39 protein-coding genes (1 of these 39 cut by a window edge) are annotated in these 41,035 nt (G+C 53.5%); 35 read left to right on the top strand and 4 right to left on the bottom strand.

The window, feature by feature from the left end; genetic code table 11:
- The coding region (locus tag C162_RS10585; RefSeq protein ID WP_235218398.1) for a tRNA(Met) cytidine acetate ligase at window positions 1-943 on the bottom strand (943 nt) is incomplete at its 3' end.
- A 97-nt stretch (window positions 944-1,040) separates the two neighbouring features.
- Here C162_RS10585 and C162_RS10580 point away from each other — a divergent pair.
- From C162_RS10580 to C162_RS10480, 22 genes are all read left to right on the top strand, one after another.
- A complete protein-coding gene (locus C162_RS10580) occupies window positions 1,041-1,562 on the top strand; it encodes a YceD family protein (RefSeq protein ID WP_036694174.1) in 522 nt (173 codons plus the stop codon).
- A 50-nt stretch (window positions 1,563-1,612) separates the two neighbouring features.
- Window positions 1,613-1,786, top strand: coding sequence for a 50S ribosomal protein L32 (gene rpmF / locus C162_RS35325; RefSeq protein ID WP_076154019.1), 174 nt, complete (start codon window positions 1,613-1,615; stop codon window positions 1,784-1,786).
- Between the two features lie 275 nt (window positions 1,787-2,061).
- Window positions 2,062-2,658 (top strand): transcription factor FapR, encoded by a 597-nt coding sequence (gene fapR, locus C162_RS10575; RefSeq protein ID WP_036694172.1) that lies wholly within the window; start codon window positions 2,062-2,064, stop codon window positions 2,656-2,658.
- Entirely contained in the window at window positions 2,642-3,631 is a 990-nt protein-coding gene (plsX, locus tag C162_RS10570) for a phosphate acyltransferase PlsX (RefSeq protein WP_036694171.1), read from the top strand. The genes fapR and plsX overlap by 17 nt, the downstream gene beginning before the upstream one ends.
- Before the next feature lie 8 nt (window positions 3,632-3,639).
- Window positions 3,640-4,629, top strand: coding sequence for a beta-ketoacyl-ACP synthase III (locus C162_RS10565; protein ID WP_156949599.1), 990 nt, complete (start codon window positions 3,640-3,642; stop codon window positions 4,627-4,629).
- Between the two features lie 91 nt (window positions 4,630-4,720).
- Window positions 4,721-5,644 carry an ACP S-malonyltransferase gene (gene fabD, locus C162_RS10560; RefSeq protein WP_036694169.1) on the top strand — a complete coding sequence of 308 codons (924 nt, stop codon included), beginning with the start codon at window positions 4,721-4,723 and terminating at the stop codon, window positions 5,642-5,644.
- Window positions 5,645-5,696: 52 nt separating this feature from the next.
- A complete protein-coding gene (gene fabG / locus C162_RS10555; RefSeq protein WP_036694166.1) occupies window positions 5,697-6,446 on the top strand; it encodes a 3-oxoacyl-ACP reductase FabG in 750 nt (249 codons plus the stop codon).
- A gap of 124 nt (window positions 6,447-6,570) precedes the next feature.
- Window positions 6,571-6,804, top strand: a complete 234-nt coding sequence (acpP, locus tag C162_RS10550; RefSeq protein ID WP_036694165.1) for an acyl carrier protein — start codon at window positions 6,571-6,573, stop codon at window positions 6,802-6,804.
- A 223-nt stretch (window positions 6,805-7,027) separates the two neighbouring features.
- Window positions 7,028-8,266 (top strand): beta-ketoacyl-ACP synthase II, encoded by a 1,239-nt coding sequence (gene fabF, locus C162_RS10545; RefSeq protein ID WP_076154017.1) that lies wholly within the window; start codon window positions 7,028-7,030, stop codon window positions 8,264-8,266.
- A 14-nt stretch (window positions 8,267-8,280) separates the two neighbouring features.
- On the top strand, window positions 8,281-8,985 hold the full coding sequence (gene rnc, locus C162_RS10540; RefSeq protein WP_036694163.1) for a ribonuclease III: 705 nt from the start codon (window positions 8,281-8,283) through the stop codon (window positions 8,983-8,985).
- Between the two features lie 297 nt (window positions 8,986-9,282).
- Window positions 9,283-12,852, top strand: a complete 3,570-nt coding sequence (gene smc / locus C162_RS10535) for a chromosome segregation protein SMC (protein WP_036694160.1) — start codon at window positions 9,283-9,285, stop codon at window positions 12,850-12,852.
- A gap of 308 nt (window positions 12,853-13,160) precedes the next feature.
- Window positions 13,161-14,153: a signal recognition particle-docking protein FtsY gene (gene ftsY / locus C162_RS10530; RefSeq protein ID WP_036694159.1), complete on the top strand. Its 993-nt coding sequence runs from the start codon at window positions 13,161-13,163 to the stop codon at window positions 14,151-14,153.
- A 435-nt stretch (window positions 14,154-14,588) separates the two neighbouring features.
- A complete protein-coding gene (locus tag C162_RS10525) occupies window positions 14,589-16,052 on the top strand; it encodes a circularly permuted type 2 ATP-grasp protein (protein WP_036694158.1) in 1,464 nt (487 codons plus the stop codon).
- A 30-nt stretch (window positions 16,053-16,082) separates the two neighbouring features.
- Window positions 16,083-17,036 (top strand): alpha-E domain-containing protein, encoded by a 954-nt coding sequence (locus C162_RS10520; RefSeq protein ID WP_036694156.1) that lies wholly within the window; start codon window positions 16,083-16,085, stop codon window positions 17,034-17,036.
- Complete coding sequence (locus C162_RS10515) at window positions 17,033-17,899, top strand: transglutaminase family protein (protein WP_036694155.1); 867 nt, start codon at window positions 17,033-17,035, stop codon at window positions 17,897-17,899. The genes C162_RS10520 and C162_RS10515 overlap by 4 nt, the downstream gene beginning before the upstream one ends.
- A 207-nt stretch (window positions 17,900-18,106) precedes the next feature.
- Complete coding sequence (locus C162_RS10510; RefSeq protein WP_036694154.1) at window positions 18,107-18,916, top strand: SDR family oxidoreductase; 810 nt, start codon at window positions 18,107-18,109, stop codon at window positions 18,914-18,916.
- A gap of 173 nt (window positions 18,917-19,089) precedes the next feature.
- The gene (locus C162_RS10505) at window positions 19,090-19,878 is read left to right on the top strand and encodes a DUF2087 domain-containing protein (RefSeq protein WP_442792430.1); all 789 of its coding nucleotides are present in this window, start codon (window positions 19,090-19,092) and stop codon (window positions 19,876-19,878) included.
- Between the two features lie 25 nt (window positions 19,879-19,903).
- Window positions 19,904-20,284, top strand: a complete 381-nt coding sequence (locus C162_RS10500) for a GIY-YIG nuclease family protein (RefSeq protein ID WP_036694152.1) — start codon at window positions 19,904-19,906, stop codon at window positions 20,282-20,284.
- Window positions 20,285-20,417: 133 nt separating this feature from the next.
- A complete protein-coding gene (locus tag C162_RS10495; RefSeq protein ID WP_036694259.1) occupies window positions 20,418-20,828 on the top strand; it encodes a DnaJ family domain-containing protein in 411 nt (136 codons plus the stop codon).
- 196 nt (window positions 20,829-21,024) lie between these two features.
- Window positions 21,025-23,517, top strand: coding sequence for an ATP-dependent helicase HrpB (gene hrpB / locus C162_RS10490; protein ID WP_036694150.1), 2,493 nt, complete (start codon window positions 21,025-21,027; stop codon window positions 23,515-23,517).
- A gap of 108 nt (window positions 23,518-23,625) precedes the next feature.
- The gene (locus tag C162_RS10485) at window positions 23,626-24,270 is read left to right on the top strand and encodes a general stress protein (protein ID WP_076154013.1); all 645 of its coding nucleotides are present in this window, start codon (window positions 23,626-23,628) and stop codon (window positions 24,268-24,270) included.
- Between the two features lie 862 nt (window positions 24,271-25,132).
- Complete coding sequence (locus tag C162_RS10480; protein ID WP_036694148.1) at window positions 25,133-25,492, top strand: helix-turn-helix transcriptional regulator; 360 nt, start codon at window positions 25,133-25,135, stop codon at window positions 25,490-25,492.
- Window positions 25,493-25,599: 107 nt separating this feature from the next.
- Here the strand turns inward: C162_RS10480 and C162_RS10475 are convergent, their stop codons facing one another.
- Window positions 25,600-26,163 (bottom strand): TraR/DksA C4-type zinc finger protein, encoded by a 564-nt coding sequence (locus tag C162_RS10475; RefSeq protein WP_036694146.1) that lies wholly within the window; start codon window positions 26,161-26,163, stop codon window positions 25,600-25,602.
- Between the two features lie 126 nt (window positions 26,164-26,289).
- Between C162_RS10475 and C162_RS10470 the strand changes: the two genes are divergently transcribed.
- The 5 genes from C162_RS10470 (at window position 26,290) to nagE (ending at window position 32,578) form a co-directional block, all read left to right on the top strand.
- Window positions 26,290-26,685, top strand: a complete 396-nt coding sequence (locus C162_RS10470; RefSeq protein ID WP_036694144.1) for a DivIVA domain-containing protein — start codon at window positions 26,290-26,292, stop codon at window positions 26,683-26,685.
- Window positions 26,686-26,756: 71 nt separating this feature from the next.
- Window positions 26,757-29,489, top strand: a complete 2,733-nt coding sequence (locus tag C162_RS10465) for a CHASE3 domain-containing protein (RefSeq protein WP_036694142.1) — start codon at window positions 26,757-26,759, stop codon at window positions 29,487-29,489.
- Window positions 29,490-29,675: 186 nt separating this feature from the next.
- Window positions 29,676-30,542 (top strand): PRD domain-containing protein, encoded by an 867-nt coding sequence (locus C162_RS10460; protein ID WP_036694140.1) that lies wholly within the window; start codon window positions 29,676-29,678, stop codon window positions 30,540-30,542.
- A gap of 21 nt (window positions 30,543-30,563) precedes the next feature.
- Window positions 30,564-31,082, top strand: a complete 519-nt coding sequence (locus C162_RS10455) for a PTS sugar transporter subunit IIA (protein ID WP_036694139.1) — start codon at window positions 30,564-30,566, stop codon at window positions 31,080-31,082.
- Between the two features lie 41 nt (window positions 31,083-31,123).
- Window positions 31,124-32,578: an N-acetylglucosamine-specific PTS transporter subunit IIBC gene (nagE, locus tag C162_RS10450; RefSeq protein WP_036694137.1), complete on the top strand. Its 1,455-nt coding sequence runs from the start codon at window positions 31,124-31,126 to the stop codon at window positions 32,576-32,578.
- A gap of 89 nt (window positions 32,579-32,667) precedes the next feature.
- On the opposite strand, the gene C162_RS10445 is transcribed toward nagE, so the two are convergent.
- On the bottom strand, window positions 32,668-33,372 hold the full coding sequence (locus C162_RS10445) for an NAD(P)-dependent oxidoreductase (RefSeq protein ID WP_036694135.1): 705 nt from the start codon (window positions 33,370-33,372) through the stop codon (window positions 32,668-32,670).
- A 231-nt stretch (window positions 33,373-33,603) separates the two neighbouring features.
- Between C162_RS10445 and C162_RS10440 the strand changes: the two genes are divergently transcribed.
- From C162_RS10440 to C162_RS10420, 5 genes are all read left to right on the top strand, one after another.
- Window positions 33,604-34,101, top strand: a complete 498-nt coding sequence (locus tag C162_RS10440; protein WP_327196378.1) for a TetR/AcrR family transcriptional regulator — start codon at window positions 33,604-33,606, stop codon at window positions 34,099-34,101.
- A gap of 61 nt (window positions 34,102-34,162) precedes the next feature.
- On the top strand, window positions 34,163-34,678 hold the full coding sequence (locus tag C162_RS10435; RefSeq protein WP_036694132.1) for a sigma-70 family RNA polymerase sigma factor: 516 nt from the start codon (window positions 34,163-34,165) through the stop codon (window positions 34,676-34,678).
- 23 nt (window positions 34,679-34,701) lie between these two features.
- Window positions 34,702-35,829 carry a hypothetical protein gene (locus C162_RS10430; protein ID WP_036694129.1) on the top strand — a complete coding sequence of 376 codons (1,128 nt, stop codon included), beginning with the start codon at window positions 34,702-34,704 and terminating at the stop codon, window positions 35,827-35,829.
- Window positions 35,826-36,818, top strand: a complete 993-nt coding sequence (locus tag C162_RS10425) for an ABC transporter ATP-binding protein (RefSeq protein WP_036694128.1) — start codon at window positions 35,826-35,828, stop codon at window positions 36,816-36,818. The genes C162_RS10430 and C162_RS10425 overlap by 4 nt, the downstream gene beginning before the upstream one ends.
- Complete coding sequence (locus tag C162_RS10420; RefSeq protein WP_036694126.1) at window positions 36,815-37,696, top strand: ABC transporter permease subunit; 882 nt, start codon at window positions 36,815-36,817, stop codon at window positions 37,694-37,696. Before C162_RS10425 ends, C162_RS10420 begins: the two co-directional genes overlap by 4 nt.
- A 95-nt stretch (window positions 37,697-37,791) precedes the next feature.
- Here C162_RS10420 and C162_RS10415 read toward each other — a convergent pair whose 3' ends face one another.
- The gene (locus tag C162_RS10415) at window positions 37,792-38,118 is read right to left on the bottom strand and encodes a winged helix-turn-helix transcriptional regulator (RefSeq protein ID WP_036694124.1); all 327 of its coding nucleotides are present in this window, start codon (window positions 38,116-38,118) and stop codon (window positions 37,792-37,794) included.
- 232 nt (window positions 38,119-38,350) lie between these two features.
- Here C162_RS10415 and C162_RS10410 point away from each other — a divergent pair, with 232 nt between their 5' ends.
- The 3 genes from C162_RS10410 to C162_RS10400 all read left to right on the top strand — a co-directional run.
- The gene (locus C162_RS10410) at window positions 38,351-39,133 is read left to right on the top strand and encodes a GTP cyclohydrolase II (protein WP_036694123.1); all 783 of its coding nucleotides are present in this window, start codon (window positions 38,351-38,353) and stop codon (window positions 39,131-39,133) included.
- Window positions 39,134-39,207: 74 nt separating this feature from the next.
- The gene (locus tag C162_RS10405) at window positions 39,208-40,263 is read left to right on the top strand and encodes an ABC transporter ATP-binding protein (RefSeq protein WP_036694120.1); all 1,056 of its coding nucleotides are present in this window, start codon (window positions 39,208-39,210) and stop codon (window positions 40,261-40,263) included.
- A gap of 70 nt (window positions 40,264-40,333) precedes the next feature.
- A protein-coding gene (locus tag C162_RS10400) for an ABC transporter permease (RefSeq protein ID WP_036694255.1) crosses the window boundary here: on the top strand, window positions 40,334-41,035 show its 5' portion. Its footprint extends 93 nt past the window's final position; the window shows 702 of its 795 coding nt (coding positions 1-702); its start codon is at window positions 40,334-40,336; its stop codon lies off the right edge, out of view.

The following is a 41,035-nucleotide window of genomic DNA, read 5'->3' as shown; positions in this document are numbered from 1 at the left end:
GACCGCTGACGGTGAACTTGTCCAGCTGTGGCAGGCTGCGGAGCAGCCGGTTCTCCAAGCCTTCGTTCATATCCTGTATCGTGTGCAGCTCCGCAGCGGAACGCGTGGAGAGCACATGGCGCAGCGGCCTGGAGAAGTCTTCAAGCAGCACTGGCCCCCGGCCTGCGGCGCGCTCCCGCTCCAGGATGGACAGGGCGTACTCCGGCATGTAAGCCTCCGGTGATCCGCCCTCCTGCAGCAGCCTGCGGATGGCTGTTGCACTGGCAATGGCCGACCCGCCCTCTAGCGGGTCGTGGAAGCCCGCGCCGGTACGCGGCACGGTTAAGGGCTTGATCGCGCTGCCCAGCCGCCTTAGCGCGATCAGGTAGTGCAGGCCGAGGCTGTTGTTGGGCTGCCGCAATATATCTTCGGCATCTTCCGGGTTCTCCTCTCCCATGAAAGAGGCCTTCCAGGCCGCCGCCGCAGCTGCGCTGTAGGCGGCCGGGAAGCCCGCGCCCTCAGAGAGGCGCGCGCGGATCTCCTCCTTAAGCGCGCTGCTCTCTTTGGCCAGGAAGGCGGCCAGAGGCAGCAACACGCCCAAAGTGCCCGCTTCGGAGCCGAAGCACAGGCTGTCGACGACGCCGGTCGCCTCCAGCAGGGAGACCGCTCCGAAGGCGAACCATTCCGCTGGCTGGACGGCGTACGCCACCGGCAATTCAATAACCAGATCGGCGCCCATAAGCAGCGCCATCTCGGTGCGGGCGCGCTTGCTGACCGCCGCCGGCTCGCCGCGCTGGGTGAACGGTCCGCTCATAATGACGACCGAGCGGTCCGCTCCCGATATTCTTTTGGCCTCGGTGAAATGATGGACATGCCCGTTATGTAAAGGGTTATATTCGGCTATAATACCTACAGTTGACACAGTTGCATCACGCCCCATTCTGGAATCTATAATGTATATCATAAATTGTCACGCCCCCTGAAACAATAAAAAGGGAAAGTGGTTGACAAAGTCAGGGAATAATAGGTATAATAAATTTTGTTTGTTTGGAGTGATAACGATGAACATTCACTTTCGCAAATTAGCGAATGCCGACGAGCCTCTGGTCCTCCACGAAGTTGTGGATGTCAGTGAGGTTGTCACAGGGCGCAAGGATATACTTGCTGTTGCACCACTCTCAGTAGACCTTAAAGCGCTGCCCGCGGGAACCGATAGTGTGAACGTGGTGGGAACACTGAGTGGAGAAGTGGACATGTTATGTTCACGTTGTCTGGGTGAGGTCAAGAGTAAGCTGAACATTCCTTTCGCTGAGACCTTCAAGTGGCTTAAGCAGCCAATTCTTCCGGAAGATGATGATGAGAATCTCATTTACATCAAAGATGAGATTGTGGATCTTATCCCGTATGTGGAAGGAAATTTCGTACTGCACTTACCGGATTCGGTATTGTGCAAGGCAGACTGTCTTGGTCTTTGTCAGAAATGCGGACAGAACTTGAACGAAGGCACCTGCAGTTGCGACAACACAGTGATCGATCCAAGACTCGCTGCGTTGAAAGGATTCTTTACCAAGCAAGATGACTAAGAACAAATCCCAAGGAATTGGGTTACAACAAAATCAGGAGGTGTCTAACAATGGCAGTACCACAACGCAGAACGTCCAAGACTCGCCGTGACAAGCGTCGTACTCACTTTAAACTGGTTGTTCCAGGTATGGTGAAATGCGAACAATGCGGAGAGCTGAAGCTTTCCCACCACGTATGTAAAGTTTGCGGAACATACAAAGCAAGAGAAATCATCAAACAATAGTTTGCACATAAGAGTAGCACTTCATCTGCCGGTGAAGTGCTATTTTTATGGAAAAAATGAAGCCGGGGTGGAGCTTGCATTCCTTGCACTGCGCGGGTTTTCAGGCACTTTTCAAGCCAAAGCTTTATTTTTGCGGCGGCATGCTTTATACTACATATTAGTACCTGGTTCTAAATGCTAAAGGATAACAGAGAATCATAACTACAGCGGCCACTCTTGCTGGCCGGTGAGCTGCACATCAGGCCTGTGCCGGGAGGTGAGCCGCTATCGAGCGGATGTCCAAGAAGGAACGTCAGCAGCAGCTGCTGGCTATAATTGAAGGGAACCCGTTTGTAACTGACCGGGAATTGACCCGCCAGCTGAAGGTGAGTATCCAGACGATCCGGCTGGATCGGCTGGAGCTGGGGATTCCGGAGCTGCGTGAGCGGATGAAGCAGATGGCAGAGCATTCCTATGATCAGGTGCGTTCCCTGCCAGTCGATGAAGTGGTCGGTGATATTGTGGATCTGCAGCTTGACCGGAGCGGAATTTCGATCTTCGAGATCCGCGATGAGCATGTGTTCTCCCGCAATGGAATTGCCCGGGGCCACTATGTCTTCGGTCAGGCGAATTCGCTGGCAGTAGCCATTATTAATGATGAGATTGCCTTAACGGCTTCGGCCGACATCCGGTTTGTGCGCATGGTCCGGCTGGGCGAGAAGTGTATAGCCAAGGCGCAGGTGCGGTCACTTGCGGGCCGGAACGGCAAAGCTGAAGTGGATGTGTTTACATATGTCGGAGAAGAGCTGGTATTTCAAGGCCATTTTATAGTGTATCGTTCAGCAACTGAAGAGTACAGCGAAGGGGGAAACCGGAGTGCGGATCGCCATTGATGCCATGGGCGGGGATAATGCTCCTGAATGTAATGTGGAAGGCGCGCTTGCAGCGGCTGCGGAGTGGAGTGATATAGAGATCGTGCTGGTCGGCGATGAAGCGCGGCTTGGGCCGCTGCTGAAGACTAAGCCCTCCAACGTTACTGTACGTCATGCGGGGGATGTGATCGGTTCGGATGAAGAGCCGGTGAAGGCGGTCCGCCGCAAAAAGGACTCATCCATGGTCGTAGCCGGACGGATGGTCCGCGAGGGTGAGGCTGATGCCATGATCTCCTCCGGGAATACCGGAGCGCTGATGACTACAGGACTTCTGGTAGTCGGAAGAATGGAAGGGATCGAACGGCCGGCACTGGCTCCGATGATTCCGACGCTGGATGATGTCGGTGTACTGGCCCTGGATCTTGGCGCCAATATGGATGCCAAGCCGCAGCATCTGGCACAGTATGCACTGATCGGCAGCATATACCGCAACAAAGTGCACGGCATTGCGAAGCCCCGGGTAGGATTGCTGAACGTCGGAGCTGAGCCGGGCAAGGGGAATGAATTGACTAAGGAAGCCTATCCGCTCCTTGAGGCGCTGCAGGGCATTCATTTTGTCGGCAATGTGGAAGCGCGGGATGTGCTCACCGGAAGCTGCGATGTGCTGGTCTGTGACGGCTTCGCCGGTAATATACTTCTGAAGACGCTGGAAGGAACGGCCGGCGCGATGTTCTCCCTGCTGAAGGAGCAGTTCAGCAAATCGCTTAAGACGAAGCTGGGTGCGGCGATCCTGATGCCGGAGCTTAGAAGCCTGAAGGGCAAGATGGATTATAAGGAACACGGCGGAGCACCGCTGCTCGGTCTTAGCGGCCTGGTAGTCAAGGGGCATGGTTCGTCCGACGGCAATGCGGTGAAGAATGCGGTAAGACAGGCGCGGATTGCATTGAAGGCGGATCTGGTGCCTAGTATATCGAAGGAAATTAGCGGGAAGTGAGTGAAGACATGAGACAATTACGTCCGGTAGGAATTATTGGAACTGGGAAATATGTACCTGAGAAAGTATTAACCAACAGCGATCTGGAGAAGATCGTCGAAACGAATGATGAATGGATTGTCAGCCGTACAGGAATCCGGGAACGGCATATTGCGGCACCGGAGCAGGCTACCTCTGATCTGGCCTATGAAGCGGCCCTGAAGGCACTGGAGTCCGCAGGCATGAAGGCCGAGGAGCTCGATCTGATTATAGTCGCTACAGTTACACCTGACAGTGCCTTCCCGTCCACAGCTTGCATTCTTCAGGACAAGCTGGGAGCCAAGAACGCAGCCGCCTTTGACCTGTCGGCAGCCTGCTCGGGGTTTGTCTACAGCCTGGCTACGGCTACCGGCTTTATCCAGAATGGAATGTATAACAATGCGCTGGTGATCGGTGCGGATACACTGTCGCGTATTACAGACTATACAGACCGCAACACCTGCGTGCTGTTCGGTGACGGTGCCGGTGCGGTAATCGTCGGCGAGGTTCCGGAAGGACGCGGCTTCCAGTCCTTTGATCTTGGGGCAGAAGGCTCTGGCGGCAGCCTGCTTAATCTTGAAGCTGGCGGCTCGCGCCTCCCGGCTTCCCAGCAGACCGTAGAAGATAAGAAGCACTTCATCTATATGAATGGCCGCGAGGTCTTCAAGTTCGCAGTACGCATCATGGGATCGGCTACGGAGCGTGTGCTTACCAAGGCGGGATTGTCTAAGGAGAATATCGACTTGTTCGTGCCGCATCAGGCCAACATCCGGATTATTCAATCCGCTATGCAGCGTTTGGATCTGCCGCCGGAGAAGGTTGTAGTCAACGTTGATAAATACGCAAATACCTCTGCAGCCTCCATTCCGCTGGCTCTTGTAGAAGCAGCCGAGGAAGGCCGGATGAAGGCCGGAGATGCTGTGCTTATGGTCGGCTTCGGCGGCGGACTTACCTGGGGCGCTTCCGTGCTGATCTGGTAAGAATCGGGGCATTAATAATAGCAACGCGCAGCAGCTCGATCCGGAGAATATCCGGGTTGACTGCAGTTAAAGGGAAGGAGCTTTATACCTCATGAGCAAAATCGCATTTGTCTTTCCCGGTCAGGGTGCACAGGCAGTCGGTATGGGTAAGGATGTATATGAAGCATTGCCTCAGAGCCGTGCAGTCTTTGAAAAGGGTGACGAGGTGCTTGGATTTCCGCTGAGCGGGCTTGTATTTGAAGGGCCGGACAGCGAGCTTAAGCAGACGGTGAATACGCAGCCGGCACTGGTTACGGCCAGTGTGGCTTATCTGGAAGCGCTAAGCGGCCTTAAGGTTACGCCGGATTATGTGGCAGGCCACAGTCTCGGTGAATATAGCGCTCTTGTGGCAGCCGGCGTGCTGTCCTATGAAGATGCTGTAAGGCTGGTCCGCCTGCGCGGACAATTCATGGAAGAAGCCGTTCCCGGAGGACAGGGGGCTATGGCAGCTGTGCTTGGAGCAGACCGTGAAGGGCTTACGGAATTATGCCGTAGTATTACAGCGGCGGGTACTCCCGTTGAACTGGCGAATGTCAATTGTCCGGGACAGATTGTGGTCTCCGGTTCCGTGGCCGGTGTCGGTGAGGTGATCCAGCGTGTGAAGGAAGCCGGGGGCAAACGGGCGATTCCGCTGGAGGTTAGCGGGCCGTTCCACTCCTCATTAATGAAGGGTGCGGCTGAGCGGCTGGCTGCTGAGCTCGACAAGGTAACCTTCAATGCTCCCGCTATGCCGGTAGTGGTCAATGTGACTGCTGCTCCGGTGACAGACCCGGAAGAAATCCGCAAGCTGCTGGTAGAACAGGTGTATTCTCCGGTACTCTGGCAGGATAGCGTGGAATGGCTTATTGGCGCAGGGGTAGATACTTTTGTAGAGATCGGTTCCGGCAGTGTGCTGTCTGGCCTGATCCGCAAGATTGACAGGAATGTCAAGGTTGTGAATATCAACAGTCTGGAGAGCGTGCAGGCTGGCTGGTAAGCAGCTTGGGCCTAGCCGCAGCCGCATGATTATCGAAGGGGGACAACATAGCATGTTTGCAGCACTAAAAGGTCAGACCGCCCTTGTAACCGGAGGGTCCCGGGGGATCGGCCGCAGCATAGCCTTGGCACTGGCTGCTCATGGCGTGAAGGTCGCGGTGAACTATTCCGGCAGTCTTCAGGCGGCTGAAGAGACCGTGGCCCGTATTCACGAGCTGGGCTCGGAAGGAATCGCTCTGCAGGGAAATGTCGGCAGCAGCAGTGACGCCGAGAACCTGGTCAAACAGGTTATCCAGACCTGGGGGAAAATCGATATTCTGGTGAATAATGCGGGCATTACCCGGGATAATCTGATTATGCGCATGAAAGAGGAAGAATTCGATCAGGTCATCGAGACGAATCTGAAGGGCGTCTTCAACTGCCTGAAGGCAGTAACCCGCCCGATGATGAAGCAGCGTTATGGCCGGATCATCAATATTTCTTCGGTCGTGGGTGTGACGGGGAATCCCGGACAGGTGAACTATACCGCTGCCAAAGCAGGTGTAATCGGCATGACGAAGTCTGCGGCCCGCGAGCTGTCTTCACGTGGAATCACCGTGAACTGCATCGCGCCCGGCTTCATTGATACCGACATGACCCGCGAGTTGTCCGATGAGGTTCGCAGCGAGCTGATCAAGGGGATTCCCTTGGGAGAGCTTGGGCGGGCGGAGGACATTGCGAATGCGGCGGTATTCCTGGCTTCGGAAGGGGCGGCCTACATGACAGGCCAGACGCTTCATGTGGATGGCGGAATGTATATGTAAGGCTTCGCAGGGCATCAGATCATTACGGGGGAAGATGGACAGAGGCGGCCAGGGCAGCGTTTTTTATGCTCTATGGTATTTTGACTTCATATCTCGTATAATACCAAAAGAGGAGGTGAACCGGATGTCCGATGTATTAGAGCGTGTAACACGCATTGTCATCGACCGCTTAGGTGCCGATGAAGCAGAGGTAACATTAGAAGCGTCTTTCAAAGATGATTTAGGTGCTGATTCTCTTGATGTTGTAGAATTGGTAATGGAATTGGAAGATGAATTCGACATGGAAATCTCTGATGAAGATGCAGAGAGAATTACGACCGTGGGTGAAGTTGTGAAGTACATACAATCTCATACCTAGAGTCATATGATTGAGGGTCCCGTTCCTGTCAGGGCGGGACTTCTCCTCATTTTACGGTTCTTTAAGCCAAGCATCCGCGAAGTGGTGCATGAGCATCTTGATAAAGATAATAACAGAACCGCAGATTAACTAATCTTGCGGCGACTGCAGTTTATATAGACATCTGGCATGTTTGCGTTTACAAATTGTAGAGGTACACAGCCTATAGACGGGGTGATTATGTTTGAATCATAGAGTAGTTGTAACTGGTATGGGTGTAATGACTTCGCTGGGTAAGGATCTTGAGACGTTCTGGGATAGCCTCATGAGCGGCAAGTCCGGAGTATCCCTGGTTGAAGCTTTTGATGTCAGTGAATATCCAACACGAATCGCTTCTTCGGTCAAGGATTTCGATGCGGAAGCACGCTTCGGCCGCAAGGAAGCCCGTAAGATGGACCGGTTCGTACAATTCGCGGTTGCTGCCGGTGAAGATGCGCTGAAAGACAGCGGACTTACGATCGGTGAAGATATTGATGCAGAGCGGATCGGGGTATCTGTCGGTTCCGGAATTGGCGGCCTGGGCACATGGGAGGATAACCACAACCTGCTGCTCGAAAAAGGCCCGAAGCGGGTCAGCCCGTTCTTCATTCCGATGATGATTGCCAACATGGGCTCCGGCCAGCTGTCGATCAACCTCGGGGCCAAGGGACCGAATACAACGACAGTGACCGCTTGTGCGACAGGCAGCCACTCCATCGGGGAATCCTTCCGTCTGATCCAGCGCGGTGATGCGGATGCGATGATCTGCGGCGGTGCGGAAGCGACCATTCGTCCTACAGGAATGGCAGGCTTTTGTGCAATGAGAGCCATGTCTACCCGCAATGACGAGCCGGAGAAGGCCAGCCGACCGTTTGATGTGGACCGTGACGGTTTCGTCATGGGCGAGGGTGCGGGAATCCTGATTCTCGAATCCCTGGAACACGCAGAGAAGCGCGGAGCCAAGATCTATGCCGAAGTAATCGGGTATGGTCTCAGCGCCGATGCCCACCACATGACGGAGCCTGATCCTGACGGTGCAGCACGCTGCATGAAGATGGCGATCCGTGATGCCGGCATTAATCCTGAGGATATCGACTACATCAATGCGCATGGTACATCTACACCTGTAGGGGATAAATCAGAGACAGCCGCTGTCAAGAAGGCGCTCGGAGAGCATGCGTATAAGGTAGCGATCAGCTCGACCAAGTCGATGACAGGCCACTTGCTTGGCGCTGCCGGCGGGGTGGAAGCGATTATCTGCGGGCTGTCCCTGCAGAAGAACATGATTGCGCCTACCATCAATTTGGACAACCCTGACCCGGACTGCGATTTGGACTATGTTCCGAATGTGCCACGTCAGGCGGAGCTGAATATAGCGATGTCGAATTCCTTCGGATTCGGGGGACATAACGCGACCGTTATTCTCAAAAAATATAATAAGTAAGGGGAGACAGTGCAGTGAAAGGAGACCTGAAGCAGTTACAGAGCCAACTTCAAATCCAATTTCACGATCCTGTACTTCTGAAGCAGGCTTTCACCCATGCATCATATGTGAACGAACACCGGTTCAATCAGCATCAGGACAACGAGCGCCTGGAGTTCCTGGGTGATGCGGTGCTTGAGCTGACGGTGTCCGAATATCTGTATAATCTGCTCCCGGACAGACCCGAAGGAGAATTGACCAAGCTGCGTGCTGCGATTGTCTGTGAGCCGTCGCTGGTCCGGTTCGCCGAGACCTTGGGCTTCGGGCGGTACGTACTGCTGGGAAAAGGGGAAGAGCTTACGGGCGGGCGTACCCGCCCGGCTCTGCTGGCCGATGTGTTCGAAGCCTTCGTGGGAGCGCTCTATCTCGATCAGGGCCTGGAAACGGCCCGAAGATTCCTGGATAATCACGTATTCCCGCTGGTTGAAACCGACGGTAAGCTGCAAATGCAGATGAGCGACTTCAAGACAGAGCTTCAGGAACTGATACAGCATCATGGATTGGGTACGCTGGAATATCGGATTATTGAAGAACGCGGACCGGCGCATGAGCGTGAGTTCGTCTCAGAAGTATATATGGCCAGCCGTTCACTAGGCAGCGGCAGCGGCCGCTCCAAGAAGGAAGCGGAACAGCAGGCAGCGGCAGCGGCGTTATTGCTTCTGAAGGAAGACGGTGCCTGAAGGCAGATTTGAACATTTGGAATGCGGAGTAGAGCAGCAATGGTCTGAATGCCGGCGGTTCGGCGGAAGTCAGACTTTTGCTGCTCTTTTTCGAAATATAAGAATTTATCTGTTTCACGCGATAAATTATCCTTCTATTTCTCGCTGAAACGGTACCGTCCTTTAAAAGGACGGCAAAACTGTTTCCACTTAAAAGGTCAGAAATCATATGTTTTGAGGAATCAGGTGCACCACTTTATGGGGTTGTTTTGGCAAGGAAACACTATGGTATAATGGGTCAGAGGTGAATAACGAGTTATGTTTCTGAAACGGATTGAATTAGCAGGCTTCAAATCATTTGCCGACAAAACGGAGATGGAATTTGTACGCGGAATAACGGCTGTAGTCGGCCCGAATGGAAGCGGCAAAAGTAACATATCCGACGGCATCCGCTGGGTGCTTGGGGAGCAGAGTGCCAAATCCCTGCGCGGCGGCAAGATGGAGGATATTATATTTGCCGGAAGTGATGCCCGCAAGGCGGTCAACTACGGTGAGGTCTCGCTGACGCTGGATAACGAGGATCATGTGCTGCCGCTGGATTTCAGCGAGGTGACCGTGACCCGGCGTGTCCACCGCAGCGGCGACAGTGAATATCTGATCAATAAGCAGGCCTGCAGGCTGAAGGATATTACGGAGCTGTTTATGGATACCGGTATCGGCCGTGAAGCCTATTCAATTATCGGACAAGGCCGGATTGAAGAGATTCTCAGTACCCGATCGGAAGACCGAAGGGGGATATTTGAAGAGGCCTCAGGTATTGTTAAATATAAGTCACGCAAAAAGGATGCCGGCCGCAAGCTCGATGAGACCGAGCAGAATTTGCTGCGGATTCATGACCTGATCAGTGAGCTGGAAGATCAGGTGGGACCGCTGAAGGATCAGTCCGAGAAGGCGATAAGATACAAGGAGCTGCGTGAGCAGCTGAAGCATCTGGAGATTTCGGTATATGTGCATCAGATCGAAGGCATACATACATCCTGGCAGGAGGGCAACGCCCGCCTGGAGGTGCTTAAGACAGAGCAGCTGGAGCTGTCCACTGTAGTCTCTGCTCATGATGCCAAGCTGGAGAGCGGCCGGGCGGAGCTGCGGAGTCTGGAGCAGGAAGTGGAGAAGCTGCAGGAACAGTTGCTGCGCAGCAGCGAAGCCAACGAGAAGAGCGAAGGCTACGGAGAGCTGCTGAAGGAGCGCCGCAGGAATCTGGAACAGAACCGGGAACAGCTCATGCAGACTCTGGGTTCTGTAGGCGAACGTTCCGAGGGGCGGCAGCGTGAGCTGGCCGAGCTGGAGCATAAGCTGAAGCAGACCAGGCAAGCGCTGGAGGAGCTGCGGGCACAGCTGGCGGATGAGGAATCGAAGCTGCAGGGTGTGGCCGGAGGCATCAGCCAGAGCAAGGAAGAGAAGCTGAAGAGTGCTCTGCTTGAGCTGATGAACCTGATGGCCCAGGCGCGCAACGAGATCCGCTATGCGGATCAGCAGAAGGAGAGCCTGGAGCGGCGGATGAGCCGCAGCCAGGAAGAGAGCGGCAAGTGGACAGCACGGCTGGAGGAGCTGGTCTCTGCACAGAGCGGGCTGAAGGATAAGATTGCCGGGCTCGGCAAGGAAATCGGCCTGCTACGCGGCGCGTACATTACGGAGAGTGAGCAGACCGGCAAACGGCAGAAGCTGCTCGAAGAGACGCAGAGCGGCCTGCGCAAATGGGAGCAGAAACGCGAAGCCCAGGTGTCCCGGCATGAGACGATGAAGGAAATGCAGGATGATTTTGACGGCTTCATGCTTGGGGTCAAAGAGGTGCTCAAGGGCGCGCGCAAAGGACAGCTAAGCGGTGTACACGGGGCAGTTGCCGAATTGATCTCCGTTCCCGAGAAGCTGGAAATGGCGATTGAGACCGCCATGGGCGCTTCCTTGCAGCACGTGGTTATGGAGAATGAAGCGTTGTCCCGGCAGGCGATCGCTTTCCTGAAGCAGCGTCAGCTCGGGCGGGCGACCTTCCTCCCGCTGGATGTTATCCGGCCCCGGCAGATTACCGGCAGTGACCGCAGCACAGTTCAAGGTGCCGAAGGATTCGTGGGTATTGGTTCGGAGCTGGTCGGCTATGATGAGAAGTATGGAAGTATTATCGGAAGCCTGCTCGGCAATGTCGTAATCGCTGAGAGTCTGGAGCAGGCGAACCGCATTGCGGCCAAGTGCCAATATCGCTACAGAGTAGTTACACTTGAAGGCGATGTGGTCAATGCAGGCGGTTCGATGACCGGCGGCAGCCAGCATAAGAAGAATAACAGCCTGCTTAGCCGCAAGCGTCAGCTTGACCAGCTCTCCGGCGAGATTGAAGAAAGCGAGCAGCAGATTACCAAGCTGAAGCAGGGGATCAGCCGCCTGCGCGCCGAACAGGACAAGGGCTCCCAGAAGCTGGAGCAGCTTCGGCATGACGGTGATGAGAAGCGGCTGGAGGAACAGCGCGTATCCGGTGATCTGAAGCAGCTGGAGCAGGAGCTGCGGCATGTGCAGGAGCAGGTCGAGGGCGCAGGCGCAGAGCGCAGCGGCTTCGAGCAGGAGGTACGCGGACTGGACGAGGCCCGCAAGCAGGCCGAAGCTGAGCTGGCCCGGCTGGAGAAGGAAGAGCAGGAGGCGCATGCGGCGATCCGCAGTGCCGAATCGGACCGCAAGGCGAATGAATCGGCTAAGGAAGAGCTGCAGGGCAAGCTGACCGGGATGAAGGTTACGGAGGGCAAGCTGGATCAGGAGATCTTCTCGCTGGAGGAGCAGCTGCGGCGGATGAGGCAGGACGCCGGCTCCCAGGAGAAGGAGCTGCGCCAGAGCCGCAGTCTGCTTATGACCATCGAGCAGGATCTGGAAGAGAATGCACGGGAGACCGTGAAGCAGAAGGAAGAGGTCAACAGTCTGCGGCTGAGCAAGGAAGATACGTCAGCGAGGCTTGACCTGGCCCGTGCCGACCGTGCGGCGATCTCGCGCAAGCTGGAGCTGGCCGAAGGCGAGACCAAAGACCAGCGTCAGGCGCTCCGGGCGGTCGAAGACAAGCTCCGTTCCACGGAGGTTGCCGTTGGCCGGCTCGATGTGGAGCTGGACAATATCCTCCGCAAGCTGAGCGATGACTACGAGCTGAGCTACGAGCTGGCGAAGCAGCGTTACCCGGTGCCGGAGGATGTGCCTGCGGCACAGCTGGAGGTGCAGCGTCTGAAGCGCAGCATCTCCGGTCTGGGCGAGGTCAACCTGGGCGCGATTGAAGAGTATCAGCGGGTGCATGAACGGTATACTTTTCTCAGCGGGCAAAAGGATGATCTGGTGGAAGCCAAAACAACGCTGTATCATGTCATCCATGAGATGGAAGAGGAGATGTCGAAGCGCTTCAAGCAGACCTTCGATGCCATCCGCCGCGAGTTCGGCACGGTGTTCACGAAGCTGTTCGGCGGCGGCCGGGCAGATCTGCAGCTGCTGGACCCTGAGCATATGCTCGATACAGGGATTGATATCGTTGCCCAGCCGCCGGGCAAGAAGCTGCAGAACCTCCAGCTTCTCTCCGGCGGAGAACGCGCCTTGACCGCGATGGCTCTGCTGTTCGCTATTCTGCAGGTCAAGCCGGTGCCGTTCTGCGTGCTGGATGAGGTGGAAGCGGCGCTGGATGAAGCCAACGTGGTACGCTTCGCCCAGTATCTGCGTGAGTTCTCGGAGCAGACGCAGTTCATCGTAGTGACCCACCGCAAGGGAACGATGGAGGAAGCCGATGTGCTCTATGGCGTGACGATGGAGGAAGGCGGCGTATCCAAGCTCGTATCGGTGCGGCTGGAGGATGAAGAGGCTGAGATAGCTTAACGATATAGATTGAACAAAAAATTTAAGTTAAAGGAAAAGTGGCTGAGGGGAGTTTTGGAACTGTAGGAGCGGTAGCGACCGCCTAAAAGCTTTCCGTAGGAAAGCTAGCATCGGAAGCATCAGCAGTCTGCGGATTTCAACCGTTAAAAACGGTATAAGATCATGAAATCTGTAGACAACAGCGGCCGGAAGTCCAAAACTTCTCTGGAGTCACGGCTAATCCCAAAACATAAAAAAATAGTTCGATTTATATAGATGCAGGATTCATGAAGTGATCCCTATAACCCTTTAGGAGGAAGCATAAGCATATGAGTTTTTTCAAAAAACTGAAAGACAGCATCTCCGGCAAAACGGAAAGCGTAACGAAACAGTTCCGCGACGGTCTGGAGAAAACACGCAAGGGCTTCGTTGAGAAGGTCTCTGATCTGATTATCCGCCGCAAAAAGATAGATGAAGAGTTCTACGAAGAGCTGGAAGAAATTCTGATCGGCGCTGATGTGGGCGTGAATACGGTCATGAATCTGGTGGAGGAGCTGCGCGCCGAAGTGAAGCAGAAGCGGATCGAGGATGCGGCAGAGCTTCAGCCGATTCTCTCCCGCAAGCTGATGGAGCTGCTTCGCGGCGATGACGACAACAGTCTGAACGAGAATCCAGACGGCATTACCGTGATCCTGTTCGTTGGTGTTAACGGAGTCGGGAAGACGACGACCATCGGCAAGCTGGCGCACCGCTACAAGCAGGAAGGCAAGAAGGTTCTGCTGGCGGCAGGCGACACCTTCCGTGCCGGAGCTATTGAACAGCTTGAGGTGTGGGGCAAGCGTGCCGGAGTTGATGTTATTAAGCAGCAGTCGGGCTCGGACCCGGCAGCGGTGATGTTCGATGCGGTTCAGGCTGCCAAGCAGCGCAGTGTGGATGTACTGATCTGCGATACGGCAGGCCGGCTGCAGAACAAGAGCAATCTGATGGAAGAGCTGAACAAGATCTTCCGTGTCATCCAGCGCGAGATTCCAAGCGCCCCGCATGAGGTGCTGATGGTGCTGGATGCGACCACCGGGCAGAATGCGCTGACTCAAGCCAAGCTGTTCGGCGAGAAGAGCGGTGTGACTGGTCTCGTACTGACGAAGCTCGACGGTACGGCGAAGGGCGGTATCGTGGTAGCGATCCGCCAGGAAATGAACCTGCCGGTGAAGCTGGTCGGTCTCGGCGAGAAAATGGAAGATCTCCAGCCGTTCGACTCCGACCAGTTCGTGCACGCCCTATTCGCAGGCATGATCTCGGAAGAAGCGAATCCGGAAGAATAACTGCTCATGCTTGTATTTGAAGCAGTGAAGGCAGAGTTGACCAGATAACCAGTGAAGGCCGAATAACGGCTATTGCAGCCTCCCTAAGGAATGGTTCATTCCCGGGGAGGTTTTTTGTAGTTCTCCAGTTCATCAATATATTAAAAATACATTATATGAAAAATTCATAATAGTAATGCTTGTCAGCACTCCGGCATACAATTGGATGTGGAATAAATGCAACGCGCCCCCAAAAGCAAGTTTAAGAGAAAGGAAGCGATTTCAAACCGTAGTATGGTTCAGAAACTCCATTTTGCTGTTATATATATTGACATGGATAATATTATTTACGTATTATGAAGGTAGTAAATCATATTTTTGTGGTGAATTTTTATATTTTGAACTTATTTGTTAAGAAACATAACACATTATACTGATCCGAGAGGAGTCGGGCTCATGTCCAAACTAGATCCTTTGCCCGGTCTGTCACCGTATCCGCTGCAGCATTTCTATGATGAGATGTATGCGGATGAACGGAACGTCCGGCCTCATTACAAGCATGTGAACCGCATGTTTTCCGGGATGAGCCCCGAAGAGCTGCAAGACAAGCAGAAGCTGATGCAGCGTCGGATGATGGAAGAAGGTATTACTTTTACGCTGTATAACCCGGCACAGGATCAGCCTATGGAGCGGACGATTCCGTTTGACATGATTCCGCGCATTATCCCCAAGGGGGAATGGGAACGGCTGGAGGCGGGCATCGTGCAGCGTATTACGGCACTGAATCTGTTCATTCATGATATTTACCATGAGCAATACATCGTGAAGGACGGCATAGTGCCGCGGCGGATGATTATTTCGAACTGTTATTTCCGGCCGGAAATGTCCGGCCTCCGCGTGCCCGGCGGTGCGTACATCACCACTTCCGGAATCGATCTGATCCGGCACCATGACGGCGAGTATTATGTGCTTGAGGATAATCTGCGTACACCCTCTGGCTTCTCGTATCTGTTCAAAGGCAGATCACTCATGAACCAGTTGTTTCCTGAGTTGTCGTTTGCCAGCTCCATCCGCGATGTGGATCACAGCCTGAACCGTTTCCTCTCCGTGCTGCGCAGCCTGTCCCCGTCCCGGACCAAAGACCCGGTCATTGCTCTACTGACACCGGGGGAATACAATTCGGCTTATTATGAACATGCTTTTCTGGCACAGCAGATGGGGATCCATCTCGTTGAGGGCCGCGACCTGGTCGCGCAGGACCACAAAATCTACCTGAAGGTAATGAACGGGCTGCGCAAGGTAGATGTGCTGTACCGCCGGCTGGATGATGATTTCATTGATCCGCTTGCTTTTCAGCCCAGTTCGCTGCTTGGGGTTGCAGGTCTGATGAATGCCTACCGGGCAGGAAATATCGCGATTGCCAATGCGCCGGGAACCGGGGTAGCCGATGACAAGGCCATGTATGTGTATGTGCCGGATATGATCCGCTATTATCTCAATGAAGAGCCGATCTTGGGCAATGTGCCGACCTATCTGCTGTCACGGCCGCAAGAGCGCCAGTATGTGCTGGATCATCTGTCTGAAATGGTCGTGAAGGAGACATCTCTCTCCGGGGGCTACGGCATGCTTATTGGAAGTGAGGCGACGAAGGAGGAGCTCATAGACTTCCGGCTCAAAATACTGGCAGAACCCGAGCGTTATATCGCCCAGCCGATTATGTCGCTGTCCCGTGCGCCGGTCTTGTCAGAAGGCAACATGGCTCCGCGGCATATCGATCTGAGAGCATTTGTGCTGATGGGGGCTGACCGCAAGCCGCATGTCATTCCAGGGGGCCTGACCCGGGTGGCGATGCGTGAAGGCTCGCTGGTCGTGAACTCCTCCCAAGGCGGCGGAGTGAAGGATACCTGGGTAATGGCCTAGAGACTTTTCTAAGGTAAAGGGGTGGCTAGAATGCTGAATCGCAATGCGGAGGCTCTATTCTGGATCGGCCGGTATATTGAACGGGCTGAGAATCACGCCCGGCTGATCGATGTACATTACCATATCCAGCAGGAAGAGGATTTCCAGGAAGAGGGCCACAAGTGGTCGCGCCTGATTGACGCGCTTGGGGTGCGAGGCGAATATCTGCGGCAGTTTGAGAGCTTCAGCGAGCAGGATGTATTGTCCTTCATCACGCTGGATCTGGGGAATACCAACTCCCTGTTCTCCTGTGTGCATCAGGCTAGGAACAATCTGCGCACCCTGCGCCAGCATCTGCCGAGTGAGCTGTGGGATATTGTCAACGGCTTCAACCTGTGGCTGGGGGAGCAGTCAGTAGCGGATATCATGCGCGGTCCCCATCAATTCTATCAGCAAGTTAAGGAACGGGCGGCGATGTTCCTCGGTGCGGAGCAATCGGTGATGCTGCGGGGCAATGAATGGCATTTCATTGAGAGCGGCCGGTTCTTGGAGCGGGCAGAGAATACGACACGTATCCTGCAGACCGTCACGGTATCCTGCAAGTCGAAGGATATCAGCTCCATCTATACCCAGCTTCAGGCCGTGCTGAAATCGGTAAGCGGCTATCAGTCCTTCCGCCGGTATTATGCCGATGATATGTCGCCGGAGTGCATTCTGGAATTCCTGATTGTGAACCCGTTCTTTCCCCGTTCGATCCGTTTCTCGTTCCACAAGCTGGAGGAGCATCTGGCCAAGCTGGAGCTGGACACTACAGAGAAAGGCTCGGGGCATGAGAAGGTGATCCGGCAGGCGGGCAAGATCAAAGCGGAGCTGGATTATATGGAGAAGGATGAGATGTCCGGGGACCTGGCCCTGGATGTGCTGGAGTCACTAATGATATCCTGTCAGAGGCTCGGCAGAACGATGGACGGTGCTTTTTTTCGCCGTGAAGGAGTCTCGGTATGAAAATACAAATCAATCACACAACCACCTACAGCTACCCCGAGCCGGTGACGGACAGTGTCAATGAGATCAGGCTGACGCCGCGCACGAACTACCGGCAATCCTGCTATCACCATGAGGTGGAGGTGCATCCGGCGGCCAATCTGCTGACCTATGAGGATTTCTTCGGCAACCGGGTTCATGCCTATTCGGTGAATAAGCCGCATACGGAAATGGTGATCCACACCAAAGCTACCGTGGTCACGCTCGACAAGGCGCAAGGCACGGATCTGCCGCATATCCCGCTGGAGGAGCAGGTGAAGCTGCTGAATGACGAGAAGTTTCAGAACCGCTATATAGAGTTTATTCTGCCTACCCGGTACACCGAGGTGACGCCGGAGCTGGTGGAATTCGCGTCGCAGCATCCTTTTGAGGAAGCAGAAGATATGTATGAATGGATTAAGAAGCTGTCGTCCACGATCTATGAGCAGTTTACGTACGATCCTGAGGCGACTAGCGTCAATACTACGGTAAAAAGAGCACTGATGCTCAAGCGCGGAGTCTGCCAGGACTATGCGCATCTGATGATTGCGGTCTGCCGCAGTGTCGGCTTGCCCTCACGTTATGTGAGCGGGTACCATTTTGTCGGAGACCTGCAGGGGGGCAATGCCAACTTCGAACAGGCCTCACATGCCTGGGTGGAGACGCATATTCCGGGTACGGGCTGGCTGGGCTTCGATCCGACCAATAATGTTGAAGTGAACTGGCGGTATATCAAGCTTGGGCATGGACGGGATTATAAGGATATTGTTCCGGTCAAAGGCGTATACCGTGGAGGAGCGGGCAAACTTACGGTCAAGGTGGATGTACGGCAGCTGGAGAATTAAATACGTTAGAGGAGAGACCCCGCAGATGTGGGGTCTTTGCTGTTGCTGGTAAGCTGCACTTTGGGCATAGTTAGCAGATTTGCTGTGCATGTTGCACAAGGTTTGTGCAATTTTTTGCATAACATGATTATAATCAAGCACCAATTGGGTAATCTTGAAACAGAGCCATTACAAGCAGAATGGTATCCGCGGAAGGAGAGTGTACATATGAGCCCAAATATAGCAAAAAAGCAACGTTTTCAGGGGAAAACAGCCATAATTACAGGTGCGGGCTCGGGAATCGGCAGAGCGGCAGCGATCCAGCTGGCACGTGAAGGTGCGAATGTCGCCTTGTTCGATCTGGTGAACGAACGTACCTCTATCCTGGAACAGAAGCTGAACAAGCTGCGCAAGGACTGTGCATTAGCGATTGATGTGGATACTTCGGATGCCGGGCGGATGGAGGAAGCGGTGCGCAGAACCGTGGAGCATTTCGGAGGTCTGGATATTGTGTTCGCCAATGCAGGTATTAACGGAGTAGTCGGGCCGATTGAGGAGTTGAGCGTAACTGATTGGGAGAAGACCCTGTCGGTCAACCTCACAGGCACCTTTCTAACGCTGAAATACAGCATTCCCCATCTGAAGGCGAAGGGCAAGGGCAGCATTATTATTACCAGCTCGATCAACGGCAACAGCAGATTTACCAGCTTCGGCTGGTCACCATATAGTACCACTAAGGCCGGTCAGGTCGCTTTTGCCAAGATGGCTGCACTGGAGCTGGCTAAGTTCAAAATCCGTGTTAATGTCATTTGTCCGGGAGCGATTGCCACGAATATCGACGAGAGCACAGAGTGGAACGATGATGTGGAGTCGATTGTTATTCCAATTGAATTCCCTGAAGGAGCACAGCCGCTGGCAGACGGACCTGGCAAACCGGAGAATGTCGCCGATCTGGTTGCCTTCCTGGCCTCGGATGAATCCATTCATATTACCGGCTCGCAGATTGTGATTGACGGTGCGGAGTCGTTGCTGTCTTAGGCTTCGTCTGCATTATAAGAACTGACAAATAGCGATCCTTCGGGATCCAGAGACACTGCCATGAGTGGCGGTGTTTTTCTTTTGCGGCAAACAATCTAATTAGATGGTTGTAAAATAACAAACGAAATGATAATATATCTATATAAAAGTAAACAAAGGGTGTGATGATCCAGTTGACAGAAGAGAATGGGGCGGTGCGGATATCGGAGAAATTCTGGAATGCGTCCATTGCAGAATTGAAGCAGGGCTATAATGTGGAGACGGAAGAGCGGACGGAAAAGTACCATTGTCTGGTCTGCGGTGTTGCCTTCGAGAAGGGCTTGATCTATCAGGATGGCGGGCAGTATTACGAAGCGGAGAAGTTCGCCGCTCTGCATGTGGACAGGGTTCATGGCGGGATGTTTAACTGGCTGCTGACGCTGGACAAGAAGCTGAGCGGGTTAACCGAATTGCAAAAGGGGCTGCTGCAGGCCTTCCGCCAAAGTCTTAGCGATGCAGAAGCAGCCAAGGAGCTGGGAATCGGCAGCACCTCCACGGTGCGTAACCACCGGTTCACGCTTCGCGAGAAGGTGAAGCAGGCCAAGCTGTTTCTGGCGGTTATGGAGCTGGCTGAGGAGAAGCCGGGAGCTTCGTCTCCTTTTGTGAGTATTCCGCGTACGGCTGTGATGGTTGATGAACGGTTCGCGATTACCGAGCAGGAGAACGCCGATATTCTGGGCACCTATTTCAAACAAGGGCCGGACGGCCCGTTGTCAGAATTCCCTAAGCGGCAGAAGCGGAAGGCGGCTATTCTGCGCCATTTGCTGCAGCGTTTTGAGACAGGACGCAGGTACAGTGAGAAGGAAATTAATGCGGTGCTCGAAGCCGCTTACCCCGATTACGTGACGCTCCGGCGGTATCTGATCGATTACGGGCTGCTGGATCGTGAAGAAGACGGAAGCAGCTACTGGGTGAACTTATAACGGAGAGAAGAAGGGGAGAGAAGAAATGACGGACAAAACCAGACGCAAGGAATTGGGATATAATTATGCGCACTCGCACAGGCCGATGGGGGTATACCGGATTGTGAATACCGGCAACGACAAAATGTATGTGGGCAGCAGTCTGAATCTGGACGGGGTCTGGAATAAGCATAAGTTCATGCTGGATATCAAAGGCCATGACAATAAGGCGCTGCAGGAAGACTGGAATGAACGCGGTGAAGCGGGCTTCCGCTTTGAGGTGCTGGAGCAGATTAAGCCTGAGGAGGATTTCGTGGCGGATGTGCTGGAGCTGAAGAAGTACCGCAAGATGCTGCCGGACATGGAGAGTAAGTGGCTGGAGCAGCTGTCTCCTTACGGGGAGCGCGGCTATCATAAGCAAAAATAAACGGTAGCTGTAGCAGGGCAGCGGAAGGAATTTCATCAGCGGCTGTGGTAAAATGAGGGCAAAGCTGTGGCGGCAGATCAGCCGGATGTAATGAAGAAGAGATCCTCAGTTGCTGATGAAAGGTGCGGTGTATATGGCTATATTATCTTGGCTTGCAGAACAGAGAATTCAGGAAGCGATGCGCAGCGGAGAGTTCTCCAATCTGCCGGGGCACGGTAAGCCGCTTGCGCTGGAGGATCTCTCCGGCGTACCGGAGGAATTGCGGATGTCCTACAAGATTATGAAGAACGCCGGGCTGTTGCCGGAGGAAATGACGTTGCGGGCAGAGTGTGTAACACTCGAAGAGCTGCTGGTGGCTTGCCACCGCAGCGGCAACAGCACTGCCGGGGAACGCAAGGAGCTGGAGGGCAAGCTCTCGCTGAAGCGGCTGCGTCTTCAGATGCTTATGCAGGAACGGGGTCTTGAAGGCAATGCTGCATATGCGGATTACGGGGACGCGATCGGGCAGCAGCTGGCCGGGGTGGAACGGGATGGTGGTGAGTAGTTAGTGATATGGCAGGGCGACTGGGCGGATGGAAGATAGAAGAATAGTGAAAAGTGATATGAGATCTCCGGTTCATGGAACCGGGTTTTTTTTGTATGAAGATGCAGCGGTGAACCGCTTGATATCTGGAATGAATTCGCCGATGATAGGGAGATGGAGATTTAACTTAACTTTTAGCAGATGATGGAGAGATGAAATGAAGCAGCTTCCAATTATGCAGGTGCTCCCTGACCTGAAGAGAATTCTGATAGGCCGTGCAGCGGCGGTTCTGATTGCTGAGCCTGGAGCGGGGAAGACAACGGCGGTGCCGCCTGCTTTTTTGGAGGAGCCTTGGCTGGCCGGTAAAACTATTCTGATGCTGGAGCCCAGACGCCTCGCAGCCCGTTCGGCCGCAGCTTATATGGCTGCATGTCTGGGAGAGAGTGTGGGACAGACTGTAGGCTACCGTATGCGGATGGATACCCGGGTGGGGCGGAATACACGCATTGTTGTAGTGACGGAAGGCGTGCTGACGAGAATGCTCCAGAGCGATCCTTCGCTTGGGGATGTGGGGCTTGTGATCTTCGATGAGTTCCATGAGCGTAGTCTGCATGCGGATCTTGGACTGGCATTAGCGCTTGAAGCGCAGAGTGTGCTGCGTGAGGATCTGCGCATTCTGGTGATGTCGGCGACTCTGGACGGAGACCGCGTAGCTTCTCTGCTGGGGGAAGCGCCAGTCCTGCAATGCCCGGGCCGCACCTATCCTGTGGATACGATCTATATGCCTGAGGCAAGTAATGCTACTCCTGAGAAGTCTGCAGCTGCCGCTGTCCGCCGGGTGCTCGCTGAGCAGCCTGGGGATGTGCTTGTTTTTCTGCCCGGAGAGCGGGAGATCCGCCGGACGGAGCAGGAGCTGACGTCAGGAAGCCTGCCGCCGGGAACGGTGCTGCGGCCGCTCTATGGCCAGTTGCCGCAGCACCAGCAGGATGCGGCAGTGGCTCCTGCGGTCGAAGGCGAGCGGAAGGTTGTGCTGGCAACCTCCATTGCCGAGACGAGTCTGACAATAGAAGGGGTACGCACCGTGATTGACACGGGGCTTCGCCGGACGCAGGTATTCTCTGCGCGTACCGGCATGCCGCGCTTAACGACGGTGCCGGTCTCGAAAGCATCGGCCGACCAGCGGCGCGGCCGGGCAGGCCGCACAGCGCCGGGCGTCTGCTACAGGCTGTGGAGCCGGGAGGCACATGATCATCTGCCGGACGATAGCGTCCCGGAGATCATGGAGACCGACCTGGCGCAGCTCGCCCTGGAGCTGGCGCTCTGGGGCGTGCCGGAGCCGGGAGCGCTCGCCTGGCTGGACGCGCCGCCTGCCGCGCCTTACGCGCAGGCCACGGCGCTGCTGCGCCAGCTCGGCGCGCTGGACGCCGGCGGCGCCATTACGCCGCACGGCCGCAGCATGGCCGTGCTTGGCGCGCACCCGCGCATCGCGCATATGCTGCTGCGCGCGGCAGACCTTGCAGCTGCGCCGCTCGCCGCCAGGCTCGCTGCGCTGCTGCAAGAGCGGGACCTCTTCAAGGGTCCCGCGGCTCTAGATAGCGACCTCACGCTGCGCGTGGAGGCGCTGCTCAGGTTCGAGCGCTCCGCCAGCAGCGGCGGAGCGGACCCGGCGGCCTTGCGCGCGGTGCAGCGCGAGAGCCGCAGCTTCCTGGCGCAGCTGCAGGCAGCGCCGGGCGAAGGGCCCGGCGACATCAGCCGCAGCGGCCTGCTGCTGTCGTTCGCCTATCCCGACCGCATCGGGCAGGGACGCGGCAATGGCGCGTTCCTGCTCTCCGGCGGCCGGGGGGCGGCGATGCGCGAGGGGCAGCCGCTGGCGCGCTCGCCTTACATCGTGGCACCCGGCGTGGATGACCGTGCCGGGCAGAGCCGGATTATGCTTGCCGCAGCGCTCTCCGAGCAGGACCTGCTGAAGCATCATGCGGACAGCCTTCTGGAGGAGCGCGAAGTCTACTGGGACAGTGAGAGCGGAAGCGTCAAGGCGCGAAGAGTGACCCGGCTGGGGGCGCTCATTCTGAAGCAAACGACCCATGAGCGGGCTACTTCCGAGGAGACAGAGAGCGTACTGCTAAAGGTGATTGCGGCGGAAGGGCTACAGCTGCTGCCTTGGGAGAAGGGAACCCTCCAGCTGCGGCAGCGGATGGAATTCGTGCACTCGCTGCGGGCCGACTGGCCCGATATGTCGGATGAGGCGTTGACGGATACATTGGAGGAATGGTTGGCACCTTTTATACAAGGGATGCGGAATCTCCGTGATCTGCAGCGGGTGAAGCTGACGCAGGCGCTGGAGGGGATGCTGGACTGGAATAGCCGCCAGCAGCTGAACAAGGAGGCGCCGACGCATATTACGGTACCGAGCGGTTCGCGGGTTCCCTTGGATTACAGCAATCCGGGAGCGCCGGTACTGGCAGTCAGGCTGCAGGAGATGTTCGGGCAGACGGATACGCCGAGGATCGGCGGAGGGAAGGTCCCGGTACTGCTGCACCTGCTGTCTCCGGCGAGAAGGCCGATGCAGATTACCTCAGATCTGGCCAGCTTCTGGCAGAACACCTATTTCGAGGTGAAAAAAGATCTGAAAGGACGTTACCCCAAGCACTACTGGCCTGATAATCCGCTGGAGGCAGTACCGACTAGCCGTACCCGTCCTTCCAAATAGAATGAGAGGGTAATCAGGTATTAGTGCAGCTGATGAAGCATTTCCTGTTTGGGCACTGCGTGAACGGGTAATACAATAGCGAACAACAATTACGAAGGAGGGCTTCAAGTGACAGAGAAAATTATTGGCGTATTCGATACGGAACAAGAAGCAACCAGAGCAATTGAAAGTTTGCAGAGTCAAGGGTTCACGAACGATGAGATTTCAGTAATAACGAAGGATCGAGATGACCTGAAACACATCTCCGAAGATACAGGAACAATGGCGCCGGAAGGCGTTGCTACAGGTGCAGCCACCGGCGGCGTAGTAGGCGGAATTACCGGACTGCTGGCCGGAATCGGTGCGCTGGCCATTCCGGGAATTGGTCCAATCCTTGCCGCAGGCCCAATCGCAGCTACGTTAACAGGGGCTGCCATCGGAGTAGGAGCAGGCGGTCTAGTGGGCGGATTAATCGGACTCGGCATTCCCGAGGATGAGGCCAGAGATTACGAAGGCTACATCGACAGCGGCAAAATCCTCGTCCTCGTCGATGACAACGGCCGCGGAAGAGATATCCATACTGTGTTCCGGGGGAACCGTTCACTTAACTCGGGCCGGTACGACAGTCTGTACCCTGAGGATACGCTGGCAGACCGCGGAGCAACTAACCCGGATCTGGTCCCTAGAGATACCACGGTTGGCAATACCTTGGGCAACAGGGGCGCGATGAATGCAGACCGTGACCCGGACCTCTACAACCGCGACAAAATCTAATGATATAGCGGGATATTGCCCCGCTAATATAGCACCCTCTAAGAACTGCCTGCGGGACAACCCCCAGGCAGTTCTTTTTGCGGCTTGCATCGCATTCCTTCATTATAATGTGACATAAGGGAAAGGACACATACAGCCGCTTATTATATAAATTCAACATATGAAAAATTCACAACAAACCGCAAATTCCATACCGCAAACCACCAACCACCCAACCTGCTCAGATCCTGTATAGATCTACATAGAGCCATAAGGCGGGACAGGGGACAAGCCTGGAGGCTACGAGCCATTACAGTAGGGGAATAGTTGGATTTTCAACACTTATTAATGAGCTTTTTCGCGTATCTACAGCAACAATTGGAAAAAGAGCACTTAAAAAACCACAATACCCCAACTTGAAGGCAAACGAGTAAAATTAACGGTCTTTTTTCCGCTTGCTGCCGTGCAATCCTCGAAGTTTGATGAAATAAGATACGTTTTTCCACTAAAAACAATATTTCATCATATGAAAAATTCACAATAGAAGCTCGAAAATCAACAACCACACTCGTCCACGACATCTAAACCCCATACCAACCACTTACCTATCTACTTCAAAAACAGAAAAAGTGAAGATAACCCATTCTCGACAAATAGCTCGATAAATAGGCAACTCTCTAAATGACTATTTGTAGCATTTTTCTGTATTGTAGCATTTCCCTGCTCGACGACAGTACTGCCCCGGCATCCTCCCTAATTTTAAATAACTTGTTGTGAAAGCTGGGAAATAGAGTTTATACTAGAGTAATAGTGGGAATTGCCAAGCGGCAACAGTTTTTCCTGCTATACGATTTCAAACAAAAAACACCCCGGGAGGTGTCTTATGGCGTTTATGATTGCCCAGCGGGCGTTTATAAAGGTATACCTGATTACTATGGTGGAGCAGCACAAAGGGTATGGTTATCAGATGCTAGAGGATTTGCGCAGAGATTTCAAAGCTCATGGCTATTCGCCTCCCCAAAGTGAAATTTACCGCGCCCTGCATGAGCTAGTGCAGCAAGGGATACTGTACCGCACCAAGCAGCTCAAGGGGAGCGACCCGAAGGTCGATTTTCAGGAGATTGTCTTGTATCATTTCACTTCGGATGGGGAGGAGAAGGCCAAGCTGTATAAGAAGCAGGTGAAGGCTGACCTTGACCGTTGTCTTGGAATCCTTAATAAAGCGGTAGCAGACAACTTTTGATGGCAGATCCACGAGCTGGCGGGCTCATGTATATCGATCAGGCCACGATCCGGCGGACTCATCAATATCAGTCTATCCACGAGCCTTATAAGCTGTGAACTGGCCGATCAGGAATCCTCATCTTCAGAATCCTGGTCCGGCGGGGTCACCGGTGAGCTTGCGCTGCCATAATTCTCCACGGCTTCCCAGGTACCGGCGTCATCGAATCTTCCGCTATTCTGCTGACGTCCTTCGCCTGCACCGGCTGGCGGCGGGGTCATGACCTCTCCTTCCACAGGACGTGCGCCGGTGTCGCGGCTGGTTAGGGCATGTTCCACGGTATAGCGGGTGTAGGGGATGGCTTCAAGCCGTTCATAAGGAATCTCTTGCTTGCTGGCTTCGCAGATGCCGTACGTTCCGTCATCCATCCGCGCAAGAGCAGCCTCGACCTCCGTTAATTCTTCGGATAGCGAGGTATTAATGGACAGGTCGCGGCTTCGTTCAAACGTCTCTGTTCCTGTATCGGCAGGATGGTTATCGACAGAAGAGAGCTCGCCCGTAGAGAGAATAAGGGAATCACCAAGCAGGCTGTCTTCAGCTCCATTGCCGGAGAAATGCTGCTCCAGCTCTGCCTTGCGCTCCTTAAGGGCTGCCCGGAGTGTATTCAATTGGTCTTTGGTTAAGTGGCTCATGTGTTATAGGGCAATCAGCGGACATCTCTATGCTGAATTGTAACTTTAGTGATATTTTCAGGCTGCTTTCACCCTGTTATAATAATTACTGCCGGATGAAAGCAGCATACACTTGGAGGTTATGAAATGGACGAACATATGAAACGGCGGCTGGATAAGCAGAGAAAGCTGTTCAGCCAGCTCGGTATTACCCTTGATGCACTTACAATTCATGAAAAGGAATTCAGTATGAAGCTTCGCGGCTATGATGCCGAAGAGGTGGATACGTTCCTGGACAGCGTTATTAAGGATTATGAACGGTTCTATGCCACCATAGCGGATCTGATGGATAAGTGGCAGGAGCAGCAGATTGAGATGAAAGAGCTGAAGGCAGAGGTGAAGACCGCAGCCACTCCGGCCCCTGTGCCGATTATTAAGGGGATCGATCCGCAGGATCTTGAGGATATCATCATCAAGCTGGAAGCCAATGTGCGTCAGCTCAAGGACAGATTGCCTGTGCCCCGCACGGAGGGGTATTTGTAAGCCCTGTGCAGCCACAACGTGAGAATAAACAATATGCAGCATAAGTATAACTCTGGACGGGGGTTGAACCATTGCCGGAGAAGCATGCTTGGAACTTGAAGATCCGCGGCAAAATCGCACTTGGATATGTCATGATACTATTAATGTTAGGCCTATTTCTGATTATAGTCTCCGGCCGGATTAACAGCTTGGAGAAAGAAACCGTGTTCTTGAGCGATCATGATATAGAAGTTCATGAACTTACATATCAAATTGAGAAAAATGTACTCGATATGGAGACCGGACAGCGGGGATACGTCCTAACCGATGATGAGTCTTACCTGGTGCCGTATAATGACGGGCTGGTACAGTGGAGGATTAATGCAGCTAAGCTGAATAATCTCATTGCCGATAACCCGAATCAGGTGCGGAATCTGGACACGGTTACGGATAATATCGAGAAGTGGGTCGATGTCGCCGGGCAGCATGTGGTTGAGCTGAAGAAGAATGGCAATACGGAGGCGGTCAACGCTTTTTTTCGCAACGATACGGGGAAAAATCTCGTCGACACGATCCGCTCCCAATCCGATTACTTCCGTGACATCGAACGAACGCTCACGAACGACCGGATCAGCAACCTGAAGGACAGTAATCATAAGCTGCTGATCACCATGTACATATTGTGGGGATTGGTGGTCGTACTTGCGCTGCTCATCACTTATCTGCTCTCGGCCAGCATTGTGAATCCTCTGCACAGCGTCATACAGGCCATCAACAGCATTGCCTCAGGCGGTAACCGCTCAGAGCGCATTAAGGTGAAGACACTTGATGAAATCTATGACCTCAGCGAAGCGACGAACGGACTGCTGGATAACGTGCAGCGGGAGCAGTGGATGAGCGAACAGCTCACCTCGATGTCGATTGCCCTGCAAGAGACCATTGATATGCCTTCACTGTGCAGAATTTTTGTCAGCCGGTTGTCGGTTATGCTGGAAATGCAGTATGCCACTATATATGTCGTGAATAATGATGAACTGTTCGAGCGCATCTATTCCTATGCAGGCGCAGAGAATAAGGAAGAGCGCATCGGGCCGCAGGTTATTCAGCCTGGAGTAGGCCTGGCAGGTCAATGTGCGCTGGATCAGCGGATGAATGTGATCGAGCAATTGCCTGATGACTATATCTACATCAACTCTGCTCTGGGCAGAACGGCACCCAGATTCGCTGTGATCGCTCCGATTATTTTTGAGAACAAGACCGTTGCCGTACTGGAGATCGCTGCGCTGACCCATTGGGCACCGTATCATTTCGAGCTGCTGAAGGAATTGCTGGACATGATGGGTGTTACCGTGAATTCGGTGAAGACCCGGATGGAGATCCAGAGGCTTCTGCATGAATCGCAGGTGATGAACGAAGAGCTTCAGGTTCAATCGGAGGAGCTTCAGACGCAATCTGAGGAGATGCAGATGCAGACGGAGGAGCTTCAGAGTCAGACCAGCGAGCTGCTCACCGTGAACAAGGAGCTTGAGAATCAGAAATATGTAGCCGAGAATGCAGCGATCGAGCTGGAGCGGTACAATGAACAGCTGGAGCAGAGCTCGCGCTACAAGTCTGAGTTCCTGGCCAATATGTCGCATGAGCTGCGTACGCCGCTGAACAGTATGCTGATTCTCTCACAGCTCCTGACGGAGAACCGCAATCATACCTTAAATGAGGAAGAACTGGGCTATGCCTCGGTCATCTACAATTCAGGCAGTGATCTGCTCAATATGATTAACGATATTCTGGATCTCTCCAAGGTGGAAGCCGGCAAAATGCTGGTGGAAATGGATGCCGTTAATCTCACCGAGCTACCATCGCTGCTGCAGGGTTATTTCGGCAAGCTTGCAGAAGCGCAAAATGTAGAGTTTAACGTGACTCTGAACCCGGAGGTTCCGGATCTGTTCTTCACCGATGAGATGCGGCTGCATCAGATTCTGCGGAATCTGCTGTCCAATGCCTTCAAATTCACTGAACAGGGCACGGTTACCGTAGAGATTACCAAGCTGGCGGCGTATTCGGATCAGCGTTACATAACACAGGGGCCGGTGCTGGCCTTTGCTGTACAGGATACCGGAATCGGCATCTCCGCGGAGAATCGTGACCTGATCTTCGAGGCCTTCCGCCAGGTGGACGGAACGACAGCCCGCAAATTCGGGGGAACTGGTCTGGGCTTATCCATCTCCCAGCAATTGGCTCAGCTACTGGGCGGACATATCAGCCTGGAGAGCGATGAGGGCAAGGGCAGTACATTCACCTTGTATCTCCCTTGCCGTGAACTGGACAGTGAAGAAGAACCGTTCCATCCGGCGGAGCTGGCTCAGACTGCAGCCGGGGCGGAGCACTCACGGACCGTCCATCTTGAAGGTCAGCCGGGCATTAGCCAGGACTCCCTGTTCGAGAAGGAATATGCCAAGCTGCAAGGCAGAACTGTGCTGATTGTAGATGATGATATGCGCAATATTTATGCCCTCCAGAAGGGTCTGGAGCCTTACGGAATGATCATCATTACCGCTCAGACAGGGTATGAATGTCTTCAAGTGGTTAGAGAGCAGCCGGAGGTGGATATCGTACTCCTGGATATTATGATGCCGGTTCTGGATGGCTACGACACGCTATCCATTATCCGTGAGGAGATGCATCTCACCGACCTCCCGATTATAGCGATCTCAGCCAAGACCATGAAGGAAGACCGTGAGCGTTGCCAGGCCGCCGGAGCCACTGATTTCATCAGCAAGCCGGTAATGATGCAGGACGTCATTACACGAATGTGCCGGTACATTTGACTTTTCCAAAAACCCATTGACGGGGATACAAGGTATGCTTTATGATGGGTTCATAAATGATCATTTATATGCAGTGGCGTGTTACCTTAACAGGGCATGAGCCAAGATTCGTACTCATTACTTTGAGTCCAGTCTTGGCTCTTTTTTGTGCAAAAAATCAGGCAATGGGCGGAAAGGAGGGGGAACTTGGCGAGGGACACTGAACAATTTCAGGTGCTGCGGGTGATTGGGAATAATGTCGTGATGGTAGAGGGCGGCAAGAAGGGCAAGGAATATGTAATTATCGGCAAGGGCATCGGGTTTGCGCTTAAGGATACGGGTGTTATTGATTCGGATGATCCCCGGATTGAAAAGCTGTTTCGGCTGGAGGACCGGGAGGAATGGAGTCAGTATCAGATTCTGCTGGAGGATATTGATCCCAAAGTCATGAAGATCACGGATGAGATTATCTCTGATATCGCCCGTGAGTTTTCCGGCAAGTTAAACGACAAGATCTATTTGGCGCTCCCCAGCCATATCCAATTCACCATCTTCCGCTTGCGCAGCGGGATGGACATTGTGAATCCATTCCTGGAGGAGACCCGGATGACGTTCCCCAAGGAATTTGAGATCGCTTCCAAGGCGGCTGAGAAGATCAGCGAAGGCTTTGAAGTGCAGATTCCTGAAGACGAGGTCGGTTTCCTTACTTACCACGTCTATTCTGCGGTCAGCAATGTGCCGGTGGGCCAGCTCGTGAAGGCCTCCAACATTGTCAGCGAGCTGATGGAGATGATCCGCAGTGAGCGCAAGATCCGCTTCGAGCAGGGCAGTATGAATCATGTCCGGCTGATGGTCCACTTGAGATTCTCGATTGAACGGATTCTGCAGGGTTCGATTATCGACAATCCTTTTGTGAAGCATATTAAGAAGGAATTCAAGGATGAATACAAGCTCGCACACAGGATGGGCACATTCATGCAGGGCAAGCTCAGTGTAGACGTACCCGAAGAAGAAATCTGCTTCCTGGCTATGCATCTGCACCGGCTGTTCCAGACCATAGAGAAGAATAAATAGCAGCGGCAAGGAGTGAGTTTTATGTTTTCGAGATGGAAAGCCAAAAAAGAAGAGAAACCTACTGAGGCGGTAACCCGCCTGGAGATATATGCTCCGGTCAGCGGACAGTCCGTACCGTTAACGGAAGTGCCGGATGAGACCTTTGCTGGTGGGCATATGGGCCAAGGCATCGCCATAGAACCTATAGAGGGACGTTTAACGGCACCTTTTGACGGGAAAATTGCGCATGTGGTCAAAACTAATCACGCTCTAATCCTGGAGCATGCCTCCGGGCTACAGCTGCTGATGCACATTGGAATTGATACGGTCAGCTTGCGGGGAGAGGGCTTCATCAGCCATATTGCCACCGGAGATGAAGTGCAGGCAGGGCAGACGCTGATCGAATTCGATCTGGAGGCGATCCGGGCTGCGGGCTACCGTACCATTACTCCAGTGATAGTAACTAGTAACGGGGAGGAAACCCCGGAGGTGAATTGTCATTACGGCCAGGTTACGGCAGGAACGAGCAGTATTCTTACCACAGCAGCTTCACAGCTATAGAACATACACTAATAATATGAAACCAGGGGGATGATTTCATTATGTTGGCTTTTCTACAGAAGTTAGGGAAATCTCTGATGCTTCCAGTGGCAACTTTACCGGCGGCAGCCATTCTGCAAGGGTTCGGACTGATTAATTATGAGAAGGATTTCCATCTGGGCAGTACCGTAGGGGGATTCCTTAACCAGTATGTGGCTCCTTTTCTGAATGCGGGTGCGGGTGCAATCTTCGGTAATCTGGCGCTGATTTTTGCAATAGGGGTAGCGATCGGGTTCGCAGGTGATGCGGTTGCCGCGCTGTCAGCCCTGATTGCTTATCAGGTGCTGGACAGTATTCTTAAGGTGCTTCCAGCCCAAATGCCATTCATCGCCGATGATGTGAAGCTGAATATGGGCGTGCTGGGCGGGATTTTTGCCGGAGCCTGGGCTGCTTACCTCTACAAGAAATATCATAATATTAAAATGCCGGACTGGCTTGGCTTCTTCGCAGGCAAACGCTTCGTACCCATTATTACCGCTATCACCACCATGATTCTCGCAGTGCTGTTCGGCATGATCTGGAGCCCGATTCAGGATGTCATCAGTGACTTCGGTACCTGGGTTGTTGGTCTCGGCGGTGCAGGGGCATTTGTATTCGGGACGGCTAACCGTCTGCTGCTTCCGTTCGGCCTGCATCATGTAATCAACGCTATCGCCTGGTTCCAGCTCGGTGATTTCACGAACGCTGCAGGGGATATTGTTCACGGAGATCTGACACGCTTCTTCGCCGGAGATAAGACTGCGGGAATGTTCATGACAGGCTTCTTCCCGATTATGATGTTCGCTATGCCGGGCGCAGCCCTGGCATTCATTCATACAGCCAAACCGTCGAAACGCAAAATGGTCGCGTCCATCTTCATCGGATCGGCGATTGCTTCCTTCCTGACGGGAATCACGGAGCCGCTGGAATTCTCCTTCATGTTCCTCGCGCCGCTGCTGTATCTGGTACACGCTTTGCTGACGGGTTTTGCCGGATTCCTAATGTATGTGCTGGATGTGAAGCTCGGGTTCGGATTCTCTGCCGGGCTCATTGATTACCTGCTTAACATGAAGCAGTCCACCAATGCGTGGGTGCTGATTCCAGTCGGGCTTGGCTTCTTCGTCCTCTACTATGTGTTATTCCGGTTCATTATCGTCAAGTTCAACCTCAAAACTCCAGGACGCGAGGATGAGACGGAAGAGAACCTGATTGATCTGTCCAAGAGCGGTACAACAGTGTCGTCCTCTTCTAGAGCCGCTAAGATTCTGGAGAACATCGGCGGTCCTGCGAACATCCGCAGCATCGATGCCTGTATTACCCGCTTGCGTCTTAACGTAAATGATGACAAGGCGGTTAAGGATTCCGCGCTTAAGCAGCTTGGTGCATCGGGAGTTATGCGGCTTGGGCAGGGCGCTGTACAGATTGTGTTCGGACCACAGTCCGAGCAACTCAAGGATGATATCAAGAAACTGATGTAGCTTCAAGAAGGTCAACAGAGCAGAATAGCTTTTCCTGGCAGGCATCCTTCGCGGGGTGTCTGTTTTTTGCTCATTCGTTCGCTTGCTCCCTATCGGCCTACGTTGATCACCTTGCGGACCCAAGTCGGCTCGTTGCCTGCCGCACGCAGCAGGCAATCGGCACAGGCAGCATAAGGCAGCGCCTGGAGCGGATGGATGCGGGCCGATGGGCCTGCCGTATAATTAGAAGAACTCTCTGCGTATTTAAGCACGGATGCCCGTACGATTACCCAGTCTAATCCGCTGCGCATTACTGCTTGTTCAGCGGCTGCCTTATCCTCAATCGCTTTGCGGAAAATGCGGCGCATCAAGCGGACAGCCCAGCGGTTGACGAGTGACAACTCCCTCCCGTCACTCAGATTAATCCCGCTCTGCATCACCAGCCGCTGAACTCCATGATGCCGACAGGCTGCAAGGATATTTGGAATTCCTTCTGACATGACGGTACCCGGCGAGAAGTTCGCTGCCATGACATTTTTGCCTGCCTTAAGATTTACAAGGCCCTTCTTGCCGGCAGCATCCGGGGAGAAGTTGCTTGGAGGACCAATACAGCTGATGACCGCTTCGCTTCCGGCGAGGGCCAGGATCATGCTGGATCTGTCGAATACATCCCCTTGCCGGATAGTGAGCCCCGCTGCAGGGGAGAGCGCCTCCGGTCTGCGTACCACAGCTATCACCTCATGTCCCGTTGCAAGTGCCAGCTCCATTACTTTTCTTCCAGTTCCTCCAGTGGCTCCGATAATTGCAATTTTCATTATAATATTCTCCTTTAAATGCACAGTCGTGAATTAATAAGCATGTATGTATAATAATAAGCAGAACAAGAATCGATACAAGTCTTAAAAAGCCTGATTCTGTGCATTAATTCACGACTTCAACGGAATTGTGCAGTAATCTGCAGGAAAGCTGGTGAGGATAGAGTGTTAAAGATCGACCGGAGAATACGCAAGTCCCAGGAAGCCCTAAAAAAGGCTGTTATTGAGCTGATGCTGGAAAAGGATTTTGATCAAATTACAATACAGGACATTGCTGATAGAGCGGATGTCAGCCGTAGAACCCTTTATCTTCACTACACAGATAAATTTGATCTTCTGGACAAGCTCATAGAAGAGCATATCAGCAATATACGCGAAATCTGCGAAAGTTCAGACGATGCCGCCGGATATACCGAAATGGGATTGGTGTGGTTTGAATATTTTGAGACGCATTCGATGTTCTTCTCTGTTTTGCTGGGGAGTAAAGGCAGCGTGTTTTTCCGCGGGCGGTTTCTTGAATTCTTCCTCGGCGAGCTGGAGAAGGATAACAGCCTGTCTGAAGGGAGCGACAAGGATTCAGCCAACATCAGAAACGTGGACATCCAGTTTCTGGGATCGGCGATCGTTGGGGTAGTGGAATGGTGGTTCAAGAATGGACAGCCGCTCCCTCCAGACGTAATGGCGCAGCGGATCGGGAACTTGCTGGAGAGAAATCTTGAGACAAGGTGATACAAATCCGCCTTAGCCTTCGTCTTACTTATAGCTGCAGCGGATAAGGAGGATTTACCTAATGAATATTCCGGAATCAGACCCATACAAATTAATCTTTTATGAGCATTACCCGAGTGTGCGGCGCAAGCTGGCGGCACTTGTGAGGGACGAGAGTGCTGCCGATGATCTGGCGCAGGAGGTTTTTATCAGACTCTACAGAAATCCGCCGGATGATCCCGCGGCTCTGGGGGCGTGGCTGCATAGAGTGCTAACACGGATCGGCTATGATTATCTGAACCAGCGGGTGAGAGAGCGGCGTTTGATCAACAAACAGGAGCTGTTATATGATGCGGGGGCTTCTGCTCCTACGGGGGAAGAAGTAGTCCTTAGCAAGCTGGATCAGGAAGATGTACGGAGCTGGCTGGAGGATCTTCCCGAACGGGACCGGCAGGCCCTGCTGCTTAAGTATTCGGGCTACAGCTATGCAGAGATCGCCGGGGAGCTGGGAGTGAGGCCGCCTGTGGTCGGCACCCTGTTAAGCCGGGCGACAGCCAAACTGAAACACCATGCGGTGAAATCCATTCCGCAAGAATAATGAGATCCGGGAGGAAAGAAACCATGAATAGAGCAAACGGGCAGATACAGCCACAGAGCACAGATGAAGCCTGGGCTAAATTACAGAAGAAGCTGGGAGACGAGCCGGTCAATCCGGTGTGGGCTACATGGGGTAAACAAGAGACCCCTATAGAGGAACAGACTGTCAAGGCTGATAGATCAGATAGAACAGAACCGGAAGCAGATGTTGTGCTTCAGGCAGCTATGGCGGATAGTCGTGCAGCAGCGGAGCCATTGCAGAATACAGGTCGGAAGTCACGCCGGCCTATGATGAGCCGCAGCCGCAAGTGGGCCGCTGCGGCAGCAGGCGTAGCGATTTTCGCAGCAATTCTGGCTACTCCGGTAGGGAATACAGCCATGGCAGCCTTGCTGAACCAGTTCAAGATGCAGGAGGCTACTGTTGTTGAAGAAGGCGATCTGCGGGATATGTTCTATCAGATAACTCAGAATGGCAATGGCAATATTGAGCAATCCCTTGAGGCCTTCGGTGACGTCTCCATCACCAATGGTGAGATGAAGGAGAATGTTCCGCTCAAGGACATCCAAGGCTTGCTGGGCTACGAGCCGCTGAAGGGGTCCGTTATGGATTCAGTCAAGTTTGTTCAGGTCAGCGGGTCCCATGATATCACACTGAACCTGAAGGTGGATGAAGTGAACAAGGCACTGAAACGCCTGGGCTCGGACAATCTGCTGCCTGCATCTGTAGATGGCAAGCCGATTACGCTTCATATCCCCGAGCAGGTGAATTACGATCTGGGCAGCGATCAGCACTGGGGAGCCTTGTCACAGATGAACACACCTGTCGTTACCGTAGATCCTTCTGTGGATCTGGACGAAGCGATTGATGCCGTTGTGAACTTCCCGCTGATTCCCGACAATCTGCGAAGCAGTCTGCAGAAGAGCCGGATTTTGTCCGGCGATCTGCCGATGCCGCTGATTAAGGGCAATCATGATGAACAGATTACGGTGGCTGGTACGCCGGTCATTCTTACTGAAATGAAGTTCAGTAACGGCAACAGCTATACGGCTGTCTGGGTGCAGAAGGGGCAGCTTCTGCAGCTTAGCGGCGGAGATATCTATCCTGAGCGCGAGCAGTTCATTCAGAAGGTACAGGAGTTGATCACACAATGAGCAGTATCCCTGCGATTGATGCGAACACCTTGACCAAAGCTTATCCGAACGGGCGCGGTTGCCGGGATGTTACCTTGACTGTGGGGAAAGGGGAAGCCTTCGGCTTCCTCGGCCCCAATGGTGCCGGCAAGAGTACTTTTGTCAAAATGCTGGTTGGACTCATCTCACCAACAGGCGGCCAGGCTTCCATCCTGGGCCATCCGCTGGGCTCTATGGAAGCCAAAATGAAAATTGGCTATCTGCCGGAGCTGTACCGCTACCAGGATTGGCTGACCGGTGAAGAGGTGGTCAGGCTTCATGCCAAGCTGTGCCGGATTCCGAAATCCGTCATGGATCAGAGAATCCCTCAGCTCCTGCAGGAGGTAGGTATCGGGCTGCGCGGAAGGGACCGGGTTAAGCATTATTCCAAGGGAATGCAGCAGCGGCTGGGTCTTGCGTGTGCGCTGGTGAATGACCCGGAGATTCTGTTCCTGGATGAACCCTCTTCAGCCCTTGATCCCATCGGGAGAATGGAAGTGCGGAAGATTCTGCAGCGGCTGAAGGACCGGGGAATTACTATTTTTCTCAACTCTCATTTACTTGAGGATGTTGAAGTGCTGTGCGACCGGATGGCTCTGCTGAGTAACGGAGCGGTCCTGCGGCACGGCAAAGTAGCGGAGATGCTGAACAAACGGACAAGCTGGCATTTCAAAGTGGGCGGATACACGCCTTTTTTGCTGTCCTGGCTTAATGAGCATACAGGGCTATCCATCCGGGAATCCGTGCCTGCGGCGGGTAAATCGGGCTATGATCCGGCACAGGAGGAGTCAGATTCAAGCGTCGTGTGGCTGGAGGCGGAGCTGGATCATGAGGAACAGGCAGGCTGGCTGAACGGGCTGATGGTGGAGCAAGGGATGACGCTGTACCAGGTAAGCCGCCAGACTGAACGGCTGGAGGACTGGTTCATGGATGCGGTAGCCGGGCTCAGTCATAGGGGGGAGAAGGAATGAGAACCATATTAGCAATGACCTGGAAAGAAATGCTGCGCAAAAAAGTGATGCTGCTAACCCTCCTGCTGACCCTGGTGTTCCTGATTGCCTTCTGGTTTGTGGCCGATACCGTAGGAACGAACGATCAAGGGGCCGGAACGCTGGGAAATGGCAGCGGGTTGTTCATGCAGTACATGAACGGCGCTTTTATTCTGAGTCTGGGCTTCTTCTTCGGCGCGTTCGTTATTGCCTTTCTGGCGATCTTCAGCTCTTTCTCGGTGATTGCTGGTGAAGCGGAGCAGGGGGTCATGCAGGCTCTGTTGCCCCGGCCGCTGCCGCGCTGGAAATGGTATCTTGGCCGCTGGCTGGGCTTTGTCACGCTGGGAACGATGTATGCCCTCATTCTGTTCACTGCAATTCTGCTGATTACAAGTGCTCACGCGAATGTTCCCAGAGATGCAGTCGTGCTTGCGAAGTCATTCCTGCTGTTCGCCTCTGTAGTTCCCTTGTTAATCTCCGTATCCATGCTGGGTTCAGGACTATTCTCGGCGCTTGGCAACGGTGTGTTCATGACAATGCTCTACGGGGCGGGATTTCTCGGAGGGATGGTAGATAAGCTTAGCGGTTCGCTGAGACTGGAGGACGACGGACTGAAGGTGCTGAATAATCTGACCGGAATGATCTCGATGATTATGCCCGCAGATACCTTGCAGCGCCGAATGACTGTCGAGCTGTTCAGCTTACAGGATATGAATGGTATGTTATCGATGGATAGCGGGGCGCTTAGTCTGATGAATTTCAATTCATTTCCGTCTAATACCTTTGTCGTATACGCTGCAATCTACACTGTGGTTATCTTTGGGCTGGGGCTTCTGCGCTTTCAGCGTAAGGATCTGTAGGAATCGACCATGCTTATTATAAAATCAAACAAAGCAGCGCCCCGAGGTTCCTGTTCAGGAGCTTCAAGGGCGCTGCTTCGCGTGCCGTGCGGGAATCATTTGCTCACGCCGATCTCGATCCAGTCCGTTGACCAGTTACCGATCTCTCCTAGAATGGGAGCGAGGGCCGTACCTTTATCGGTTAACGAATACTCAATTCGTACGGGCATCTCAGGGTATACAGAACGCTGTATGATCCCCTCAGCCTCCATTTCCTTCAACCGGTCTGACAAGACCTTTCCGCTAAGGTTGGACAAGCAATGCTCAATTTCTCCGAACCGGCGCGGACCATCCATCAGGACGAACACGATCAGGGCGACCCACCGCTTACTAAGCACATCTACCGCTTTCTCAAACCGCGGGCACATCTCAAAATCATTCATAAGGATCACCTCAGCATTCATTATATCATAAACTTACAATAAGTAATTATAAATATTTAAATATATATTATAACTTGACGAAGTTATATTACAATGATAAACTAACTTACAAATAGTTACTGTGAAGAAAATTAAATATCAAAATTTAAAACGAAGTGCACTCTATTCGCAGCAAGTTTGCGTAATGGAATCGAAGAAGCGTATACTATCAAACTTTTAGGACGGTGCTCTTATGATTAACCCAGATATCCTATCTATCCTACAGAACAAAATAAGCCGGATTCCTATGGAACATTCCATGAATATATTGGTCGGACCTATTACTCTGCCTGTCAATCTGGACGGGGAGACGATCACCTTCAAATGGTACAGCTGGCTGAACGTGACGGACGAAGAGCTTCAGCGCGCGGAAGGCAAGGAGGCTACCGAGCTGCTCATCAGCCGTTTATCCTCAATGAAGCTTGCAGATGGACAGCAGTCCAGTGTCCTGGTCTACGGAGATTTCGAGCATTCCGAGGAAGCGCTGATCCGAATGCACAGTATTTGCCATACCGGGGATATCTTCGGCAGCAAGCGCTGCGATTGCGGCTTCCAGCTGCATCAGTCGATGAAGATGATTGCGCAGCATGGCGCCGGGGCTCTCTTTTATCTGGCGAATCATGAAGGAAGAGGGATTGGCCTGTTCAGCAAAGCAATGGCATATCTGCTTCAGGAAGAAGGGTATGATACTGTGGAGGCCAATCTGGAGCTTGGGTTCGCCGATGATTCCAGAGATTACACAGATGCGATCAGCGTGCTTCAATACCTGCGCAGCTATCCGGTAACCCTGATCACCAACAACCCGAAGAAAATGGAAGCACTCCGGGCTGCCGGAATGAATACGGTGAAGCGGGTGCCGTTATGGGGAGACGTATCGGCCTTCAATGAAAAGTATCTGCGGACCAAGGTAGCCCGTTCAGGGCATCTGGAGGCTGTGGCAGGCACGGATTTTTTTGAAGGAAGAGTGGCTAAATAAGCAGCTGGACGGATATGCATCCGTTCCATTATAATGGGGTACTGAACCCAATACTTAGCTTAGTGAGGTAACCTATGAATGCTATTCAAGTGCAGGACTTGCGCAAGACCTTCAAAGTCCAAAAAAACCGCGAGGGCCTCAAAGGGGCCTTCGCTGATTTGTTTAAACGGCAATATTCCGAAGTGACCGCAGTGAAGGACATCTCGTTCAGCATTCCCGAAGGCGAAATCTGCGGCTACATCGGGGAGAACGGGGCCGGAAAGTCCACAACCATTAAGATGCTCACCGGGATTCTTGTGCCTACCGCCGGTAGTCTGACTGTCGGCGGCTTCGTGCCGTATGAGGAGCGCGAGAAGTTCGTGCAGAATATCGGCGTTGTCTTCGGCCAGCGGAGCCAGCTCTGGTGGGATATCGGTGTGATTGAATCTTTCCAGCTGCTGCGCAAGGTATACCGCGTGTCCGAGCAGGATTTCAAAAAACGGCTGGATGAACTGGTAGAACGCCTGGAGCTTCAGGATCTGCTGAACCGTCCGGTCCGTAAGCTGAGTCTGGGCCAGCGGATGCGCTGCGAACTGGTAGCCGCACTGCTGCACAATCCGTCCATTCTGTTCCTGGATGAGCCGACGATCGGCCTCGACATTGTCGTGAAGTCGGAGATCCGTGAATTCCTGAAGGACATGAACCGTGAGCATGGCACAACCATCCTGCTGACGACACATGATCTGCAGGATATTGAAGCGCTCTGTTCACGGGTGATTATGCTGGATGACGGGCGGATTATCTACGACGGAGGTCTGGATGACCTGAAGCAGCGCTGGGGAACCGGGCGTGAGGTGCAGTTCCAGTTCGGAACGGCCACGAAGCTGCAGCAGCTGATCGACTGGACGGAAGGCATGCCGGTTACCTGGACAGCAGAGAATGAGCTGGCAGCCAAGGTCTGGATTCCGCTGGAGCTGAATGTATCAGATGTGCTGGGCCGGGTCGTCGGACAGGCCGATATCACAGACATCAAAATCATCGAAACAAATACGGATGACATCGTCCGCAGTATTTACCAGTCAGGCTCGGCAGAGAAGCCGGAGGAGCGGATCGCCGCACTCAGCGATGAGAAAGAGGTTATCCATGTCTGAGAAGCTGGCAACGGCAGTTCCCTCCTCCGGCGGTTCTCCGGGCGGTTCCGGGGAGAATGGGCGGAGGCTGCTGCTTGGCGCTTATTTTGATTTTATCCGTATCCGGTTCCTGACAATGCTTGCTTACCGGGTGAACTACTATTCGGGGATTCTGATCTACACGCTTAATATCGGGGTGAACTATTTCACCTGGAAAGCAATATATGGCAATGGCGAGTCGCTCGGCGGCTTTACCGGGGCGCAGATGACCACGTATGTGGCGGTATCCTGGATGGCGCGGGCCTTCTACTTCAACAATCTGGACCGGGAGATTTCCACGGATATCCGTGACGGAAGCATCGCGATCCAGTTCATCCGGCCTTATAATTATGTTCTGGTCAAAATGATGCAGGGCCTCGGCGAAGGCCTGTTCCGCTTCATGATGCTGATGATCCCGGGCATGGTGATTGCCATTCTCCTGTTTCCGGTGCAGCTCCCTACGGAGCCTTCGGCTTGGGCCGGGTTCCTGGTCATGCTGTTCTTCAGCTTCCTGATCAGCTCGCAGATTAATATTATTACAGGCCTGTCAGCCTTCTTCGTGGAGAACAATGAAGGGATGATGCGCATGAAGCGTGTGGTCGTCGATCTGTTCTCGGGGCTGATTGTGCCGATTACACTGTTCCCGGACTGGTTGTCTTCTGTGCTTAAGGTTCTTCCCTTCCAAGCAATTACCTATCTGCCGGGCTCTGTATTTACAGGCCGGGTGCAGGGGGTAGGCATCTGGAATGTGCTG

The organism is Paenibacillus sp. FSL R7-269, from assembly GCF_000517865.1.
Classification (GTDB): domain Bacteria; phylum Bacillota; class Bacilli; order Paenibacillales; family Paenibacillaceae; genus Paenibacillus_AQ.
The sequence above is the reverse complement of the archived record's forward strand: the minus strand, read 5'-3'. Positions and strand labels throughout refer to the sequence as shown.

Coding starts and splice junctions, on each gene's coding strand:
- C162_RS10580 (WP_036694174.1), top strand. CDS start 1,041: ATGAACATTCACTTTCGCAAATTAGCGAATGCCGACGAGCCTCTGGTC.
- rpmF (WP_076154019.1), top strand. CDS start 1,613: ATGGCAGTACCACAACGCAGAACGTCCAAGACTCGCCGTGACAAGCGT.
- fapR (WP_036694172.1), top strand. CDS start 2,062: ATGTCCAAGAAGGAACGTCAGCAGCAGCTGCTGGCTATAATTGAAGGG.
- C162_RS10565 (WP_156949599.1), top strand. CDS start 3,640: ATGAGACAATTACGTCCGGTAGGAATTATTGGAACTGGGAAATATGTA.
- fabD (WP_036694169.1), top strand. CDS start 4,721: ATGAGCAAAATCGCATTTGTCTTTCCCGGTCAGGGTGCACAGGCAGTC.
- fabG (WP_036694166.1), top strand. CDS start 5,697: ATGTTTGCAGCACTAAAAGGTCAGACCGCCCTTGTAACCGGAGGGTCC.
- acpP (WP_036694165.1), top strand. CDS start 6,571: ATGTCCGATGTATTAGAGCGTGTAACACGCATTGTCATCGACCGCTTA.
- smc (WP_036694160.1), top strand. CDS start 9,283: ATGTTTCTGAAACGGATTGAATTAGCAGGCTTCAAATCATTTGCCGAC.
- ftsY (WP_036694159.1), top strand. CDS start 13,161: ATGAGTTTTTTCAAAAAACTGAAAGACAGCATCTCCGGCAAAACGGAA.
- C162_RS10525 (WP_036694158.1), top strand. CDS start 14,589: ATGTCCAAACTAGATCCTTTGCCCGGTCTGTCACCGTATCCGCTGCAG.
- C162_RS10520 (WP_036694156.1), top strand. CDS start 16,083: ATGCTGAATCGCAATGCGGAGGCTCTATTCTGGATCGGCCGGTATATT.
- C162_RS10515 (WP_036694155.1), top strand. CDS start 17,033: ATGAAAATACAAATCAATCACACAACCACCTACAGCTACCCCGAGCCG.
- C162_RS10510 (WP_036694154.1), top strand. CDS start 18,107: ATGAGCCCAAATATAGCAAAAAAGCAACGTTTTCAGGGGAAAACAGCC.
- C162_RS10500 (WP_036694152.1), top strand. CDS start 19,904: ATGACGGACAAAACCAGACGCAAGGAATTGGGATATAATTATGCGCAC.
- C162_RS10495 (WP_036694259.1), top strand. CDS start 20,418: ATGGCTATATTATCTTGGCTTGCAGAACAGAGAATTCAGGAAGCGATG.
- hrpB (WP_036694150.1), top strand. CDS start 21,025: ATGAAGCAGCTTCCAATTATGCAGGTGCTCCCTGACCTGAAGAGAATT.
- C162_RS10480 (WP_036694148.1), top strand. CDS start 25,133: ATGGCGTTTATGATTGCCCAGCGGGCGTTTATAAAGGTATACCTGATT.
- C162_RS10475 (WP_036694146.1), bottom strand. CDS start 26,163: ATGAGCCACTTAACCAAAGACCAATTGAATACACTCCGGGCAGCCCTT.
- C162_RS10470 (WP_036694144.1), top strand. CDS start 26,290: ATGGACGAACATATGAAACGGCGGCTGGATAAGCAGAGAAAGCTGTTC.
- C162_RS10455 (WP_036694139.1), top strand. CDS start 30,564: ATGTTTTCGAGATGGAAAGCCAAAAAAGAAGAGAAACCTACTGAGGCG.
- nagE (WP_036694137.1), top strand. CDS start 31,124: ATGTTGGCTTTTCTACAGAAGTTAGGGAAATCTCTGATGCTTCCAGTG.
- C162_RS10445 (WP_036694135.1), bottom strand. CDS start 33,372: ATGAAAATTGCAATTATCGGAGCCACTGGAGGAACTGGAAGAAAAGTA.
- C162_RS10440 (WP_327196378.1), top strand. CDS start 33,604: ATGCTGGAAAAGGATTTTGATCAAATTACAATACAGGACATTGCTGAT.
- C162_RS10435 (WP_036694132.1), top strand. CDS start 34,163: ATGAATATTCCGGAATCAGACCCATACAAATTAATCTTTTATGAGCAT.
- C162_RS10430 (WP_036694129.1), top strand. CDS start 34,702: ATGAATAGAGCAAACGGGCAGATACAGCCACAGAGCACAGATGAAGCC.
- C162_RS10425 (WP_036694128.1), top strand. CDS start 35,826: ATGAGCAGTATCCCTGCGATTGATGCGAACACCTTGACCAAAGCTTAT.
- C162_RS10420 (WP_036694126.1), top strand. CDS start 36,815: ATGAGAACCATATTAGCAATGACCTGGAAAGAAATGCTGCGCAAAAAA.
- C162_RS10415 (WP_036694124.1), bottom strand. CDS start 38,118: ATGAATGATTTTGAGATGTGCCCGCGGTTTGAGAAAGCGGTAGATGTG.
- C162_RS10410 (WP_036694123.1), top strand. CDS start 38,351: ATGATTAACCCAGATATCCTATCTATCCTACAGAACAAAATAAGCCGG.
- C162_RS10405 (WP_036694120.1), top strand. CDS start 39,208: ATGAATGCTATTCAAGTGCAGGACTTGCGCAAGACCTTCAAAGTCCAA.